The following is a 55,852-nucleotide window of genomic DNA, read 5'->3' on the forward strand; positions in this document are numbered from 1 at the left end:
GTCTCCGGCTCCTGCGCGCCCGCGACCGCGTACTTGCCGGCCAGCACGAACGTCGGGACGCTCGTGATCCCGATTTCCCGGGCCGCGGCCAGGTCGGCGGCGACCTCCAGCACCCCCTCCGCCGAGTCGAGGTAGGCACGCGCCTCGGCCTCGTCGAGGCCGACCTCGGCGGCGATCCGGGCCAGCGCCTCGCGCGACCCCACGTTCACGCCGTCGGTGAAGTGGGCCTTGTACAGGGCGTCCACCGTCTCGGCGGCGGGCCCCCGCTCGGTGGCGTACCGGACGAGCCGGTGGGCGTCGAACGTGTTGGCCATGACCGCCCGGTCGAAGTCCAGCCGCAGCCCGGAGTCCGCGGCGACGCGGGTTACGTGGGCGAACATCTGCTCGGCCCGCTCCCGCCCGCCGAACTTCGCGGCCATCCCCTCGACCAACGGCTGGGGCGCCGGCACCGGCGACGGGTCGAGCTGGAACGGGCGGTACCGGACGGTCACCTCGCCGTCGTACGACGCGAGGGCCTGCTCCAGCCGGCGCTTGCCGATGTAGCACCAGGGGCAGACCACGTCGGCGTAGATCTCGATCTCCATGACCGGCCACAACCTCCTGGTCAACGGTTCTGTTCCCGCCTGTCACGCGCCTGCCGGGCTCAGTTCCCGGTGGCTGGCACGCGCTGGCCACCCGGCTGCGCCGCGCTTCTGGCTGCGCGGCCTCCCGGACCCGCAGCCTGCCTGCTTGCCGTCCCGCAGCCGGCCTGCTTGCCGTCCCGCAGCCGGCCTGCTTGCCGTCCCGCAGCCGGCCTGCTTGCCGTCCCGCAGCCTGCCAGCTCGCGGCCCCGCAGTCTGCCTGCTCGCCGTCCCTCAGCCTGCCTGCTCGCGGACCTGGCGCTTGAGCCGGGCCAGGATGGCGCTGCCCCCTCGCAACCGCAGCGGACTGATCGCCTGCGCGAGCCCCATCCGGTGGTAGAGGTCGTCCGGCACGGCGAGCACCTGCTCGGCGTTCGCCCCGGCCAGCCCCTCGGCGAGGATGCCGGCGAACGCGCGGGTGGTGGGCGCCTCCGGGGGGCAGTCGAACCAAGTGGTGACCGTCCCGTCCGGGGTCACCTGGGCGCGCAGGAAGAACGGCGTCTGACACTCGACGACCTGCTCCATGCCCTCCCGGCCGGCCAGCTCGGGTGGCAGTGGCGGGATGACGTCGGCGAACTCCAGCAGCATCTCCAGCACCACGTCGCGGGGCGCGGCGGCGAACTCGTCGACGATCTCGGCCAGCTTGCTGGGCATCTCCGGCATGCCGTCAGGCTACCGCCGCCCGGGCTGCCCCCTCCGCCACCCGAGCCGTCGCGGAGGGGGCAGCGAGGTTCAGCTGGTCGGGGCCTTCTCGCTGATGTCGCTCAGGGCCGAGTCCGGGTCCAGCCGCATCGCCAGGTCGCCGAGGGAGACGATGCCGACGAGTTTGCGGTCGCCGTCGCAGACCAGGACCCGGCGGATGGCGCGCTCGCGCATCAGCGCGGCGGCCTCCCCCGCGGTCGAGTGCTGCTCGATCATCACCACCTCCCGGGTGACGATCGACCCGATGGTGGTGGTGGCCGGGTCGCTGCGCTCGGCCACCGCCCGGACCACGATGTCGCGATCGGTCAACATGCCGGCGAGGCTGGCCCCGTCGGTGACCACCACGTCGCCGATGTCCGACTCCTTCATCACTCTGGCCGCCTCGTCCAGTGTGGTCTCCGCCGGCAGGTAGACCACCTGCTTCGTCATCACGTCGCTGACCCGGTAACCGGTCATGAGAGCCTCCGAATGCACCTGCGCCGATTCGGAGACCCGTACCCCGTGACGCCGTCGCTACACCAGGGCACCGCACCCGGCCAGGGGGGCTCGGCCGTGAGGCCATGTCGGCGACATGGCGGTATCCGAGGGCCGGGGATGCCGCCATGTCGCCGACATGGAGTGGATCAAGCTCCGATCGCGCGGATTTCGCAGCGGATACCGCTCGCCTTGGCGAGTCTCCCGTCGCCGGTCACGAGCGGACAGGTCAGGGCTTCCGCCGCAGCGACGTACGCCGCGTCGTAAGCGCTGACATTGCCGCGCAACTGCCACATCCTGTCGAGCAGTGTCGTGGTGTTGATTTCGTCGATGACGAACAAGGGCAGGGTCTGGATGGCTTCCTGAGCCCGAGCGAGCCCCAGCTTGTTGCCGAGGACCTTGCCCCGGATCACCGACATGACCTCGATCAGAAGGTGGCCGGGGGCGGCCCAGTGCGAGTCTGCCGTCAGCTCCGCTCTTGCCGCATCGCCGATCGGACCGTCATCGACCAGGGCGTCGGCCAGGACCGAGGCATCTACCACGATCACGCCGCATGTCCCCGAGGCCCGCGCCGCTTCCGCTGATCGGTCAGGTTGCCCGCGCTTTCTCCCGGGAGGGAGTGGGCCCCGTCCGACCGGCCGGCGAAACGATCGAGGATCGCCGTGTTGCGCAGGCGGCGGGCCTGCGTCTCCACCAGCTCCAGCAGGTACGCCTGGAGCGACTGGCCGCGCGCCTTGGCCTCGGCGGCCAGCGCGTCCCGTACCTCCTCCGGCACGTCACGGATCTGCAGGGCAACCATGCATTCATTATGCATGCGCGGGTGCTTGGGTACTCAGGCTATTTCTTGCCCGCTCATCGGTTGTTGACCGACGGAAGATCTGGTCTGGGTAGACCGCCAGCTCCCAGCGACGGAGCGTTGATGGTCGTACACTTGTACTAGTGAGTCCTCAGGTTGCCCGATACGGTTCGGTCAACCGACAACACGCAGACATCGTTGCGGCGGCCCGCGTCAGACGCCGCTAGGCTCGGCAGCGAAGGAGGTGCCCATGGCGACAGTGCATGATGTTGCGGCTGCCGTAATCGAACGACTCGGCAGCATGACGGCAATGAAGCTGGAAAAGCTCGTGTACTACTGCCAGGGGTGGCACCTCGCTCGCCATGGCTCATCGATCTTCGATGAAACCATCGAGGCTTGGCGGCAGGGGCCGGTCGTGCCGGTCCTCTACAAGCAGCATCGTCGCCGCTACAACGTGGACTCCTGGCCCCTCGGGTCGTCCGCCAACCTGACCAAGAGCGAACTGGCCTCAGTCGAGTGGGTTGTCGCAGAGTATGGGCCGTTCTCTGCGATCGAGTTGTCGCGTATGACGCACAATGAGCTGCCCTGGCGGGCGGCGAGGGGCCCATTGCCCGAGTCCGCCGCCTCGGATGCAGCCATAAGTGTCGATATCATGAGGGACTATTATTCCCGTCAGATCGCCGAGCCTGAAGCGGCTGTGACGCTGGCGAGTGCGAGCGCGGCCCTTGAGGGCGTGGAGTTCGACGAGGACTGGGAGAATCACCTCCGGGACGTCGCAGCGGGGCTCGTGAGCCCGGAGGATCTGATCGCCCGAGAAATCTCCCGGATCACGGGTGCCTGATCCCTACTGCTGGCCGGGCACGGATTGCCTCCAGAACAAGCTCGGGATCATGGACTCCCGTCTGCTGTTCGAGGTCGAGGCGCGCCTCGTATCCGTTCGTGACGTGCAGATTGCCCGGTCCACCATCCCAGGGGACTATGGCCTTGCGCACCTCCAACGATTCCACAAGGTGTTGTTTGGTGACGTCTACGCCTGGGCGGGGCAGACGCGGACCGTCGACATAAGCAAGGGTGTTCTTTTCTGCCACTGGCGGTTCATCGAGGATCAGCTGTCCGCCGTGCTTCGCTCCCTCGCGCGTGACGGGCATCTGGTCGGATTCAATCAAGAGTCTTTCGTGGAGGCTCTCGCGTATTACTACGGCGAGTTGAACGTGTGTCACCCGTTCAGAGAAGGGAACGGTCGCACCGTGCGAGCGTTCTTCCGCCAGCTCGGTGCGGCAGCGGGATACCAACTGGACTGGTCGGAATTGAGCAAGGCGGAGAATATCGAAGCCTGCCGCAACCATCTGACGACGACGGACACCAGCCTGCTTGTCGCGGCACTCCGACCGGTTGTGCGTAGGTAGGCACTGCTGGCGCTTGTGAGTCAGGGCTCGCAGGAAGGCGCTGTTACGCCGACACCCTCGTATTGGATCTCTACGGTGTAGGCAGGGCGTCGGCCTTCCCACATCGACCCGTCTATTGTCAGGAGAAAACGTAGTGGCCTGCCCTCTAGCATCTTGCTGCCACACAGTTGGTTGACGCTGACCATCTGCCAGCCGTTTGCCTGGCCGGTCCGACGGTAGAAATCGTAGACATCCGATAGGGCTTGTGTTTGCTCGGGGTATGCATAGATCGCATATGCGCCGCCGATGTGAGCGCTGTCAACGATGCCAGTGCAGGGTTGAGCATGTTCGGCAAAGACCTGGGTCATGTTCGGTGGTACCTGAGTTATCAGGGGGTCCTTTGCGAGTCGAGCAGCGAAGGATTCTTCGGTTGCTTGGCACGCCGGCCCCGTTTCTGGCACCAATAAGGGTCCTTTGAATGACAGGGCCAGCGCGACGGCGATGATTCCTGGGGGAATGGCGCCCACTGCCATCAAGCAAAGCGCCTTTACCACTTTGCTCAGCACGTAACCCTCGCCTTCCAGCAGCACTGCACCAGCCGCCGGTCGAGACCTTTAACCCGCAGCGGTTTCACAGGCTCGACCTGGATGAGGGCAGCCGTGGTTTCTGTCACCGCCGTTTTGGCGTGCTTGATGAAGGTGCGCCAGGTATGGGGGGTGAAGGCGAGTACCGGGCCGGCAGGTCCTTGCTGTCGCGTACGCCGACGACACCCGGCAGGTTGTCGGCCACCCCGACGCAATCGCCCTGGGTGCCGCTGCGGGTGGACTTACGCCAGTTTGCGCCGATCAGCTCCACGGCGCCATCACTCCTTCCAGCTTTCGATCGCGGGCCCGCCGGCCCGCCGAGGCGGACAGCCGCCCGCTCGGGCCGGCGGTTCACGCGAAGTTGCCGAGAGCCTGGCGAGCAGTCGCCGAACGGATCCGGCGACGACTCCTCAACGCCTTCTCCTCGCCCTGCTACTACCACCAGCGCGCACGCACTGCACCGGTCAACCTGGCGACGAACAGCGCAAGCCCAGCGATCCCACTACAGCGGTCAACACCGGCATCACGTTATTTGACAAGGTCAGGGGCGCTTGGCGTACTCGATGAAGGCGCGCCAGGTGTCAGGGGTGAAGGTGAGCACGGGGCCGGTCGGGTCCTTGCTGTCCCGTACGCCGACGACGCCGCGCAGGTCGTCGGCCACCTCGACGCAGTCGCCCTGCGTGCCGCTGCGCGTGGACTTGCGCCAGGTAGCGCCGATCAGCTCCATGACAACATCACTTCCTTCATCAGCTCGATCGACTGTCTGCGAGACAGTGCCTCGCTGCGGACGCTTTCCCACCGCGACAGCAGGATAGCCACATCCTCATCCTTGTCGAGCACCTCGCCGCCGAGCTGATGCTCCAGGTGGCCGACCCAACCGCCGTCGCCACCCCGAGCCAGGGCGAAGGGGCCGACCAGCCCGACGTGCAAGCTGACCGAGGTGGGCACGATGTGGATATGGATGTGCGGACGCTCGGCGCACTCGATGAGGTGCGTGATCTGCTCCGTCATGATTCCTCGGAAGCCCTCGTCAGCACGACGGAGAACGGCCTCCTCGATCACCGCGACGTACTTCGGGTGATCGGGGCCGACGAGAATCGACTGCCTGTCCATCCGAACCGCAAGCCGCTTCTCCACCTCGCCGTCGCTGATCATGTCGTCGGTGCGGATCATCGCGCGGGCGTAGTTCTCGGTCTGTAGCAGCCCCGGAACGAGCGTGGGCTGATAGCAGCGGATCTGCTGCGCCTGCCGCTCGGCGTCCAGCCATGGTCGGAACCAGCTCGGTTGGCGGTCCCGTTCCGCCATCTTGAGCAGCGATATCAGCAGGCCGCCCGTGTTCAGGACCTCGTCCGCCCGCTTCAGGAAATGGCGATCGACTGCTCGTTGCCCCAACTCCAATGCGGACACCTGGGAGCCCGAGAAGTGAACGAGTTTCCCGAAATCCTCCTGGCTGAGCCCGGCGTTCTGGCGTAGCCGGCGCAGTTGTGCCCGGATCAGCTCGACGGTCTCACCTTCCACGCTTCCTCCACGATTCTTCCGGCGCTTTCCACGGCCGCTCGGGGCGCACGAAACAGCCGACCGGACCCTCTCCAGCCCGGCCCTCAATGCCTTCCGACAGTAGTGCCGTCCTCAGCAGACTGTTACACGACGGGCCGCCTCCCGTCCGGCCCGTTCGGGGCCGTGCGCGAATCCATTCCCCCGGTACGCGCACGGCCCCGTCCCCATTGCTGAAGGAGTTCGAGATGCGCAACCCGCTGCGCCTGTTCCGGTGCCGCACGGCCGTGCCGCCGCCACCGCTGCCCCGCCGGGTCCGGGGCGACAATCTGCCGGACTGGATGCGCGAGCAGACCCGGATCCTGCCGACAACGGACGCCGGGCGCCCCGGCCGGCTGACCCGGGCTCAGGAGTGGCGGGCCAACGGAGGGCGCTGGTGATCGCGGGGCGTCTTCCGGTGCCCCGCCTCGGGCCGTATCCGGACCGGCCGCGGGCGTACCCGCCGGGCCACCCGCCGCACCTGCCGCTGCGTCCGCTGTGGGTGTGCCGGGCCTGCGGGTCGCCGTGGCCGTGCGCGGAGGCGCGGTTGCTGCTCCGCGTCGAGTACGACGGCAGCCCCGTCGACCTGGCGATCTACCTTTCCGGGCTGTACCACGAGGCCACGCACGACCTGTTCCGGCTGAACCCGTACGACGGCCCGACCCCGCGCGAGCTGTTCGACCGCTTCGTCGCCTGGGGCCCGTACCGGAAAGGGGCGGCCGACCGATGACCGCGGCGGTGCCGCGAAAGGGGCGGCCCACCCACCGGTGGCCGCCCCTCTGCCGCGCGACGCCGGCCGGGTCAGCGCACCTCGGCCTTCACGTACGCCGCCCACTGCTTGGCGAAGTCGTCGTACGACACGCCGAGAACCTCTTGCGTGACGTCCTGGATCTTCTTGCCCCGGTAGTGCTCGATGACCAACTGGAAGAGCTTCTGCTCGCCGTACCGTTCCGCGATGAAGCTCATCGTCGAGTGGGCGAGCCAGTAGTGGTAGCTCCCGCGCCCCGCCATGTTCCACAGGCCGTTGCTCGGCAGGGGCAGGTCGTAGTTGAGGGAGCGGAGCACCGCCTTGCCCGAGGCCGCGCGTTCGCTGGCGGTGAAGGGCTGCTGTCCGTAGCCCAGGTACTCGGCGAACCCCTCGACCACCCAGTGCTCCCGGCCGTCGAGGGACGTCGCCCCCGGGCCGTGGTCGGCGAAGTTGTTCATGAGCGCGTGGGCCAGCTCGTGCCGGAACAGCACCGCCGGGGACTCCTGCGCGCCCGCGCCGAAGAAGGACCGGTCCGTGACGTCGACCAGCACGCGGCTGCCCCCGACGTCCGGTCCCTCGTCGTCGTCGACCGCCGACGCGGGCGGGAAACCGAGGGCCATCCCGGACTCGCTGGTCGGCGCCTCCTTCCTCGTCTGGTAGAGCGCGCCCAGCTCCTTCTTCCCCTTCACCAGGCTGATGACGAAGCCCTGCGGGAACTCGCCGGTCACCCCGCCGGCCCGTACGGCGTCGAGGACCTCGGCGGCGGCCCGCTCGGCCGCGGGCGCGTACCGCTGCGCCTCCGCCCGCAGCGACGCGTCGACGATCAGCACCGTGTGCGGCGTCTTCTCCACGTGGATGTCCTGCCACCTGTCCCAGGGCGCCGGGTAGTAGCTCATCTCCGTCTGCTTGAAGCCCTGCGGGACGTGCCCGGCCTCGGTGATCTTCAGTGGGGCGCCCTTGCCGGTACGGACGACGGTCCAGGTGTACATCTCGCCGACCGCCGCGCGGTCGTACTCGAACCTGTGGTTGAACGACACCGTCAGCTCGAAGCTGTGCCCCGCCCCGAAGGGCTTGAACTCGCCCTTGCGCAGCCGCACGAAACTGGCCTCGGCCAGCGGGACCTTGCTCAGATTCTGGAACAGGGTGGTCTGCTGGGCGACCAGCTTCTTGTCGGCCGGGTCGAACGGGGCCAGGAACGCCTTCAGGTCCCGCTCCTTGAGTGCCCTGGTGTGCTCGGCGAGCAGGGCCTCGATCTCCGCGGGCCGGACCGGGCCGTCCCGCTCGTCCAGCGCCTGCGCCGAGCTGCCGTTCTGCCGGTCGAAGTAGGCCTTCAGCCCGAACGCCGACCCGGCGCAGAGCGCCAGGACCACCACCACGGCCGTGAGAGAGACCCAGAGCCAGCGCTTCGACCTCTTGGCCGGAGGCGGCGGACCGTACGGCCCCGCGGGGCCGACGTGCGCGGGCGGCGGGTAGGACCCCGGGCCGTACGGGCCCGCGGGCGAAGGTGTCGCCGGCCCGGCGGGCGGTGGCGCCGGTGAGCCGTACGGCGGGGGTGCCGGCGTCGGGTACGGCCCGGGCGGGGTGGGCGGCGGCGGCCCCCACGCTCCCGGCACCGGTTGACCCGGCGGGGGCGGGACAGGCGCGGAGGGCGGTCCCTCGGTCATGTCGGATCCTCGCTGGTGTTCGTCGGACCGGGGAGGCATCCACGGGCGACCGCCGATGCGTGACCCCCGGACGGGATCCGCGACATTATTTCCGGAGCCCCGCGGCCTTTTCTGCCCCGGGCCGGTACGTCGGCCCGCGCGGGCGGTGCCAGACTGGGCGCCGCGGGGCGATCCGAGGACGCGGGAGGGACGCAGTGCGCTGGCGCAGCTTCGTGGCGGTGGGCGACAGCTTCACCGAGGGCATGGACGACGCGTACCCGGACGGCACCTACCGCGGCTGGGCGGACCTGGTCGCCACCCGGCTGGCCGCTGAGGCGGGCCCCGACTTCCGGTACGCGAACCTGGCCATCCGGGGTCGTCTCTTCCCCAACGTCGTCGCCGAGCAGGTGCCGGCCGCCCTGGCGATGAAGCCGGACCTGATCAGCTTCGCCGCGGGCGGCAACGACGTGCTGCGCCGCACCTTCGATCCGCACGCCCTGGTCGCCCGCTTCGACGACGTCGTCGCCGAACTCCGCTCCACCGGCGCCGACGTGCTGCTGTTCCGGTTCGCCGACGTGATGGCCCGGCTGCCCGGCCAGCGGCTGGTCGCCCCCCGGGTCGCGCTGCTCAACACGGCGGTCGGGGAGACCGCCGAGCGGCACGGGGCGATCCTCGTCGACCTGTACGCCGACGACACCTACCTGAACCCGATGCTGTGGAGCACGGACCGGCTGCACCTGTCGCCGGCCGGGCACCGGCGGGTCGCCGGGCAGGTGCTGGCCGCGCTCGGGGTCGGCTGCGACGAGGAGTGGCTGATGGTCCCGCCGTACCCCGCCCCGACGCCCTGGCTGGCCGCCCGCGCCGCGGACCTGCGCTGGGCGGGGCGGCACCTGATGCCGTGGATCAGGCGCCGGCTGACGGGACGTTCGTCGGGCGACACCGTCACCGCCAAGCGCCCCGAACTGGGCCCCCTCACGGACTGACCCACCGCCGGGAGGCGTGAATTATCAGTCGCCGAACACTTGGCCCTTCCCGATAGCATCGGGACCCCCGTCGATATGCCACGGGGTAATCGGGGAAAGGTGGATGAGGGATGACCCTCAGACCTGGCGGCGTGAAGCTGGCCGGGAAGAGCGGCCGGGCGATGCTGGCCGCCGTACTGTCCATGGTGGTTGGCGCGGGACGGGCGCGTTCCGGTTCACCTCCGAGCTGCCGGACACGGTGGAGTTCGTCTACCGGCTCAACGACGGGCCGGAGCAGACCGTCGCGGTGACCGACGGGACGGCGGCCGACCTGACCATCACCCCGGACCGGGGCTTCCGGAACACCCTCGCGGTGCGCAGCCGGTCGTCGTCCGGGCAGTTGTCGCCGGAGGCGGTCTTCACCTTCGTGGTGAGCCAACGGCCCGGAGGTGACCGTCCCGGCCGGCGCGGACGGCACCGCCTCGGTCACCCTGACCCCCACCGAGGCGCGTTGGTACCCGATCTCCGTGTACGCGGTGGACGCGGCGGGCAACAGGTCGGACTACGCCTATCACTGGTTCGTCGTGCGGGGCTGACGGCCGACCCAGGACCGGCCCACCATCCCACGTACGGGTGGTGGGCCGGTCCGGTTCGCCGGCCGGTCTCCGTGAGCCGGCGTACCTTGGGGATCATGGCTGTGCCGAGTGACCCGAACCCCCGCCTCCAGTCGTACGCCGACCCGCGGCGGCTGGTCACCACCGAATGGCTCGCCGAGCACCTGGGCGACGCGGGCCTGGTCGTGATCGAGTCCGACGAGGACGTGCTGCTCTACGACACCGGGCACATCCCGGGCGCCGTGAAGGTCGACTGGCACACGGAGCTGAACGACCAGGTCACCCGCGACTACCTGGACGGCCCCGCCTTCGCCGAGCTGTGCGCCGCGAAGGGCATCGGCCGGGACGACACCGTCGTCTTCTACGGCGACAACTTCAACTGGTGGGCCGCGTACGCCCTCTGGGTCTTCTCCCTGTTCGGCCACCCCGACGTGCGGCTGCTCGACGGCGGCCGGCAGAAGTGGGTGGCCGAGGGGCGGGAGCTGACCCGGGAGCGGCCCACCCGGCCCCGCGCCCAGTATCCGGTGCCGGTGCGCGACGACGCGCCGATCCGCGCGTACCGGGAGCAGGTGATGGCGCATGTCGCCGCCGGCCGGCCGCTGGTCGACGTGCGGTCGCCGGGCGAGTACACCGGCGAGATGCTGCACATGCCGGACTATCCGCAGGAGGGCGCGCTGCGCGGCGGGCACATCCCGGGCGCGGTGAACAAGCCGTGGAAGTCCGCGGCCAACGACGACGGCACCTTCAGGTCGCCGGACGAGCTGCGCGCCATCTACGCCGACCAGCTCGGGCTGAGCCCGGACGACGACGTGATCGCGTACTGCCGGATCGGGGAGCGGTCCAGCCACACCTGGTTCGTGCTGCGGCACCTGCTCGGCTGGCCGCAGGTGCGCAACTACGACGGCTCGTGGACCGAGTGGGGCAACCTGGTCCGGGCGCCGGTGGCGAAGGGCGACCAGCCGGGCGGCCTCAGCAGCTGACTCGGCCGCTGCGGACCCCGGCGGCCGGGCGGAGGGCGCGCCAGCCGAGGACCGTGGCCAGGGCGAACGTCGCCGCGGCGGCCCAGCCGACCGGCGCCACCCCGTACGCGCGGCCGGCGAGCCCGACCAGCGCCAGCGCCTGCCCGGCGAGCACCAGGCGCAGCACGGGCAGCGTGCCGTACCGGGCGGCGAGGCGGCCGGCCCCGAGCGCGCCGGCCAGCCCGCCGAGCACCACCCCGGCCAGGAACACCCCGTACGCCTCCTCGGGTACGCGGAGCACGTCCAGGGCGTAGAGCACCAGCACCGCCATCAGCCCGCTGATCGCCAGGTTCGTGAGTGCCGCGAGTCCGGTGACCCGCCCCACCACCCGGTCCCGCCGGCACCCAGCGCACCCCGACCCACGCCTCCCGCCACACCGCCCCCCACCGCTCCGCGATCTTGCACTTTCGGCCCTTGTTCTGTCCTGTTTCGAGTTTGTCGGGGCCGTAACTGCAAGATCGCGGGAGGGATGGGGTGAGGGCGAGGGCGAAAAGGGCCGCAGCGGCGAAGGTCAGCGCGTCGAGGGCGAAGGGGAGGGGCGGGGCGGTCGTGAGGACGGGTGGGCTGGTCAGGGTCGAGCGGCACGGGCCGAGGGGCGGGCCGGGGCCAGCGCGTCCCGCCCGGACGGGGAATCGGGGCAGGCGCGCGTCGGGGATCACCGGTACGGTGAGCGCCGGCATCGGACCCGGGAGCAGACAGCGTGGACCGCACCTTCCAGGTCGACCTCCGCGGCGTGGTCGACCTGCTCAGTCACCATCTCTACGGCAGCCCGCGGGTCTACGTCCGCGAGCTGATGCAGAACGCGCTGGACGCGATCACCGCGCGTCGGGCCGCCGAGCCGGACGCCCCGGGGCTGGTCCGGATCGAGCCGCCCGAGCTGACCGGCGACGGCACGCTGCGGGTGCACGACACGGGCATCGGGCTCACCGAGGCGCAGGTGCACGAGCTGCTGGCCACCATCGGACGCAGCTCGAAGCGCGACGACCTCGGCTTCTCCCGCCACGAGTTCCTCGGGCAGTTCGGCATCGGGCTGCTCTCCTGCTTCCTGGTCGCCGACGAGATCCGGGTGGTCACCCGGCACGCCGACCAGCCCACCGTGCTCTGGACGGGCCACTCCGACGGCCGGTACTCCGTGGCGCTCGCCGCGGCCGGCGAGCAGCGGCCGGAGCCGGGCACGACGGTGATCCTCGTGCCGCGGCGCGACGCCGACCAGTGGTTCGCCACCGCGACCGTCACCGAGCTGGCCCGGCTCTACGGGTCGCTGCTGCCGGTGACCGTCCGGGTGGGCGACGTGGTGACCACCGCCGGCGACCCGCCATGGCCCACCACCCCGGGCGCGCCGGTCGACCGTCCGGCCCTGGTCCGGTACGCCCGCCAGGCCCTCGGCGTCGACCCGTTCGACGTGGTGCCGCTGTCCGTGCCCGAGGCGGGGCTGACCGGGGTCGCCTTCATCCTGCCGACCCCGGTGAACCCGGCCGTCCGCGCCGGCCACCGGGTCCACCTCAAGCGGATGCTGCTCACCGAGCACGCCGACGGGCTGCTGCCCGACTGGGCGTTCTTCGCCCACTGCGTCGTGGACGCCACCGAGCTGCGGCCCACCGCCAGCCGCGAGGCGCTCTACGAGGACAGCCTGCTCACCGCCACCCGGGACGCCCTGGGCGAGCAGGTACGCGGCTGGCTGGTCCGGCTGGCCCGGCACGACCCGCGCCGGCTGGCCGAGTTCCTCCAGGTGCACCACCTCGGCGTCAAGGCGCTCGCCCTGCACGACGACGAGATGCTCCGCCTCGTCGACCAGTGGTGGCCGATGGACACCAACGTCGGCACGCTCACGCTGGCCGAGTTCCGGCAGCGGCACGGCCTGGTCCGCTACGCCGCCAGCCTGGACGAGTTCCGCCAGCTCGCGGCCGTCGCCGCCGCGCAGGACCTGGCCGTGGTCAACGCCGGCTACACGTACGACACCGAGCTGATCGAACGGCTGCCCAGCGTGGACCGGTCGGTGCTGATCGAACGGCTGGAGCCCAGCGACGTCACCACCCGCTTCGACGGCCTGGAGCCGCAGGTCGAGCTGGCCCTCCGGCCGTTCCTCGCCGGGGCGCAGCGGGCCCTGGAACGGCTCGGCTGCGAGGTGGTGGTCCGGGCGTACGATCCGGTATCGCTGCCCGCCCTCTACCTGGTCAGCCGGTCGGCGGCGTTCCACGACCAGCTCGCCGCGAGCCGGGACCGGGCCGACGAGCTGTGGGGCGGGGTGCTCGACGCGCTGGCCGCGTCGGCCCCGCCGGACCGGCCGCAGCTGGTGCTCAACCACCGTAACCCGCTGGTCCGCCGGGTCACCACGCTCGACGACCCGGACCTGGTCGCGCTCGCGGTCGAGGCGCTGTACGGGCAGGCCCTGCTGCTCGGGCACCACCCCATCCGCGCGGCCGACGCCGCGCTGTTGAACAGTTCCTTCCTCGGCCTGCTCGGCCGGGCCGTGCCGGGACGGGAGGTCGGGCAGTGAGCGACGACGAACTGTGGCGGATGCTGCACGAGGTCAGCGCCATGCCGTTCGGGGCCGGGCAGGTGGCGGCCGTGGAGCAGCTGCTGCGCCGGGCCGACGCCGGCGACGACCGGCACCTCGCCTTCGCCGCCCGGATGCAGGCCACCACCGCGTACGTCTACGGCGGGGAGCGGGCCAAGTCGTTCGTCACCTTCTCCTGGTGCCTGGCGGAGTTCGACCGCGACCCGCAGCCGTACCACCGGCGCTACAGCCACCAGCTGCTCTGGCACTTCAAGTACATGGTCAACGCCATGCTGAAGTTCCCGGAGCTGCCGCTGGACCGCACGTACGCGGTGCTCGACGACATGGAGCGCCGCTACCGGGACTCCGGGCACAGCCTGCAGGCCGTGTACAAGCACCGGTACCGGGTCGCCGACCACGTGGGTGACGCCGAGGCGGCCGAGCGGTGGTACCGGCTGTGGCTGACCACCCCGCGCGACGAGCTGTCCGACTGCGCCGGCTGCGACCCGAGCACCCAGGTCGCCCACCTCGGTGACGTCGGCCGCCACGAGGAGGCGGTGGCGCTGGCCGAGCCGGTCCTCGCCGGCCGGCTGACCTGCGCCGAACAGCCGCAGGCGATCCTCACCGCGCTGCTCGTGCCGTACCTGCGCACCGGCCGCCACGACGCGGCCCGGGACGCGCACCGGGAGGCGTACCGGCGGCTGCGCGGCAACCTCTCCGACCTGTGGGACATCGGCGACCACGTCGAGTTCTGCACGCTGACCGGCAACGAGGCCCGGGCGGTCGAGATCGTCGAGCGGCACCTGGACTGGCTGGACCGGGCACCCACCCCGGCCGCCGCGATGCACTTCGCGGCCACCGCCTCCGCCGCGCTGCGGGCGGCGGCCGAGACCGGCGACGTCGTGCTGCACCGCCGAGCCTCCGGCGACCGGCCGGCGGGCGAGGTGTCCGCCGACGCGCTCGCCGCCGAGCTGGCCGAGGCCGCGACCGCGCTGGCCGCCCGCTTCGACGCCCGCAACGGCTCGTCGCGCCAGTCGGAGTGGATCGCCCGTCGGCTGGCCGTCCGGCCCACCGGGGAGCACCTGCCGCTGTCGGCCAGCCTGCGCCGCCGTCCCGCCCCGCCGGGTGGCCCCGCCCGGGTGCCGGCCCAGGCGGCCGCTCCGGCCGTCGAGGTGACCGTTCCGGCCGAAGCCACCGCCGACGAGCTGCTCGACCTGGCCGAGGAGTGCCTGCGTACCCACCGCCGCGACGGGCTCGTGGCCGCCCTCGCCGCGTACGACGAGCGGTTCGGCGGGGCCGAGCTGCCGCCCCGGACGGCGGCCCGCCGGCTGGAGCTGCGCTCGGGCGAGCTGACCCAGGCCGACGGCCCGGAGGCGGCGCGGGCGGCGAACCGGGCGGCGCTGGCCGCGTACCGGGAACTGTCGGACCCGGTCCGGGAGCAGGCGGTCGCGGGCCGGCTCGGGGTGCTGCTCTGCATGGACGCTGAGGATCCCGAGGAGGGGCTGTCGCTGGCCCGGGGGGCCGTCGACTTCTTCGACGGGCACGGCGACGTCCGGGAGCGGGCCTCCGCGTACGACCGGCTCGCCCTGGCGCTGGTGCACCTGGGCCGTTGGGAGGAGGCGCTCGCCGCCGTCGACCGGGCGGCGGGCGAGGCGGACGTCGACCCGTGGCTGGCCGCCCGGGTGGCGGTGCACCGCGCCCACATTCTGGAGGAGCTCGACCGGCCCGAGGAGTTCCGGGCGGCGGCCGAGCTCGCCCTCCGGTCGGCCCGCGAGGTCGGGGTCGGCGAGCTGGTCGCGGACGCCGCCCTGGCGTACGCCAGGGCGGTGGACGACCCGGCCGAGATGGTGGCCGCCTGCGACGGGGCGCTTCCGCACGCCCCGGCGGAGAGTCGCCTGCCGGTGCGGGTGTTCCGGGCGAGGGCGCTGCTGGCCGCCGACCGCGCGGCCGAGGCGGTGGACGACTTCGTCGAGGCGGTGACCCTCTGCGTGGAGCAGGGCGCCGACGGGGATGCCCTGCTGCGCTGGGAGCTGGCGAACGCGTACCGGGTGGCCGGGCGGCCCGCCGAGGCCGCCGAGGTGGCCGAGGAGGCGGTGCTCGGGCTGGACCGGCTCGGCGCGCAGGCCGAGGCCGACCGGTGCCGGCACCTGCTGGCCGGGATCTACGTCGACCTGGGTGAGCTGGACCCGGCGCTCGCCCTGCTGGAGCAGCTGGCCCGCAACCTCGACGGCCCCGACAACCTGCCGCACCGGGCGCAGGTGCTGGAGGAGGCCGGCGACCTGCTCTACGACGTCGACCGGGACGCGCTGGCCGCGCAGCGGTTCGCCGAGGCGGCGGTCGCGTACCGGCTGGCCGGGGCGGCGGTCGACGAGCTGCGCGCCCGACGCCGGGAGGCCGACGCGCTGTCCTGGTCCGGTGACGTGCCGGCGGCGGTACGCGCGGTTGAGGTGCTGGACGGGCTCGCCGCCGCGTTCACCGGGCAGCCGGAGGAACCGCCCGTGGTGACGTACGAGGTGGCGCTCGCGACCGAGGTCGCGGCCCGGGTGTTGGCCGGCGACGGGCGCCCCGACGAGGCGCTGGACCGGCTGGCCGGGGTGCCGGCGCGGTTGCGGTCGATCGAGGCGTTCGGGGAGGCGGCGCGGGTGGAGCTGCTCACCGGCGAGCTGCTGGCGCGCGCGGGTCGGCTCGGGGAGGCCGAGCGGCTGCTGCGCGAGGTGCTCGGCGGGCTGCCGTCGGGTTTCCGACCGGCGGCCCGGGCCGCGTGGTTGCTGGCCGGTGTGCTGGACGAGCTGGGCCGCCCCGACGACGCGGCGGCGGTGCGCGAGGAGCACGGCCTGACGGCCGACGGGGACTGAGCCCGTACGCAGGAGCATGGCCCGACGGCCGACGAGGATGGAGCTCGCGCACAGGAGCATGGCCTGACGGCCGACGGGGCGGCGTCCCGTGTGACGATCGACCCGGTAACCGAGCATCCACCCCGACCCGGCGCGGGTCTACGCTTGCCCGGTGACGGTGGAACAACAGGCGCGAGGAACGGCGGGCAGCGGACGGCGACGGTCCCGGCGGGACGAGATCCTGGAGATCGCGGTCGGACTGTTCGCCGCGCGGGGCTACCACGGGGTGTCGATGGACGACATCGGGGCCGCGGCCGGCGTGACCGGGCCCGCCCTCTACCACCACTTCGCGGGCAAGGAGGCCATGCTGGCCGCCGCCCTGATCCCGGTCAGCGAGGGACTGCTCGCGGGCGGCCGGGAGCGGGCCGCCGGCCACCCGGACGACCCGCGCGGCGCGCTGGAGTCGCTGATCGACTTCCACGTCGACTTCGCGCTGGCCAACCCGGCCGTGATCGCCCTGCACCTGCACGAGCTGGACCGGCTGCCCGAAGAGCCGCGCCGGCGCATCCGCCGGCTCCAGCGGCTGTACGTCGAGGAGTGGGTGACCGTGCTGACCGCGCTGCACCCGGCTCTGCCCGACGGCGAGGCGCGGGTGCTGGCGCACGCCGCGTTCGGTCTGATGAACTCGACCCCGTTCCTCGGTGGTGAGGTCGACCGGCGGCGCCGGGCCGCGCTGCTGCGCGCCGCCACGCTGGCCGCCCTGCTCGCCGAGACGGACGCCTGAGCCGAAACATCCCAACGGGGCCCTGACCCGCCGCTGCCGACCCATGGGTAGCGACGCGGTCATGGTTGCCCACATCCGTCCCCACCCCTGGACGTGGAGGAGAACATGATCGAGTCGCTGCTGGTCGCCAACCGGGGCGAGATCGCCCGCCGGATCATCCGTACCGCGAGGCGGCTCGGTGTCCGCGCGATCGCGGTGCACTCGGAGGCCGACGCCGGCCTGCCGTTCGTGACCGAGGCCGACGAGGCGGTCTGCGTCGGCCCGGCCAACCCGGCGCAGAGCTACCGCAACGTCGAGGCGATCCTCGCCGCCGCCGAGTCCACCGGCGCGCGGGCCGTCCACCCCGGGTACGGCTTCCTGTCGGAGAACGCCGAGTTCGCCCGTACGGTCGAGGCCAGTGGGCTGATCTGGGTGGGGCCCGGCGCGGACGCGATCAGCGCGATGGGCGACAAGATCAACGCCCGGAACCTGATGGCGGCGGCCGGCGTGCCGGTCGCGCCCGGGACCACCGACCCGGCCGCCGACCTGGACGCGGCCGTCACCGCCGCCGCCGAGATCGGGTACCCGGTGATGGTCAAGGCCGCGGCCGGCGGCGGCGGCATGGGCATGGGCGTGGCGAACGACGAGGCCGCGCTGCGCACCGAGTACGACAAGGTGCGCTCCTTCGCCGAGCGCATGTTCGGCGACGGCTCGGTGTTGATCGAGCGGTACTTCCCCCGGGTGCGTCACGTCGAGGTGCAGATCCTCGGCCTGGCCGACGGCCGGGTGGTGGCCCTCGGCGAGCGGGAGTGCTCGGTGCAGCGGCGTAACCAGAAGCTGGTCGAGGAGTCGCCGTCCCCGGCGGTCTCCCCCGAGCTGCGGGCGCGGATCCTGGCCGCCGCGGTACGGGCCGGGGAGGCGGTCGGCTACCGCAACGCGGGCACGGTGGAGTGTCTGCTGGTCCCGCGCCGGCGGGACTCCGAGAGCGACGGCTCCGGCTCCGAGGAGTTCTTCTTCCTGGAGATGAACACGCGGCTGCAGGTCGAGCACCCGGTGACCGAGCTGGTCTACGGCGTCGACCTGGTGGAGGAGCAGCTCCGGGTGGCCGCCGGCCTCGCCCCGACCTTCGACCCGGACGCGCTCGCGCCGCGCGGGCACGCCATCGAGCTGCGGATCAACGCCGAGGACCCGAAGCGGTTCCTGCCCGGCCCCGGCGTGATCACGACGTGGAACGAGCCGGCCGGCGAGGGCGTACGGGTCGACTCCGGGTACGTCGCCGGCAACACGGTCACCCCGTTCTACGACAGCCTGATGGCCAAGCTGATCGTCAGCGGCAAGGACCGCGCCGAGGCCGTCGAGCGGGCGAGGGCGGCGGTGGCCGGTTTCGGGATCGCCGGCCCGAAGAACAACCTCCCCTTCTTCGCCGAACTGCTCACGAACGACGAGTTCCTCTCGGGCGACTACGACACGGGCATCGTGTCCCGCATGCGCTGACGCCTTCGCCGGCCCCCGTCGATCATGGGGTTGGCGGCGGTGCTTGTCCTTTTTGTCGCCGCCAACCCCATGATCGACCCCGGCGTGGATGCGGGACCGCCGGGCCGGGTGGGAGGCTGGAGTGACCAGCCAAGCACAGCACTGCGTCACAGTGAGGTGGCCACTTATGACGGAATTGCCGGACTTCGTGTCCATTCGGGAGGTCGGCCCGCGCGACGGGCTCCAGAACGAGGACCCGATCCCCACCGACGCCAAGGTGCGGCTGCTCGACGCGCTTTCCGGCACGGGCGTACGGCGGATCGAGGCGGTCTCGTTCGTGCACCCGAAGGCGATCCCGCAGATGGCCGACGCCGACGAGGTGTGGCGGCGGGCGGCGAGGGCGGACGGCGTCCGCTACTCGGCGCTGGTGCCGAACACCCGGGGCGCGCAGCGGGCGCTCGCCGCCGGGTTCACCGAGATCGAGGTGGTGGTGTCGGCCAGCGACACGCACAACCGGCGCAACGTCAACCGGTCCACGGCCGAGTCGCTGGACGACATCGCGGAGCTGATCGACCTGCTGCACGGCGCGGGCGCCCGCGCGGAGGTGATCGTGGCGACCAGCTTCGGCTGCCCGTACGAGGGGGACGTCGACCCGCGGCGGGTCGCGGGCATCGTCGACCGCGTCGTCCGCGACGGCGCCGACCGGGTCGCGTTCGGCGACACCACGGGCATGGGCACGCCGCGCCGGGTCCGCGAGCTGATCACGGCGGTACGCGACCGCAACGCGCACGTTCCGGTGCTGCTGCACTTCCACAACACCCGGGGCACCGCGCTGGCGAACCTCCTCACCGCCCTGGAGTTGGGGATCACCGAGTTCGACGCCAGCGTCGGTGGCCTGGGCGGCTGCCCGTACGCCCCGGGTGCCAGCGGCAACCTGGCGACGGAGGAGGCGGTGCACATGCTGCACGACATGGGCGTCGACACCGGCATCGACCTCGACGCCCTGATCGAGGCGGCCGAGCTGGCCGAGGACCTGGTCGGTAAGAGGCTCCCCTCCGGCGTGCTGCGGGCCGGCCCCCGTACCCGCCTGACCCCTCTGCCGGCGTAGGCGCCACCTCTCGCCGGCACGCGCCTCCATGCGCTAGCCTAACGATCGTTCAGGTCACTTGCCGCGCGGCCCACGGGGGCGGCGCGGCCGGGTCAGGCGGCGAGGGAGTCGGCGTGACGCTCGACGGTGAGGCACTGGAGCAGCTGCGCAAGCGGGCCCGGGCCGGCGGTGCGGACAAGTACCACGCGGCGAACGCCGCCAAGGGCAAGCTCTTCGCCCGCGAGCGGGTGGCGCTGCTGGTCGACGAGGGCTCGTTCGTCGAGGACGGCCTGTACGCGAACGCGATGGCCGAGGGGCTGCCCGCCGACGGCGTCGTCACCGGCACCGCCACGATCGACGGCCGCCCCGTCTGCCTGATGGCCAACGACTCCACCGTGAAGGCCGGGAGCTGGGGCGCCCGCACGGTCGAGAAGATCATCCGGATCATCGAGCGCGCGTACACGACAAGCGTGCCGATGGTCTACCTGGTCGACTCGGCCGGCGCGCGGATCACCGACCAGGTCGAGCTGTTCCCCGGCCGGCGCGGCGCCGGGAAGATCTTCTGGAACCAGGTCCGCGCCTCCGGCTCGATCCCGCAGGTCTGCGCGCTGTTCGGCCCGAGCGCCGCCGGCGGGGCGTACATCCCGGCGTTCTGCGACGTGGTGGCCATGGTGGACGGCAACGCCAGCATGTACCTCGGCTCCGACCGGATGGTCGAGATGGTCACCGGCGAGAAGACCACCCTGGAGGCGATGGGCGGGGCCAAGGTGCACTGCGCCGAGTCCGGCGTCGGGCACTTCCTCTGCAAGACCGAGGCCGAGGCGCTGGACGTGGTCAGGCGCTACCTGTCGTACCTGCCGGCGAACTGGACCCAGCAGCCGCCCACGGCGCCCGCGATCGAAGCGCCCGAGAAGGCCGACCTGGCCGCGCTGGTCCCGGCCAGCGAGCGGCAGGCGTTCGACATGCGCCGGTACGTCAAGGGCCTGCTCGACGAGGGGTCCTTCTTCGAGATCCAGGCCCTCTGGGCCAAGGAGCTGACCATCGGCTTCGGCCGGTTGAACGGCGAGGTCGTCGGCGTGGTCGGCAACAACTCGATGTTCAAGGGCGGCGTCCTCTTCGTCGACTCGGCCGACAAGGCGACCCGCTTCGTGCAGCTCTGTGACGCGTTCAACGTGCCGCTGCTCTTCCTCTCCGACGTGCCCGGGTTCATGGTCGGCAGCGCGGTGGAGAAGCAGGGCATCATCCGGCACGGGGCCAAGATGATCACCGCGATCTCCGAGGCGACGGTGCCGAAGATCTGCGTGGTGGTCCGCAAGGCGTACGGCGCGGGCCTGTACGCGATGGCCGGCCCGGGCTTCGAGCCGGACGCCACCATCGCGCTGCCGACCGCGAAGATCGCGGTGATGGGCGCGGAGGCGGCGGTCAACGCGGTCTACGCCAACAAGATCGCGGCGATCGCCGACGAGGCCGAGCGGGCCGCCTTCGTGGCCGCGAAGCGCGAGGAGTACGAGCGCGACATCGACATCGTCCGGCTCGCCAGCGAGCTCGTCGTCGACGCGATCGTCGAGCCGCACGAGCTGCGCGCCGAGTTGGTCCGCCGGTTCGCCGTCGCCCGCACCAAGGATCGGCACTTCGCCCGGCGCCGGCACGGCGTGACCCCGGTCTGACCGGGCCGCACCGCATCCGGCCGACCCCGACCCGCCCCGGCCGCACCGCATCCGGCCGACCCCGGCCCGCCCCGGCCGCCACCCGCGCCACCCCGACAGAGGCCGTACCGACCCGGCGTCACGAGCGCCCGGCGGAGGAACCCGTACAGGAGGAACCGATGGACTTCCGGCTCACCGAGGAGCACGAGGCGCTGCGGCAGAGCGTGCGGGAATTCGCCCGCGAGGTGGTCGCCCCGGTCATCGCCGAGCACTACGAGAAGCACACCTTCCCGTACGAGATCATCCGGCAGATGGGCAAGATGGGCCTGTTCGGCCTGCCCTTCCCCGAGGAGCACGGCGGCATGGGCGGCGACTACTTCGCGCTCTGCCTGGCCCTGGAGGAACTGGCCCGGGTCGACTCCAGCGTGGCGATCACCCTGGAGGCGGCCGTCTCCCTCGGCGCGATGCCGATCCACCGCTTCGGCACGGCGGAGCAGAAGGCGCGGTGGCTGCCGAAGCTCGTCAGCGGTGAGGCGCTCGCCGGGTTCGGCCTGACCGAGCCGGGCTTCGGCTCCGACGCCGGGGGCACCCAGACGAGGGCGGTCCTGGACGGCGACGAGTGGGTCATCAACGGCTCGAAGGCGTTCATCACCAACTCGGGCACGGACATCACGGCGCTGGTCACCGTCACCGCGGTCACCGGCACCCGCCCGGACGGCGCCAAGGAGCTGTCCACGATCATCGTGCCGTCCGGCACGCCCGGCTTCACCGTCGCGCCCGGGTACTCCAAGGTCGGCTGGACAGCCTCGGACACCCACGAGTTGACCTTCGACGACTGCCGGGTGCCGGCGGCCAACCTGCTCGGCGAGCGCGGCCGGGGCTTCGCCCAGTTCCTGCGCATCCTCGACGAGGGGCGGATCGCCATCGCCGCCCTGGCCGCCGGCCTCGCCCAGGGCTGCGTCGACGAGTCGGTCCGGTACGCGAAGGAGCGCCACGCGTTCGGCCAGCCGATCGGCAACTACCAGGCGATCCAGTTCAAGATCGCGGACATGGAGATGAAGGCGCACACCGCCCGGCTCGCGTACTACGACGCCGCCGCCCGGATGCTCGCCGGCGAGCCGTTCAAGCGCCAGGCCGCGATCGCCAAGCTGCACGCCAGCACGGTCGCCGTCGACAACGCCCGCGAGGCCACCCAGATCCACGGCGGCTACGGCTTCATGAACGAGTACCCGGTGGCCCGGTTCTGGCGGGACTCCAAGATCCTGGAGATCGGCGAGGGCACCAGCGAGGTGCAGCGGATGATCATCGCGCGCGACCTCGGCATGTGAGGCGAAGGGTCCTCATATAGGAGGCGGTCGCTCGCACCGCAACCCATTGTCGGATATCCGCGCCGCCAGGCGTCGGCAGGGCGACGGTTGGCTGCCCACCGTCGTACCCGATCCGTACCCTTCCTGCCCATGACGCCCGATCATGATCGTTCGCCGGATGGTGCGGGCGGTCGTACCGGACTGTCGGACCTGCTGCGCGCGTATCGCCGCGCCGCCGGCCTCACCCAGGTGGAGCTGGCGGCGCGGGCGGGCATCGGCGTGCGGACGGTCCGCGACCTGGAGCGCGGCCGGTCCGCGCGGCCCCAGCGGACCACCGTCGACCTGCTCGCCGGAGCGCTCGACCTCTCCGGCCAGGCCCGCGCGGAGTTCGTCGCCGCCGCCCGGGGCGTCCCCCCGGCCGGCGCCACGTCGTTCGCCGCCTCCCCGCCCCCCGGCCAGGCGTCGGCGCCGTCGTGGGCCGGGCCGCCCGCAGCCGGTGGCGGGCTGTCACCGGTCGCCCTCTCCGCCGGTACGCCGATCGCGCTCCCGCCCCCGGTCGAGCTGATCGGCCGGGAGCGGGACGTGACCGAACTGGTCGACCTGGTCACCGCCGACGACGGCCCGACGGTGACCAGCCTGGTCGGGCTGGCCGGGGTGGGCAAGACCGCGCTGTCCCTGGCCGTCGCGCACGCCGTCCCCGACCGCGCCCCGGCCGCCGTCGCCGGGGTGCTCGTCGGGGAGGGCTCGGACGTCGCCGACGTGCTCTCCACGGCGGCGGCCGTCTTCGGCGCGGCCCGCCCGGGCGATCTCGTCGCCCGGCTCGCCGGCCGGCCGGCGCTGCTGCTGATCGACGCGGTGGAACGGGCGCCGGACCCGGTGGCGGAGGCCCTGCACCGACTCGCCGGGGCCGTTCCGACGCTGCGGATGCTGGTGACCGGTCGGCATCCGGTCGGCCTGCCCGGCGAGCGCGTCTGGCCGGTGAGGCCGCTGGACGTACCGCCGCCGGAGCTGGACCTCGCCGGGCCGGAGGCGCTCGCCGGCTACCCGGCGGTGGCGCTGTTCGCCGCGCGGCTGGCCCAGGTGCGGCGCGAGCCGCCGGAGCCCGCGGACCTGCCGGCCCTCGCCGCGCTGGTCCGCCGGCTGGGCGGGCTGCCGCTGGCCATCGAGCTCATGGCCGCCCGGGGGCGGATCCTCGACCTCAACGAGCTGCTCGACCGGTACGGCGACCGCGTCCTCGACCTCGCCGCCCCGCCCGCTCCGGTGCCCCGGGCGGGCTGGGCGGCGACCGAGCCCGGGGGCGCCCACGTCCCCCGGCCGCGCGACCCGGTCGCCGGGGTCCCGCCCCGCGAGCCGGTGGTCGGCACCGGGGCGGCGCGGGGCGGGGCGGTCACCCTGCGGGACGCGGTGGCGACGAGCTACCGGCTCCTCGCCCCGGACGAGCGCGCGGCGCTGCGCCGGCTCTCGGCGTTCCGCAACCGCTGGTCCGTGGAACTGGCCGAGGAACTGCTCGCCGACGATCCGGAATCCGTCCCGTTGGACCCGGTGCCGCTGCTGGATCGGCTGCTCCAGCTCGGCCTGCTCAGCGTGCGGGGCGCCGGCCCGGTCCGGTTCCGGCTGCTCGACGCGGTCCGGGAGTTCGCCGCGGAGCAGGCTGTCGGCGCGGGGGAGCTGACCGAGGTCCGGCGGCGGCACGCCCAGGTCGTCGCCCGGCTGGTGGCCCGTACGGCCGCCGAGCTGGTCGGTCCCCAGTTGGTTTCGGCGCTGCGCCGGCTCGACGAGGCCACCGGCGACATCAGCGCGGCGCTGGCCCATGCCGCCCTGGACGACCCGGTCACCGCGTTGCGGCTGGCCACCGGTCTGGTTCCGTGGTGGCGGTTCCGCGGCCGGGACGTCGTCGGGCGGCAGTGGCTGCGCCGGCTGCTGGCCGACCCCCGTACGGCGGATGTCGACCCCGGCCAGCGCGCGTGGGCGGCGCTCGGCGCGGCCCGGCTGGCCGCCGAGCACGGCGCGGCGGGGCAGGAGCTGCCCGCGGCCCGGGCCGCCTGGGCGGCGTTCCACCGGGCCGGCGATGTCGGCGGGGAGTTGGCGGCGCGGACGGTGCTCTGCGCGCTGCTGACGGCCACCGGGGCGTACGACGAGGCGCGGGAGCAGGCGGCCGCCGCCCTCGCCCTGGCCACCCGCAACGGCCGGGTGCGCGACATGGCGGTGGCACAGGGCGAACTCGCGCGGCACCAACTCCGGGTGGGTGACCTGCCGGCCGCCCGGCGTCGCCTGGCCGCGATGGACCGGCTGGCCGCCCAGTGCGGGGAGCGGCGGCTGCGGGTGCTGGCCCGAGCCGACCTGGCCGAGGTGACCCGGCTGGAGGGCCGGTACGCCGACGCCGTCGAGCAGGGTCGACGGGTGGCCTCCGCGCTGGCGGAGCTGGGCGATCTGGGGCACCGGCGGCGGGTCCTCGGCACGGTCGGGCTGGCGTTGGCCCAGGACGGCCGCCCGGACGAGGCCGTCCAGGTGCTGGCCGACCTCCGCGGCTACTCGGAGGGGGAGGCCCTGCCGGGGCGAGCGTGGCTGGGCCGGTCGAGGACGGTCCGCCCTGAACCCGTGGGGCAACGGCACGGCGATCTTCACCAGGACGGCATCTGCGCGCTGATCGAGGCGTACGTCGCCCTGCATCGAGGGGACCGGGAGTTGGCGGCGGAGTGGTTCGCCGCGGCGGCGGAGGCGGGCGTCGAGGACGGGGCACGACGCCCGGCGGGAGGGTGACACGGGGGTGGCGCGAGCGAAGGAGCCCCCTGGCGTTACCCCTCACTCATCGCTCGCGCCGGCACCCCCCGGTGCTCCCCCGCTGGAAGCACAGTAACCACAGTCGGCCAGCCGGTTTGTCCGCTACGGCCGGATAGCTCCAGCTGGGCGGGCAGGTTCTGCCGGTCTTTCTGCCGGTGCGCCCGGCCACCGTCCTGGCCGGCTCCGGCGCCACCGCCGGAACGCGCCCGGGACGGTGGGTCAGCAGTCTTCCTCGACGGCCGCCCCGGTGCTGCCCGCCGTCGCTCCCGGGTGCACGGCGTCGCGTACCTGCCGGAGACCTTCGAGGAGCACGGTCAGCGTGTCCGGCTCCAGCTGCCCGACGAACCACTCCTCGATGATGCGCAGGTGCCCGGGGAGGGTCTCGTCCAGACGCTCCAGGCCGGCGGTGGTGACCACAGCGTACGAGCTGCGCCGGTCGGACGGGCAGGCCCTGCGTCGGATGAGCCCGTCGCGTTCCATCCGGTCCACCACCCGCGTCACCCCGCTGGTGGAAAGCGAGGTCTGCGCGGCGAGGTCGGTCATCCGCAGTTGGTTGCCGGGAGAGCGGGCGAGGCGGGTCAGCACCTCGAACTCGACCGGCGAGAGCCCGTGCTCCTCGAACTGGGCGGCGAACCGGGCGGACAGCCCGGCGTGCGCCTCGACGAGCAGGCCGACTGCCGTGATCCGGGGGTCCTCGAACACGTTCTGGTCCACGTGCCCATCCTAGCAGTACTTGACACGAGGAATATTGCCGTGGCTATAGTTGCTGCGTCAGCCATTGGCTACTGAACGATTCCCCTGGAGGAGAGCACCATGACCAGCAGCACCGGATCGGTTACCCGCGAGTGGGACGGCCTCACCATCCCGACCGCCGGCACCTATCTGCTGGACGCGGCTCACAAGCGGGTCGGGTTCGTCGCCCGGCACATGATGGTCAGCAAGGTCCGCGGTGAGTTCGCCGAGGCGACGGCCACGGTCACCATCGCCGAGGACCCCGTGGAGTCCTCCGTCGTCGCCACCATCCAGGCCGCCAGCATCAACACGGCGCAGGCCGACCGCGACGCCCACCTGCGCAGCCCCGAGTTCCTCGACGTCGAGGCCTTCCCGACCCTCGAGTACCGGAGCACGGGCGTCAAGTCGCGCAACGGGAACGAGTTCGTCCTCTCCGGCGAGCTGACGATCAAGGGCGTCACCCGCCCGGTCGACCTGGAGGTCGAGTTCGAGGGTGTCGGCCACACCCCGTTCGGCACCGACGTGTTCGGCTTCACCGCCACCACCGAGATCGACCGCGAGGAGTTCGGCCTGACCTGGAACGTCGCCCTGGAGACGGGTGGCGTGCTGGTGGGCAAGAAGATCAAGATTGAGATCGAGGGGGAGGCCGTCCGCCAGGCCTGACCACCGCGATCCACGAGGACCCCGGGCCCGCGCCGCACCAGTCGGCGCGGGCCCGCGGCCGTCCCCACCGCCCGCGTCGCCGAGAACGGCACGGAACGGTGCGATTCGTCACGCGCCGTTCCTCGCCGGGGACGGTGGCGGGGCCCGCCACCTGGGTAGTGATTCCGGCCGGGAGCGTCTTCCCGCCCGGCGCGGTCGTCCGTCGCGGTGATCGCCCGGCGTCGGCCTCTGGTCCGGCGCGGTGGGCGCTTTTACCGTAGATATTTCACAGTCCGCTTCGGGGTGATACCGCCCCGTAGCGCCTCGGGCCGGGAGGGCACATGGGCAGGGACGTCGAGCAGGGTGCCTTCTCCCGGGAGGACCGGGTCCGCTACCGACAGAAGGTCCGACGGTGCCTGGACGTCTTCGCGTTGATGCTGGACGACTTCGGGTTCGACGCCGACCGGCCGATGACCGGCCTGGAGATCGAGCTGAACCTGATGGACCCGGCCGCCGAGCCGGCGATGCGCAACGAGGAGATCCTCGCCGCCATCGCCGACCCGCTCTTCCAGACCGAGCTGGGGCAGTTCAACCTGGAGTTGAACGCCAAGCCCCGGCTCATCGAGGGGACCGGCTTCTCCGACTACGAGCGCGAACTGCGCGCCAGCCTCAGCCGGGCGGACGAGCGGGCGGCCAGGTCCGACGCCCGCATCGTCCTGGTCGGCATTCTGCCCACCCTCACCGGACGCCACCTGGTGGCCGACAACCTCTCCACCAACGCCCGGTACCGGGTGCTCAACGACCAGATCGTCGGCGCCCGGGGCGAGGACATCGAGCTGGACATCCGGGGCGTGGAGCGGCTGCGTACGCACAACGACTCGATCGCGCCGGAGGCGGCCTGCACCAGCCTCCAGTTCCACCTCCAGGTCGCCCCGGACAGCTTCGCCGACTACTGGAACGCGTCGCAGGCCATCGCCGGCGTACAGGTCGCGGTCGGCGCCAACTCCCCCTTCCTGTACGGCCGGCAGCTCTGGGCCGAGACCCGGATCGCCCTGTTCGAGCAGGCCACCGATACCCGGCCGGACGAGCTGAAGGCCCAGGGCGTCCGCCCCCGGGTCTGGTTCGGCGAGCGCTGGATCACCTCGATCTTCGACCTGTTCGAGGAGAACGTGCGCTACTTCCCGCCGCTGCTGCCGATCTGCGACGACGAGGACCCCGTCGAGGTGCTGCACGCCGGCGGGGTGCCCGAGCTGAGCGAGCTGCGGCTGCACAACGGCACCGTCTACCGGTGGAACCGCCCGGTCTACGACATCATGGCCGGCCGCCCGCACCTTCGGGTGGAGAACCGCGTGCTGCCGGCCGGGCCGACCGTGGTCGACATGCTCGCCAACGCCGCGTTCTACTTCGGACTCGCCCGGGGCCTGGCCGAGGCGGACCGACCGATCTGGAGCCAGCTGACCTTCAGCTCGGCCGAGGAGAACTTCCACGCGGCCGCCCGGCGGGGCATGAACGCCGTACTGCACTGGCCCCGCCTCGGCGACGTGCCGGTGGCCAGGCTGGTGCTGGACACGCTGCTGCCGACGGCCGCGGCCGGGCTGGACCGCTTCGGCGTCGCCCCGGCCGAGCGGGACCGGCTGCTCGGCATCATCGAGCAGCGCTGCCGTACCGGCCGCAACGGCGCGGTCTGGCAGACCGAGACGGTGTGGGCCGCCGAGCGCCACCGGGGCATGGACCGCGACGCGGCCCTGCACCACATGGTGCGGCGTTACGCGGAACTCCAGCGCGGCAACGAGCCGGTGCACACCTGGCCGGTCGACTGACCGGCCGTCCCGGCCGGCCCCGACCCGTCCGGCTCGGGCGGCTTATTCGACCCGGCCGACCCGGGCGCCTGCGCGGTGGTCGCGTCGTCCGCCGCGCCGGTGCGCTGCCGCGGAATCGCCACCGGCGCGTCGGGACGGCGGTGCGCCGCCCGCTGGGCCAGCGCGGCGGTCAGCATCGACCCGGCGAAGCCGGCGACGACGGCGTACGGCGCGACGAGGTGCGCCGACACCTGCTCCCGGCCGATCGCGGTGAGCCCGGGCGCGGCGAGCAGGTAGGCCAGCGCGACGAGCAACGGGCCGGCCGCGCCCGAGGCCGCCGCCCCGAGCCGGCGCTGCGGCGACCGGGCGGCACGCCGGGCGGCCAGCGCCCCGATCAGCGCCGCCGAGCCGAGCGCCAGCAGCGCTCCCGGCCAGTAGAACCAGTCCCGGATCCAGAGGCTCGGGCTGTCGGCGCCGAGCTGCCAGATGCCGAGCTGGGCGCTGGTCAGCCCGCGTCCGGACAGCACGTCGTCGAGCACCGCGACCACCGCGAGCCCCCAGAGCCAGCCGACGGTGGCGATGACGTTGGTGGCGGCGGCCGGCGAGCGCAGCGCCCAGACCGCCGCCAGCAGCCCGACCAGCAGGCCCACACCGGCGTAGCAGGCGGCCACGGTCTGCGGCGCCGAGCCGCCCGGCAGGCTGGCCGCCCGGGCCGGCACGGCCACCAGCAGTACGGTGAGCAGGGCGCCGACGGCGCCGGCCAGCGCCAGCACGACGGCCGTCCCCGGGCCGCCGTCGCCCCTCGGACGGGCCGTCCGGCCCCCGGCCGGCGAGGACGGGTCGACGGTGGCGTCGGCCCCCACGGTCACGGACTCCGGGGCCGGCGACGCCAGGAGTTCGTCGCGTCCGGCGGACACCGGCTGCCGCAGCCGCTGGGCGCACACCGCCCCCGCGACCGTCGAGGTGCCCGCGATCCAGGTCGACCAGGCGAGGCCGGCCACCCAGACCGCCTCGCCCGCGGTGGCGTCCGCTGCCGTCCAGTTGATGATGCCCAGCCCGTAGCCGAAGCCCAGTTGGGCCGCGCCCGCGCCGGCGGCGACGCCGACAGCGGTGGCGATCGATCCTCCCCAGCCCAGTCCGGCCATGCCGGGCAGCGTAACCTTCCTGGGCCGGCGCGGCGAGTCGCGGCGGAACGGCCCGGGGCCGGAACGCTTGGCGCGGCCCCGATACGGTCGCCGGTGAAGAGGTGGTGGGCGCGATGACCGACGGGAACACGGGTGCGGAGACGTACCCGGATGGGCCGGCGACCGACGGGCCGGGCCGGCTGACGAAGGTGCTCGGCGGCGGCCTCGCCGTCGCGCTGCTGGCCACGATCGGCGGGACCGGCGGCTGGCTGCTCGCCGGTGATGACAGCAACCCGCCCGCGCCACCGGACGCGCGTGCCAGCGCCCCGCTGCAGCCCTCCGCCGCGCCGACGCCGACCGCCCGGACAGCCGCGCCGACGCACCGCACCAGCGCGCCCGCCCAGGCCACCGGCCTGACCGTGCCGCCCGTCGTCGGCACGGACTTCGAGGACGCCCGGGAGGAGCTGCGGGAGCGGCGCCTCGGCTGGCGGCTGGTGTTCGGCACGGGGACGGGGCGGCAGGTGTCCCGCAGCGCCCCTTCGCCGGGTACGCCCGTGACCCGGGGCACGACCGTCACGCTGTACGTCGCCGGGCCCGCGCCCGCGCTCACCGTGCCGGACCTGCTCGGCGAGGACTGCGCCGACGCGGTCGACGAGCTGGTCGACGAGGGCCTGTACCCGCGCTACCACACGGGGCGCGAGGGCACCGTCACCGCCCAGCACCCCGGCCCCGACACCCCGGCCGCGTGGAACGACGAGGTGGCCCTGACCTGCGGCGAGGAGGGGTCCAACCCGACCGGGGAGCCGACGCCCACCCCGTGACCCGGAACGCGGCGGCGATCCCGGCCGATGTGGCGGACAGCGACTAACGTGGATGCCGAGCCGCCCGGTGGGGAAAGGACGGTGCCATGCGCGACGACCACGACGAGCCGTCTCCCGCCGACGACGGCGGCGACCGCACCCGCCCGCTGCCCTCCGGGACGGGCGACGAGACACGCCAGCTGCCCCCGGCCGGGGGTCGGGAAGGGCCGGGTGACGAGACCCGCCCGCTGCCCCCCACCGGGGGCCGGGAAGAGCCGGTGGACCCGACCCGCCCGCTTCCGCCGGCCGGGGCGGCCGCCCGTCCGGAGCCCGCACCCACCGTGTGGTCCGGACGGGCCGGGGTGCCGCCACCGCGCCCGGCGGAGTACCGCGAGCCGGCCGGCGGCGACTGGTACGCCGAGGAGCAGGCCGGCCGGCGTTGGTGGACGCCGATCGTGCTGGGCATCGTGGCCCTGCTGCTGCTCGGTCTGCTCGGCGCCGGCCTCTGGCTGATCCTCCAGGCGGAGGACATCCCGGCTCCGCACCGGAGCCCGTCCGCTCGCCCGACCACCGCTTCGGCGACCAGTGGGGCGCCGACGACCGAGGCCACGACCGACCGCCCGAGCACGACGCCGCCGGTCACGACCCCGGCCGCGGTGCCGATGCCGCCCCTGGTGGGGCTGCCGCGCGCGAGCGCCGAGCGGGTTCTGGACGAGTTGGGCATCGATCACCGGGTCGAGACGCGGGTGTCCGACCAGCCGGCCGGCACCGTGATCGAGACCGACCCGGAGGCGGGCCGACTGGTACCCGCCGACGAGGAGGCCGTTCTGGTGGTCGCCGCGCCGCCCGCCACGACCGGGGCGACACCGTCGGCCACAGCGGGGCCCACCACCACCCCCACGCCCTGACGGCCCGGCGGCCGGCGTCCCGGCCGCGACCGTGCCGAGCCGGACCGGCGGACAGCGGTCTGCCTTGCAGCTGCGCTGGTGCCGACGGCTCCGGCTCCGTTCGACAAGCCGGTCGGTCGACGGCCGGCGCGAGGGTCACCACATCCGGCGTCTGGTCCCCACCAGGCCCAGCCCGGCTAGGGAGATGGCGAGGCCGATGACGCCCGACCAGAACAGCGATCGGCTGACGGCGTCTTGGCGGGAGTCCGCCGCCGTGGCCGTCGCCTCGCCGTCGGCCTCCGCGTCGGCCCGGCCCGGGACGCCGCCGTCGTCCTCGGGCGGCTGGGCGGGGCCGGGCCAACCCGACTCGGTGGGGACCCGCCACCCCGGCTCGGAGCCGGCCCGCTCGTCGATCACGGTGATCTCCGGCGCCGGGACCGGGATGCCCGGTTCGGTGGCGGACACGGCCGGGTAGCGGGCCACCATCACGAGGGTGGTCGCGGCGCCGAGGAGCGCCAGCAGGGCGAAGGCGTAGAGGGTAGGGGACCTGCGGTGCCGCCGCGCGGTGGGCAGAGTGACCATGACCATCCCAGGTTCAGGGTCCGGGATGCGCGGGGTGGAGACGTTCGCCGGGGTGGCGTACCGATTCTATGGCGCTCCCGCGCGCCCTGACCTGGGATTGGGCCGCTCAGCCCACCCGGACCGGAGTGCGGGCCACCGGGCGGCGCTGGCGCACGGGGGTGTGCTGCCGGGGCTGTGGGGCGACGTGGAGTTGGCGCAGCCCGGCCGCCTGCACGAAGATCGACCGCCGGTTGACCGCGTCCCCCGTGGCGTTCAACTCGTAACCGTCGAGCCACACCCAACCGTCGTACGTGGGCCAGTCGTGCACCCGGATCACCCGGAACATGATCGGCCTGAGGAACTGGACACTCGCCGCACGAGTCACGTGCAGAACGTCACCGGAGCGGGGAAGCACAGAGGGCTCCTGGGGAAGATCGGCCGGCATGGGCCGGCGGGAGCGGGTTTTCGGCGGATCGTGTGGCCCGGCGTCGGGGTCGTGCCCCTGGGGACGGATCCTGCGGGTGGCGGTGGTCGGGTCGTGCCCGCTGGTGGCGTGCCGTTGCCCGACCATCACCTGGCTGCTCCCGGTCGTCGCGCCCGCCGCCACAGCCATCCGGCGTCCAGCGGCGGGGTCTTGAGCCCGAGGGCAGTCTGTCGTTTGGTGCCGGAGCCGGGACGCTCGACCGGTGCCCTCCGTCGCGACGGAGGACCCCTCTCCGGCGGCCGACCGGAACGGTGAGTGACCCAAGCCCTACGGACAGACTGCATCAGTGGCGTCCGACATGCAAGTTGCACGTAGACTTTTGCCGATACGTGAACGCCTTCCGCAAATAGAAGGTTGATGCGGCCGTCGCGAGAGCGGCAGACTGGACGCCGGTTTCGCCGTCGCGGCCGGCCGATGACCGGCACCATCCCCCGCCGCGAACGCTCGCCCGCCGCTCGACGGTCGCGCCCCCGGCGGGCGTCGAACCCGGGCGCGATCGACCGGAGGTAGCCGGGTGAGCCCGAGCAGCGAGCGGTCCCGACAAACGGTCCGACAGGTGACACCGTGAGCGAGCGGCGCAGCCCCACGATCCGGCGTCGTCGGCTCGGTGCCGAACTGCGCCGCCACCGCGAGAAGGCCGGCATCACCATCGAGGGGGTCGCCGAGCGGCTGGAGTGCTCCGCGTCGAAGATCTCCCGCATCGAGACCGGCCACACCACGGCCACTGCGCGCGACGTCCGCGACATGCTGCTCATCTACGGGGTGACCGGCGTCGAGAGCGACGAGCTGGTGCAGATCGCCCGGGAGGCCCGACAGAAGGGCTGGTGGCATCCGTACAGCACGGTCCTGGTCGGGGCGTACGTCGGCCTGGAGGCGGCCGCCAGTTCGATCCGGGCGTACGAGCAACAGGTCGTACCGGGGCTGCTCGAGACCGAGGAGTACGCCTCTGCGATGATCCGGGCCGCACGGCCGGACTTCAGGGCCGAGGAGGTTCAGCAGCGGGTGCGTGTCCGTATGGGCCGTCAGTCGTTGTTGATTCAGGACGATCCGGTCGATCTGTGGGTGGTGCTCGATGAGGCGGTGCTGAGCCGGCCGGTGGGCGGTGACGCGGTGATGCGTGGCCAGCTCAAGCGGCTGGTGGAGGTGGCGCAACTGCCGAACGTGACGCTTCAGATCCTGCCTTTCGAGGTCGGGGCGCACGCCGGCATGGACGGCACATTCACCATCCTCAGCTTCCCCGAAGCGGGTGATCCCGATGTCGTGTACGCGGAGAACGCCACGGGTGGGCTCTTCCTCGAGAAGAGCGACGAACTGCAGAAGTACAGCTTCATCTTCGATCACGTTCGAGCGGCAGCCATACGCCCGGAGGAATCCATAGCACACATCGCGAAACTGGCAGAGGAGCCGTCGTGGAAATGGCGACCAAGGGGTCCCTGGACCTGACGCGGGCAGTGTGGTTCAAGAGCTCGAAGAGCGGACCGAACTGCGACAACTGCGTCGAGGTGGCGTACGTGACCGGTGCGGTCGGAGTGCGGGACTCGAAGGACAAGACCGGGCCGGCTCTGATCTTCACGCCGGCTGGGTGGCACGCCTTCGTCGCCGGCACCAGGGGCGGTGCGTTCGTCCGGGACTGACCGACTCGGGCAACGGCGGGCGCGGCCCGTCCGGCAACGTCGCCGGGCGGGCCGCGCCCGCCGCGCGTCCGGCCGGACCGATCGGCGCGCGCCCTGCTCACTGCCCCGACCGATCGGCGCGCGCCCTGCTCACGGTCCCGACCGATCGGCGCGCGAGCCGTCGCCACCGCCGTCCCGGCTCGTTGTACTCCTCGATACGGCGCTGGTCGACAACCCGCCGCACGGATCGGCAACCGAGCGAGGCAGGCGAGACGATGACGACGATCGGGTCAGACAACCTCACCAATGGTCCGGGCAAGCCGGAGCGGTTCGGCGGCAAGTACCGCGGGGCCCGGCGGGACACCGTCCTGACCGAGGTGGTCTCCGGCGACACCGAGATCGGCGACCGGGACGGTGGGCCGGGGGCCGCCGAGCAGTCCGCGCCGCTGACGCTGCCCTCGCTCGACCCGAACCCGCTCACCGAGCCGTCGTTCCCGCCGGCGGGCTGGTCCGTCGAGCCGGCGGTCGCCGAGTCGCTGGTGGACCATCCGTTGCTGCGCGGCCTGCTGATGGAGTTGCCGCCGAAGGGCAGCGTGCCGCCACCCGGCTGGCTGGACCGCTGGTTCGAGGCCACGCGGGCGATCCTGGAACTGCTGTACGTGCAGGGTCCCGGCCGCGCGCGGTGACGGCCGACGTGCCGGTGACGGCCGCGCGGTGACGCCGCGCCGGTAGGTGAGGGCCGACGTGTCCGGGCGGGTGAGCCCGGTCAGACGGCGAACGTGGCGGGGCGCTCGGTGGCCGGGGTGGGCGGCTTCGCCTTCCACAGCCCGGCCCTCTGGGCGGCCAGGCGCCCGAGGTAGGCCGGGTTGAGGATGACGTAGCGGCGCCAGAGCCGCTTGGGCTCCAGGCCCAGCCGCCAGAACCACTCCAGGCCAGCCCGCTGCATCCAGGCAGGGGGCCGCTTGAGCAGGCCGGCGTGGTAGTCGAAGGCCGCCCCGACCGCCATCAGCGGCATGTCCAGCAGGGGCCGCATGGCGTACGTGAAGACCTCCTGGCGTGGGCAGCCGAGCCCGACCAGGACGAGCCGGGCACCGCTGGCCTTGATCCGGTCGGCGATCTCCACGTCCTCGCCCGGCTGCACGGCGCGGAACTTCGACGGCTCCACCCCGGCGATCTTGAGTGCCGGGAACATCCGCTCCAGCGCCGGGATGAGCCGGGACAGGGTCTCCTCGGTGGAGCCGTAGAGGTAGACCGGCAGGCCCTCGTCGGCGAACCGCCGCAGCACGTGCAGGGTCAGCAGCGGACCGTAGACCCGGTCGGCGAGGTTGGCCCGGTGCAGCAGGTTCAGGGCCCAGCGCACCGGCTGCCCGTCCGGGGTGACCACGTCGAACGAGTTGAGCCGGGCGTTGTGGGCCGGATCGAGGACGCCGGTCATCACGCCGTGCACGGCGAGCGCGGTCAGCGCCAGGGGCCGGCGCTCCCGTGCCGCCGCCAGCACCTGCTCGGTCGCCGATTCGTAGTCGGTGGCGTCCACCAGGACGCCGAGGACGTTGCGCTTGGTGGCGGTCATGCCTTCGGCACCCACTTGTCCACGTTGGCCTCGTAGATCTCACGCATGATCATGGGTACGTCGTAGACCTGCTTCCAGTCCGGGTGGTCGGCCTGGAACGCCTCGTTGGAGCCGATCCACCACTTGTGGTCGCCGATCCGGTTCGCCTCGACGTACTCGGTGATCATCTCCTGCCCGCTGATCCGCTCGGCCAGCGCGAACGCCTCCCGGTTCGAGGTGTTCGAGTGCCGGCCGCCGCCCAGGTTGTAGACCGCGGCGGAGCGCGGGTTGCGGAAGAACGCCTCGAACGCGGACACCACGTCGGAGCTGTGGATGGCGTCGCGCACCTGCTTGCCCTGGTAGCCGAAGATCCGGTACGTCCGGCGTTCCATGTTGGCCCGCATCACGTACCCGAGGAAGCCGTGCAGCTCGGTCGCGGAGTGCGCCGGGCCGGTCAGCGTCCCGCCCCGGAAGCAGGCCGTGCGCATGCCGAAGTAGCGGCCGTACTCCTGCACCATCACGTCCGCGGCGACCTTCGAGGCGCCGAAGACCGAGTGCAGGCACGCGTCGATCGACATGTCCTCGCGGATGCCCTGCTCGTACGGGTGGCCCGGCTCGATCTCCCAGCGGGTCTCCAGCTCGACCAGGGGGAGGCTGTTCGGCCGGTCGCCGTACACCTTGTTGGTCGAGCAGTGGATCACCGGCGTCTCGAGGCAGTGCTCGCGGACGTTCTGGAGCACGTTGAGGGTGCCCACGGCGTTGACGTCGAAGTCGGTGAACGGGTCCCGGACCGCCCAGTCGTGCGACGGCTGCGCGGCGGTGTGGATCACCACGGCGATGTCGCGGCCGTACCGGGCGAACAGCTTCGCCAGCGAGTCGCGGTCCCGGATGTCGATGCTGTGGTGCGTGTACGCCCCGCCCAGCTCGTCACTCAGCCGGCGGACGTTCCACGCGGTCGACGCCTCCGCGCCGAAGAACTCCTGCCGCATGTCGTTGTCGATGCCGACGACGTCGAGACCGAGGCCGGCGAAGTGCCGCACCGCCTCGGAGCCGATCAGGCCGCCCGACCCGGTCACCAACGCGACACTCACACGCCACTCCTGGTCCATCGGAGGCAGGGAACGATTCGGAGCATAGCGTGACGTCCAGCACGGCCGCCGATGCGATGGACGACCCCGACACGAAGCGAGGGCCCCGCGATCACGCGGAGCCCTCGTGCTGGTGGGGAAGGAGGGAGTTGAACCCTCACGCCCTTTCGGGCACACGGACCTGAACCGTGCGCGTCTGCCATTCCGCCACTTCCCCGTGGCCTGACCTGGGAAACTGTAGCCTGCCCCGGTGCCGCTGTCGCCAGCGGGCTCGGCACATCTTACGGCCTCCTCGGCCCTCGCCACGACCGGTTATCGCTCGCGGCGGACGAAACTGTAGCACGCCTGCGGAGGTCCCTCAGAACAGACCGGCCACGGCCGGCCGAGCGGCGTGTGAGCTGCGCGCGCGCCGGCCGGATACCATCATGTCCTCGGGACCCGAGGAGGAGCCGGTGAGCGTGCTGCAACGCTTCGAGAAGCGTCTGGAAGGCCTGGTGGAGGGAGCCTTCGCCAAGGTCTTCAAAGGGGTGGTCCACCCCGTGGAGATCCTCAACGCCATGCAGCGGGAGGCCGAGGCGCACAAGGCGATCCTGGCCGGCGGGCGCACGTTGGTGCCCAACCGCTACGTGATCGACCTCTCGCCGTACGACCACAGTCGTCTGGCGCCGTACGCCGCCGCGCTGGCCCAGGAGCTGGCCCAGTCGCAGGCGGAGTTCATCGGCGAGCAGGCGTGGACGGTCTACGGCGACGTGATCGTCGAGATCGAGCGTGGCGAGGGCCTGGACACGGGCATGTTCCGGGTGACCGCCGAGGTCTACACCGGTGGCGACGTCGCCCCGGTCTCGGCGCCCGGCGGCTACGACCAGGGCGGCTACGACGCCGGCCCGCCCGCGTACCCGGCCTACGACCAGGGTGGCGGCTACGGCCCCCCGCCCGGGCACGGCGGCGGGCGCAACGTCCGGCTGGTCTCCGGCGACGGCCGCACCTACCCTCTCCAGATGGGCTCGACGGTCATCGGCCGCGGCGACCAGGCGAACCTGCGCCTGCCCGACGTCGGCATCTCCCGCCGCCACGCGCGGCTGGACTTCGACGGCGGTCAGGTCGTGCTGACCGACCTCGGCTCGACCAACGGCACCATGGTCAACGGCCAGCGGGTGTCGGCCGTGGCGCTCAACCCCGGCGACATGATCCAGCTCGGCACCACCACCCTGACCTTCCGCGTGGACGGCTGATCCGCCTTGCCGGAACTCGTCATCACCGTCGCCCGGTTCGGGTTCCTCATCCTGCTGTGGATCTTCGTGTTCACGGTGGTCGGCGTGATCCGCCGGGACCTGTTCGCCGGCGCCCGGTCGGGCCGACTGGTCGCCGCGCCCCGGGGTGTGGGGGCCTCGACCGGGCAGGCGGCGAAGCCGGCGAAGGTGAAGCGGGGCAGGGCCGCGCACCAGCTCGTGGTGACCGCGGGTCAGCTGGCCGGCACCCGGATCACCCTGGGAGAGGCCCAGATCACCATCGGTCGGGCCGAGGATTCCACCCTCGTCATCACCGACGACTACGCCTCGGCGCGGCACGCCCGGCTCGTGCCGCGGGAGGGCCAGTGGTTCGTCGAGGACCTCGGTTCGACTAACGGCACCTACCTGGATCGCGCTAAGGTCACCGGACCGACCCCCGTCCCCCTCGGCGTGCCGATCCGGATCGGCCGCACCTCTCTCGAATTACGGCCATGACTCTGACCCTGCGCTATGCGGCCCACAGCGACCGCGGTCTGATCCGAGACGGTAACCAGGACTCCGTCTACGCCGGGCCGCGGCTTCTCGCCGTCGCCGACGGCATGGGCGGCATGGCCGCCGGTGACGTCGCCAGCAACATCGTCATCGGTGCCATGGCGCCACTCGACGAGGACGTCCCTGGCGACGCCCTCGTCGACGCGCTGCGTTCCGCCGTGGGCACCGCCAACCAGCAGCTCCGCGACACCGTGGACGCCAACCCGCAGCTGGAGGGGATGGGCACCACGCTCACCGCCACCCTCTTCTCCGGCAGCAAACTGGGAATGGTGCACATCGGTGACTCGCGGGCGTATCTCCTGCGCGACGGCGAGTTCGCGCAGATCACCAAGGACGACACGTACGTCCAGATGCTCGTCGACGAGGGGCGGATCAGCGCCGAGGAGGCGAGCAGCCACCCCCAGCGCTCGCTGCTCACCCGGGCGCTCGACGGCCGCGACATCGACCCGGAGTACAGCGTCCGGCAGGTGCTGCCCGGCGACCGCTACCTGATCTGCAGCGATGGCCTGTCCGGCGTGGTCAGTGCCGAGACGATCGCCGACACCATGCGCGAGTACGCCGACCCGCAGCAGTGCGTCGAGCGGCTGGTGCAGCTCGCGCTGCGCGGCGGCGGCCCGGACAACATCACCGTGATCATCGCGGACGCCACCGACGCGGACATCGTCGAGGCGAGCCCGATCGTCGGCGGCGCCGCCGCCCGCGACCGGGGCATGGCCACGTCCGCCGACGTCTCCACCCCCGCCGCCCGCGCCTCGGCGCTCTCCGCGCCGCGTCCGCCGGCGCCGGAGGACCCGGCGGACGTCGACGACGACGCGGACCACCCGCGGCGCCGCCCACTGCGGGCCGTGGCCATGCTCGTGGCCCTGCTGGTCATCCTCGGCGGTGCGCTCTTCGGCGGGTGGAGCTACACCCAGCGGCAGTACTACGTCGGGGCCACCGAGGACGGCCGGGTGGCCGTCTTCCGGGGCGTCCAGGGCCAGGTCGCCGGCCTGGACCTCTCCGCCGTGCACTCCACCAGCCCCGCCAAACTGGACGACCTCACCCTGGCCGCTCAGGAGCAGGTCAAGCAGGGCATCCCCGCCAGGAGCGAGCCCGACGCCGAGCGCCGGCTGGCCGAGCTGACCAGCGACGACCCGAACAACCCGAACCTCAAGCCGATGTGCCCGCCCAGCCCCACCGCCATGCCTGCCCCGGTGACGGCCGCCCCGACCCCGCCCGCGGCCACCCCGAGCGCGAGCCGCACCGCCGCCAGCGGCCGGCCGTCCGTCTCCCCCAGCGCCATCGCCCCCGCGCCCACCACCACACCCGACGCGCCGCCCTCCGACACCGCCCCGCCGGCCGATCCGGCCGGATGCCGGTCGCCGGAGTGAGCGTCGGCTGAGAATCCGAGGACGCATCCGTGACCGCAACGGCCACACCGGCAGCCTCGCCCGGCGCGACGGGCGAGCAGCCCGGCGTACGCCTGGCCCGGTCCCGCCGAAACGCCGAGCTGTCGCTGCTGCTGCTGGCGCTGGTGCTGGTGGCCGCGTACGGGGCGACGGTCGAGGCGACCGTGCTCGACACGGTCACCCCGGACTTCTGGGTCCCGACGGCGGTACTGGCCGCGGTCTTCCTCGCCCTGCACGTGGCCATCCGGTTCCTGGCGCCGTTCGCCGACCCGGCCCTGCTGCCGGCGGTGGCGCTGCTCAACGGGATCGGCGTGGGCTTCCTGCGCCGACTCGACCTGGGCAGGGCCGCCCCGGAGGACCGGGAGTCGCTGGCCATCTTCGCCGGGCAGGGTGGGCGACAGTTCGCCTGGACGCTGGCCGCGGTGGTCCTCGCCGCCGGGCTCCTCGCGCTCATGCGCGACCACCGCGCGGTCTCCCGGTACGCGTACACGCTGGGCCTGGCCGGCATCGTGCTGGTGATGATCCCGGCGGTGCTGCCCGCGAAGTACTCGGAGATCTACGGCGCGAAGCTGTGGATCAAGGTCGGCGGCTTCACCATCCAGCCGGGTGAGTTCGCCAAGCTGGCGCTGCTCGCCTTCTTCGCCTACTACCTGGTGCGCAAGCGCGAGGTGCTGTCGCTGGCCAGCCGCCGGGTGCTCGGCATCGACTTCCCCCGTGGACGCGACCTCGGGCCCGTGCTCGCGGTCTGGGCGCTGAGCCTGCTGGTGCTCGTCTTCGAGAAGGACCTCGGCACGTCGCTGCTGTACTTCGGCATGTTCGTGGTGACCCTGTACATCGCCACCGAGCGGGTCAGTTGGCTGCTGATCGGCCTGCTCCTGTTCTTCGGCGGCGCGTACCTGGCGTACGTGCTGGGCGGCACCATCGGCGGGCCGTTCGCGAACTTCCACCTGCGGGCCGAGATCTGGCTGGACCCGTTCGCCAAGCCGTACGACGACGGCTACCAGCTCGTCCAGGGGCTGCTCGGGCTCGGCAGCGGCGGCCTGTTCGGCTCCGGCCCGGGCGGCGGGGAGCCGCTGGAGATCCCGGAGGTGCAGAACGACTTCATCTTCGCCGGCATCGGCGAGGAGATCGGCCTGTTCGGGCTCTCCGCCCTGCTGGTGGTCTATCTGCTGATCGTGGAGCGGGGGCTGCGCGCCGCGCTGGCCGTCCGGGACTCGTTCGGCAAGCTGCTCGCCGGCGGCCTGGCCTTCACCCTGGGCCTCCAGGTCTTCGTGATCGTGGGCGGGATCAGCAAGCTCATCCCGCTGACCGGGCAGACCACCCCGTTCCTCTCCGCCGGTGGTTCGTCGCTGATGGCGAACTGGCTGCTCATCGCGGTGCTGCTGCGGGTTTCCGACGCCGCCCGTCGGCCGGTGACCCCCGGCGGCCCGGCGGCCCGACCCGGGGGCGGCCCGCCGGAGCAGCTGCACGGGGCCCCTACGGAGGTGATCCGCAGGTGAACGCACCTTTGCGCCGTGTCGGTGTGGTCGTCATGGTCCTGTTCGGCCTGCTGTTCGCGAACCTGAACTGGATCCAGGCGTACAAGGCCGACGAATACCGCAACAGCGACTACAACGGCCGCGTCCAGGTGGCCGAGTACAAGCACCGGCGGGGCAACATCGAGGCCGGCGGCACGGCCGTGGCCACCAGCAAGGAGACCGACGGCAAGTACAGGTACCTGCGCACCTACCCCGGCGGGGAGAAGTACGCGCACGTGCTCGGCTACAAGCCGGTCAACCTGGCCGAGCGCGGCATCGAGCAGGTCGAGAACGACTACCTGGCCGGCACCAGCGACGCGTTGATCGCCAACCGGATCAAGGACATGTTCACCGGCAACGAGACCGGCGGCGGCAACGTGCTGCTGACCCTGTCCAAGCGGGCCCAGGACGCGGCGTACAACGGGTTGGCCGACAACCAGGTCGGCGCGACGAAGGGCGCGGCGATCGCGATCGACCCGCGTACCGGGGCGGTGCAGGCGCTGGTCTCCATGCCGAGCTTCGACCCGAACCCGCTGGCCAGCCACGACTCCGAAGAGGCGCAGGCGGCGTACGACAAGCTGGACAAGGACCCGGACGGCCCGATGAAGAACCGGGCGCTGTCGGAGGTGTTGCCCCCGGGCTCCACGTTCAAGGTCGTGATGGCCGCCGCCGCGCTGGAGAACGGCATCGGCAAGAACACCCAGATCCCGGCCGGCTCCAGCTACACCCCTCCCACCTCGGGCGTCCCGATCCGCAACGCCGCGCCGACGATCTGCCCGCAGTCCGAAGTCACCCTGGCGGAGGCGGTCCGGCAGTCCTGCAACACCGGGTTCGCCAAGCTGGGCGTGCGGCTGGGCGCAGACACGGTCAAGGAGAAGGCCCGCCAGTTCGGCTTCGAGCAGGACGACCTCTCGGTCGGGCAGCTCGGTAAGGGCGGCCTGTCCGTGGCGGCCAGCCGCACCGGGGACATGCAGAACCCGGACGGCGGCACCGACCCGGCCGCGCTGGCCCAGTCCTCGATCGGGCAGAACAACGTACGGATGACCCCGCTGCAGGGCGCCCTGATCGCCGGGGCGGTCGCCAACAACGGCACGCAGATGCGGCCGTACCTGGTGAAGCAGCTCCTCGCGCCGGACCGCACCACCACCTACACCGCCGACCCGAAGAAGCTGCGGGAGCCGGTCAGCGCGCAGGTCGCGTCGGACCTGCGCGACATGATGGTCGGCGTGGTCGAGGGCGGCACCGGTCGCAACGCGCGTTTCAACGGCTACACGGTCGGCGGCAAAACCGGCACCGCCCAGTCCGCCCCGGACCGTCCCGACCACGGCTGGTTCATCGGCTTCGCCCTCGACAAGAACGGCACCCCGGTCTCCGCGGTCTGCGTGGTGCTGGAGCAGGCGGGCAGCGGCGGCAGTGCGGAGGCGGCCCGGATCGCCGGCAAGATCATGCAGGCGGCCGCCGCCGACGCCGGGGGCCGCTGACATGCTCAGCCCCGGCGTCCAGCTCGGCAACCGCTACCGCCTCGACGAGCGGATCGCCAGCGGCGGCATGGGCGACGTGTGGCGCGGCACCGACCAGGTGCTGGGGCGTACGGTCGCGGTGAAGAGCCTGCTCCCGGCGCTGCTCGACGAGCCGGGCTTCGCCGAGCGGTTCCGGGGCGAGGCCCGCACGATGGCCACCATCAACCACCCCGGCGTGGTGGACGTCTACGACTTCGGCAGCGACCAGCAGATCGCCTTCCTGGTGATGGAGTACGTGGAGGGCGACCCGCTCTCCGCCACGCTCAGCCGGGTGAGCCGGCTCACCCCGGCCCGCACCATGGCCCTGGTCGCGCAGGCCGCCGACGCGCTGCACGCCGCGCACCTCAAGGGGATCGTGCACCGGGACGTGAAGCCGGGCAACCTGCTCGTCCGGCCCAACGGCACCCTCGTGCTCACCGACTTCGGCATCGCCCGGTCCGACCTGGTCGGGCAGCTCACCGCCGCCGGCTCGGTGCTCGGCACCGCGTCGTACATCTCGCCGGAGCAGGCCACCGGCGCCGTCGCCACGCCGGCCTCCGACGTGTACGCCCTCGGCGTGGTCGCGTATCAGTGCCTGGCCGGGCGGCGGCCGTTCGAGGGGGACAATCCGCTCGAAATCGCCATGCGGCACGTTCGGGACGCCCCTCGGCCGCTGCCGGCGGACATCCCGCCGCAGGTCCGGGCGATCGTCGAGCGGGCGATGGCGAAGGATCCGGCCGCCCGCTGGCCCAGCGCCGCCGCCCTGGCGGGGGTGGCCCGGCAGACGAAGCTGACCCTCGGCCAGCAGTCCCGTACCGGCGGACATCTCGGCCAGGTCTCGGCCGCGCCGGCGTCCCCGGCCGGCCCGCAGGCCCGCGCCCAGGTCCGGCCCGTTTCGCACCAGCAGCCCCGTCCGCCCGCGGTCGCGCAGCGGCCGGTGACGGCGTCCGCGCCGCCGCAGCCCCGCCCGCCGGTCGCCCACCAGCCGGCACACCCGCCGGTCGCCGCACCCCGCCCGCCGGTCGCCGCGCCGCGCCCGCCCGTGGTCGCCACTCCGGCGTACCCGCGCGGGGCCGCGGCCGTGCCGGCGGCCCCGGTCCACCCGGCCAATCCGGCGTACGCCCGTCAGCCCGGCCTGCCGCCCGCCCCGCCGGCGCGTGGCGGGTCGGGCAAGGTGCTGCTCGTGCTGCTGCTGGCCGTGCTGGTTCTGATCTGCTCGGGCGTGATTTCCTACAACCTGCGGAAGAACACCGGTGCGGGGGACCTCGGCCCACGGACAGTGACGTCCGGCGCGCTGAGGACCGACGGACGCGACGATGCTCCCGACACGTCGTACCGTCGGATGGAACGGCTCCTGCCGGGCGGCGGCGAGACGACGACGAGCGAAGGACGACAGACGCGATGACAGCGCAGGCCCGCCTGCTCGGTGGCAGGTACCAGGTCGGCGAGTTGCTCGGCTACGGCGGCATGGCCGAGGTGCACCGCGGCCGCGACCTCCGGCTCGGTCGGGACGTCGCGATCAAGATGCTCCGGACCGACCTGGCCCGGGACGCCACGTTCCAGATGCGGTTCCGCCGCGAGGCGCAGAACGCCGCGTCCCTCAACCACCCTGCCATCGTCGCCGTGTACGACACCGGCGAGGAGACCGCACCGACCGGCGAGACACTGCCGTTCATCGTGATGGAGTTCGTCAACGGGCGGACCCTCAAGGAGGTGCTGGGCGCCGAGGGTCGGCTCCAGCCGCGCCGGGCGCTGGAGATCTGCGCCGACATGTGCGCCGCGCTGGAGTTCAGCCACCGGCACGGCATCATCCACCGCGACATCAAGCCGGGCAACGTGATGCTCACGCAGACCGGCCAGGTCAAGGTGATGGACTTCGGCATCGCTCGGGCGCTGGCCAGCGGCGCCACCACGATGACCCAGACCAGCGCCGTCATCGGCACCGCGCAGTACCTCTCCCCGGAGCAGGCGCGCGGCGAGGCGGTCGACGCCCGCTCCGACGTGTACGCCGCCGGCTGCGTGCTGTTCGAGCTGCTCTGCGGGCACCCGCCGTTCGTCGGGGACAGCCCGGTCAGCGTGGCGTACCAGCACGTGCGGGAGGCCCCGCCGACGCCCAGCGACATCAACCCGGACGTGACCCCGGCGATCGACGCGATCGTGCTCAAGGCGCTGTCCAAGAACCCGCTCAACCGCTACCAGAGCGCCGGGGAGATGCGCGCGGACCTGCTCCGCGCGGCCGCCGGCCGGCCGGTGCTGGCCACCCCCGTGATGCGCGATAGCGAGACCGTCCCGATGGCGCAGGCCGCCGCGGGGGGCTACCAGACCCAGGTGCTGGGCCCGCAGACCCGGCAGCAGGTGCCGGCCCGGGTCGGCGACCCGCGCAAGCGGAAGACCTCCTCCTGGGTGATCGCCGTCTTCGCCGCGCTCGGCGTGCTCGCGGTGATCGCCCTGGTCGCCGGCATCCTGATCAGCAGCCAGGGGGCCGGCAAGGTCCGGGTGCCGAGCCTGGAGGGCAAGGCCAAGGACGCGGCCGTGGCCGAGCTCCAGAACGCGGGGCTGGTACCCACGGAGGGTGAGCAGGTCTTCAACAGCACCTGCAAGGTCAACACGGTCGTCCAGCAGACCCCGGCTCCGGACACGGAACTGGAGGAGGGCCAGGGGGTCACCTTCCAGCTCTGCGGCGGCAAGCCCGAGGTGACCATCCCGGACGCCCTCGTCGGATCCCAGTTCAAGAACGTCGAGCAGCAGCTCGAGGGCCTGAAGCTCGTGGTGAAGGAGAAGCCGGTCGACAGTGCGCAGCCGGAGGGGACGGTGACGAAGGTGACCCCGAAGGAGGGCACCAGGGTCCCCGAGGACACCGAGGTGACCGTGGAGGTCTCCCGGGGCAACATCCGCGATGTGCCGCGCGTCACCGGGCTGACGGAGGATGAGGCGAGGCGGGAGCTCCGGCAGGCCGGCTACAACGTGCAGGTCCGCGACGGCGACGAGGTGCCGGCGGACCAGGCCGGCCGGGTGACCGGCCAGAGCCCGGCCCCCGGCGCGAAGCTGGAGAAGGGGAAGACCGTCACCATCGAGGTCTCCATCCCGCTGCCCACCGCGGAGCCGTCCGAGTCGACGCCGACGCCGTCGAGCAGCCCGACCGGAGAGGGGGGCGGGCTGTTCCCGTTCCCGCCGGCTCGCCTCAACGAGCGCTGACGCCAAACCAGTCCTTCAGACGCCGAACCCGGCCCTCGACAGGGGGCCGGGTTCGCGCTTTCCGGCGTTGTGCCGCCTTGGCCGGCGGTGGGTCAGGCGGCGGCGAACGCGGCGCGGCGGCGGGCGTCCACCTCGGCGGCCAACTCCGGGGCGCGCTCCAGGGCCTCCGGGTGGCCGCAGCTCGCCAGCCAGTTCGCCAGCATCAGGTGCCCGCCCTCGGTGAGCACCGACTCCGGGTGGAACTGGACGCCCTCGACCGGCAGCGTGCGGTGCCGCATGGCCATCACCACGCCCGAGCCCGTCCAGCCGGTGACCTCCAGCTCGTCCGGCAGCGTCTCGGGCAGCACGGCCAGCGAGTGGTAGCGGGTGGCGGTGAACGGGTCCGGCAGCCCGGCCAGTACGCCGACCGACTTGTGTCGCACCTCGGAGGTCTTGCCGTGCAGCAGCTCCGGCGCGCGGGCCACGGTCGCCCCGAACGCCTCGCCGATCGCCTGGTGGCCGAGGCACACGCCGAAGATCGGCAGCTCGCCCGCGTACCGGCGGATCACGTCCAGGCAGATGCCGGCCCGGTCCGGGCTGCCTGGACCGGGCGAGAGCAGCACCCCGGCCGCCCCGGCCCGGCCCACCTCGTCCAGGCCGATCTCGTCGTTGCGCCGGACCTCGCAGTCCACGCCGAGCTGGCCGAGGTACTGCACGAGGTTGAACACGAACGAGTCGTAGTTGTCGATCACCAGGACGCGCATCGGTTCACCTGCTCGGAGAGGGGGGCGGGGTGTTGTTCTGCTCGGTGTCGTAAGGCAGCTCGTGCCCGTTGTCCGGGGTGTCCCCGGTCCCGCCGGAGTCGGAACCCCCCGGGTTGCCGGAGTCCTGGGTCACCTGCACGTCGTCGAAGGGGAGCAGCGGCTCGGCCCACGGGAACACCACGTACCAGAGCAGAGCCACCGTCGCGGCGACGAGCGCGAGCGAGCCGACCAGCTTGCCGGGCAGCCCCAGCGGAAGCTTGCGCCAGATCCAGGCGTACACGCCTCAGCCCCCCAGCTCCGCCGGTCGCCCGGACGCCTTGGCCTGCGTGCGCTTCAGCTCCGCGTGGACGATCAGCCGTTGGTAGTTGTCGAACTTCGGGTTGCAGGTGGTCAGCGTGAGCAGCCGCTTCTTCGGCGGCTCGCCCGGCTCCATGGGCACCGGCGCGACCACCTCGACCTGGTTCGGCCGGACGATCCGGCTCTTGAAGACCTCGTAGACGTACCACTCGGTCTTGCCCTCGACCACGATGGCGTCGCCGTCGTGCAGCTCGTCCAGCCGCCAGAAGGTGGCGCGGTTGCGGTGGCCGGCGACGGAGAAGTTGCCCAGCTCACCCGGCATCGCGCTGTCCGGGTAGTGGCCCGGGGCGTACCGGATGTCCTGCTGGGTGACCCCCTCCACGACGACCCAGTGCTTGTCGAGCTTCGGGATGTACAGCCCGGCGAGCGGCTTGCCGTGGGCCGGCGGCTTCGGCTTGGTGGTCGGGCCGGTCGGGGCGACGGTCGGGTCGTCGCTCGGGTCCCAGGCCTGGGCGAGCTGCTGGGAGAGGTCGTTCTGGTGGGCGTCGACGATGGCGGACTTGCCCCACACCTCGTAGCCGGCGAACAGGAGCACCACGAGGCCGAAGGTGATCAGCAACTCGCCGGTGACCCGTACGCCGGTGCGCAGCCGCGACCAGACGGACGGGCGGGTCAGCTCGGAGTACACGCTCCGGTAGCCCTCGCCGGTCTGCGTCGCCCGGAGCTGGATCACCCGTTCGCCGCGTCGAAGCTTGGACGGCTCGACGGGAGCCGCGTCGGCGGGGTCGTCGGCGACCGGGGGCCGGGGCACCGCGCCCATGAGTGCGGTCGTGTCGAGGCCGGGACCACGGGCCGGGTTCCGGCCGGGAACCGCCGGGATCAGCGCGGTGGCCGCCGGATCGGCGGGGTTCGGAGTCGGGCTCGATCCCGGCGTGCCCGCGGCCTGGACCTGGGCGGCCGGCGGGGGCGGCGTGGGACGGCCGGCCGGGCGGGGGCCGATGGTCGGGATGAGGGCCGTGGGAGCGTCCGCCGGGGCCATCGGGTGGCCGCTCCCCGATTCGACGCCCTGGCCGCCGGGCGGCGGACCGTACGGCTGGGCGGCCGGACGCGGCGTGGGCCGCCCGGGGTCGGCGCCGGGCCACGGCCGCGGGGTGGCCTGCCGATGCGTCTGCGGGGGCTGGGGGGCCGCCGGCCGGGGCGGCAGCACCGGGTCGGGCCAGGGGCCGCCGGGGTTGTGCGGCTGCGGGGCGGGCCAGGGGCTGCCCGGACTGTGCGGCTGCGGGCCGGACGGGGTGGTGTGGGCGACGGGGGGGACCGGGGTGGAGCGGTCGAGCGGGGCGTCGACATCGCCGGCCGGCGGGTGCGGGGCACCCTGCCAGCCGTCCCAGCGGTCGTCCGGTGCCCGGCTCACCGGGGCACCGTCGCGGAGCGCAGGGCCGTCGAATCCTCGAACGCGGGCACCGTGACCGTCGAGACGGTCTCCCGGTACCCCAGGTGGAAGTCGCGGACGTCGTCCATGAACCACTGGACTCCCTCGGAGGCGGCGAGGGCATGCTTGAGGGCAGCGGGATCGCCGATTGCTACGATCTTGAACGGTGGGGAGTACACCCGGCCGTGCAGCAGCAGGGTGTTACCCACGCAGCGTACCGCGCTGGTCGTGAGCACCCGCACGTTCATGATTGACATGGCCTCCGCGCCGCCGGCCCAGAGCGCGTTCACCACCGCCTGGACGTCCTGCTGGTGGACCACCAGGTCGTCATTCGACGCGTCGGCGGGCAGGCCCTGGTCGGGGCCGCCGGGAGCGTCGTCGAGCTCGACGGTCAGCCCCGTCCCGGTCAGCGCGGTGAACCCGGCGGCCTGCCGGCTGGCGGCGGCCCGGTCCCGCTGCTCCCTGATCGGGCCGTCGGAGTCGGCCAGGGTGGCGGTCGCGTTCTCGACCTGGGCCCGCAGCCGAGCGGCCTGCTGCTCGCTCGCCTCGACCTGCTTGCGGCGGTCCTCGATGAGCTGGGTGAGCTGGGGGCGGCGGTCCTCACGCAGGGCGGTGCCGTCGGCGGTCGTCGCGCTCGTGGTGAAGAGCAGCCCGGCCGCGGCGGCGATCAGCGGCACGCCCATCGACCAGCCGGGACGCCGTTGCCGTGGGCGCCTGGGCAGGAGGACGGCGACCGCCCGCCGAAGGGCCTTCTGCCAGGAGGCCGCGCCGGATGTGTACTCCACCGAGCGTTCCTTCCGCGTCGTCTGGTGCCGGCCGTCGGGACGAGGGCCGGTGCGGTGACCGAACAGTCCCGCCTATTTCGGTCACTCCGTGCATCGGCCTGACCCCATTCATGGTTAGGACGGCCGTTCAGGACTACGCTAGCTGTCGAACATTATTGGCCATGGACCGTCGCCCCCGCGCCCGGTTGTCAGGCCGGACGAGGTCGTCACCCCTGGAGAGCGTCGTGCCCAAGTCTCAGGTCCGCAAGAAGAAGGTGTACACCCCGCCGACGGACGTGCGTCCGACGGCGACGGCGGCGACGCGCAAGCCCAGCCCGGTCTGGCTGCCCATCACGGCGGTCGCCCTGATCGTCGCCGGCATCGGCTGGCTGGTGGTGTACTACCTCTCCGAGCAGGCGTACCCGGTCATGTCGTGGGGTTACTGGAACCTCGCGGTGGGCTTCGGCGCGATGGTCGGCTCCCTGGTCCTGCTCTCCCGCTGGCGCTGACCCCGCGCGGCCGCACCCGCCCGCCTCGGCTCCGCGGCCGGGCGGGCGGCGGCCTGGTCCGCCCGTGCGGCTCCGCAGCCCCGCCCGTGTCGCCCCGGGCGGCGCACGTCACTCGCACGGCCTCTGGGCGTCCTGGCGCCGCGCACCCTATGGTGTGCGCAGGGCGGCGCCGCCAGGCGCGAGAAGAGTCACGTTACCACTGGGTAACCTCGCGCGTAGGCTGCACTGCATGACCGAGCGGAGCGAGGTCATCGACCGGTCCGGTCGCCGGGCGCGGCAGCGGCACCACGCGGCCACGCCCTGACCCCGGCCCGGTCGCCGAGCCGCTCGACAGGCAGCAGACCGGGAGGCCAAACTCGATGGGCAGCGTCCAGATCGTCACCACGATCCTCGCGGCCGCCATCACCGCCGTGGCGGTGTGGCTTGCGGTACGCGCGGTCATGAAGATGGTGGCAGTCATCCGGCTGGGTCAGCCGGACCCCCAGCGGTTCACCGACAAGGGCACCCGGACGAAGACCATGCTGGCCGAGACCGCCGGCCACACCCGCATGCTCAAGTGGAGCGTGGTGGGTGCCGCGCACTGGTTCGTGATGGTCGCGTTCATCGTGCTCTCGCTGCTGGTGCTGGAGGCGTACTTCGAGGTCGTCAGCCCCGGCGGCGGTTTGCCGGTCGTCGGGCACTGGACGGTCTTCGGCCTGGCCACCGAGCTCATCGGGGTGTTCGGCCTGGCCGGCATCCTGGTGCTGATGGCGATCCGGCTGCGCAACCGGCCCACCCGGCCCGGCGGGCGCTCCCGGTTCACCGGCTCGACCATGTGGCAGGGCTACTTCGTCGAGTGGGTCGTGCTGCTGGTCCTGATCTTCGGGTTCCTGATCCGCGGCTTCAAGGTCGCCACCGATCAGTTCGAGTACCCGGCCTGGGCCACCCCGGTCAGCCACGCGCTCGGCGGCGCGCTGCCCGCGTGGGAGGCCGGCGTCAGCGTGGCCGCGCTGATCAAGATCGCCATCTCGATGACCTGGCTCATCGTGATCTCGCTGAACGTCACCATGGGCGTCGCCTGGCACCGGTTCCTGGCGTTCCCCAACATCTTCTTCAAGCGCGAGCCGGCCAAGCCGGCCGGCTCCGGCCTCGGCGCGCTGCGGCCGATGATGAGCGGGGGCAAGCCGCTCGACTTCGAGGAGGCCGACCCCGAGAAGGACCAGTTCGGCGTCGCCCAGGTCGAGCAGTTCACCTGGAAGGGCCTGCTGGACTTCAGCACCTGCACCGAGTGCGGCCGGTGCCAGTCGCAGTGCCCGGCCTGGAACACGGGCAAGCCGCTGTCGCCGAAGCTGCTCGTGCTCAGCCTGCGCGACCACGCGTACGCCAAGGCGCCGTACCTGCTGGCCGGCGGCGGCAAGGACCTGACCGGTGAGGAGAAGGCGACCGCCGCCCAGCTCGCCCACGTGGACGTGCTGGCGCTGGCCGAGGCCGACAAGCCACTGATCGGCGGGGCCGAGGAGGGCGGCGTCATCGACCCGGACGTGCTCTGGTCCTGCACCACCTGCGGCGCCTGCGTCGAGCAGTGCCCGGTGGACATCGAACACGTCGACCACATCGTCGACATGCGCCGCTACCAGGTGCTGATCGAGTCGAGCTTCCCGTCCGAGGCCGGCGTGATGCTGCGCAACCTGGAGAACAAGGGCAACCCGTGGGGTGCCCCGCAGAACACCCGCGAGGACTGGACCAAGGGCCTCGGCTTCGAGGTGCCCCGCGTCGGCGAGGTCGAGGACTTCGAGTACCTGTTCTGGGTGGGCTGCGCCGGCGCCTTCGAGGACCGGGCGAAGAAGACCACCCGCGCGGTCGCCACGCTGCTGCACGAGGCCGGCGTCTCCTTCGCCATCCTCGGCGAGGGCGAGACCTGCACCGGCGACCCGGCCCGCCGGATCGGCAACGAGTTCGTCTTCCAGATGCTCGCCCAGCAGAACGTCGAGACGCTGAACGAGGCGTTCGAGGGCCGGGAGAAGAGCAAGCGCAAGATCGTCGCCACCTGCCCGCACTGCTTCAACACCCTGGGCAACGAGTACGGGCAGCTCGGCGGGGAGTTCGAGGTGGTGCACCACACCCAACTCCTGGCCCACCTGGTCAGCACCGGCAGGCTCACCCCGGTGCAACCGGTCGACGGCGGCGTCACCTACCACGACCCCTGCTACCTGGGCCGGCACAACCGGGTCTTCGCCCCGCCGCGCGAGGTGCTCGGCAGCGCCATCGCGGGCGGAGCCGGAGCTGGCCAGGGCGGCAGCGCGGCCCAGTCCGGTGCAGGCCGCGCCGGCGGCCTGACCGAGATGCCGCGCAACAGCGAGCGCTCCTTCTGCTGCGGCGCCGGCGGCGCCCGGATGTGGATGGAGGAGAAGATCGGCAAGCGGATCAACGTGGACCGGGTCGAGGAGGCCATGTCCACCGGGGCGAAGACCATCGCCGTCGGCTGCCCGTTCTGCTCGACGATGCTGAACGACGGCGTGAACGGCAAGGGCGCCGGGGAGCAGGTCGAGGTCGTCGACGTCGCGAGCGTGCTGCTGCGCTCGGTCAAGCCCGACCAGACGCGCGGCGACAAGGAGGCCGAGCCGGTCGCCGGCTGACCGCCGGCCCGGGCGGCGGCGCCAGCCCCTCGCCCCTCGCCCGTTGATCAAGAGGTTTGCGTCAGATTGGAGATCAGCTCTGACGCAAACCTCTTGATCATCCGTTCCGAGGCTCGAGCGGCCACGCCCGCCCGCGCGGGGTGGTGTGCCGGCGGGCCCGCCGTGGAACAATCGCGCCGAGGTGAACGATCATTGACAGTCCGCTATTGACCACCCTGTTGCCCCTCGTCGGCTTCGTGCTGCTGACCGCGGGCAACGCGTTCTTCGTCGCGGCCGAGTTCGCCCTGGTCACCGTCGACCGCCCGGAGATCGACCGGCGGGCCGCGGCCGGCGACGGCGGGGCCACGACGGTACGCGGTGCGCTGCGCGAGCTCTCCTTCCAGCTCTCCGGGGCGCAGCTCGGCATCACCATCACCGCCCTGCTCACCGGTTACCTCGCCGAGCCGGCGCTGGCCCGCCTGTTCACCCCGCTGCTGCACCCGCTCGGGGCCACCGCCGACCGGGTCACCCCGTTCCTCGCCCTGGCCCTGGCGACCCTCGTGTCCATGCTCTTCGGCGAGCTGGTGCCGAAGAACCTGGCGCTGGCCCGGCCGATGCCCGCCGCGCTGGCCACCGCCCGCGGCATGCGCGGCTTCTCCCGCACGTTCGGCTGGCTGATCCGGGGCCTGAACGGCTCGGCGAACGCGCTGGTGCGGCGCCTGGGGGTGGAACCGCAGGAGGAGCTGGCCAGCGCCCGCTCCCCGGAGGAACTGGGCCTGCTCGCCGCGATCTCGGCCCGCGCCGGGGCGCTCCCCCCGGACACCGCGATGCTGCTGCGCCGCACCATCCGCTTCGGCGAGAAGCGGGCCGCCGAGGCGATGACTCCGCGGGTCGACGTGATCGCCCTGCGCGCCACGGCCAGCGTCGCCGAGCTGCTCACCCTCGCCCAGCAGACCGGCCGCACCCGGTTCCCCGTCTTCGAGGAGACCCTCGACCTGGTCACCGGCGTCGCCGGGGTGTCGGACGCGCTCGGCGTACCGCTGGCCCGTCGGGCCGCCACCAGCGTCGCGTCGGTCGCCCGGGAGCCGGTGTACGTACCGGAGAGCCTGGACCTCGACGGGGTCCTGGCCGCCCTGCGGGCCGCCGGCGCGGACCTGGCGATCGTGGTCGACGAGTACGGCGGCACCGACGGCGTCGTGACCGTCGAGGACCTGGTGGAGGAGCTGGTCGGGGAGATCGCCGACGAGTTCGACCCGGACGCGGTCGACGACGCCGGACCGGTCGAGCTGACCGTGCCGGGCGGGGAGCGCACCGCGCTGGTCGACGGCGTGCTGCGCGAGGACGAGTTGGCCGAGCAGACCGGCTTCCGGCTGCCCGAGGGCCCGTACGAGACGCTGGCGGGCTTCCTGATGGCCCGCCTCGGGCACATCCCCATGGCCGGCGAGACGGTCGAGGAGGACGGCTGGGAGTTCACCGTGGTCGAGGTGGAGCGGCACCGGGTCGAGCAGGTGCGGGTGGTCCGCCCGGAGGAGCCCGGCGACGATGCTTGAGCTGCTGGTGACCGTGCTGCTGCTGCTCGGCAACGCCTTCTTCGTGGGCAGCGAGTTCGCGCTGATCGCGTCCCGCCGGACGGTGATCGAGCCGCTGGCCGTCACGTCGAAGCGGGCCCGCTGGGCGCTGTCCGCGATGAACCAGATCCCGCTGATGATCGCCGGGGCGCAGCTCGGCATCACGATCTGCTCGCTGGGCCTCGGCGCGATCGCCGAGCCGGCGCTGGCCCACCTGCTGGAGGTGCCGTTCCACGCGGTGGGCCTGCCGTCCGGCGCGATCCACCCGGTGGCCTTCCTGATCGCGCTCGGCATGGTGGTCTTCCTGCACACCGTCGTCGGCGAGATGGTGCCGAAGAACATCACCCTGGCCGGGCCGGAGCCGTCCGCGCTCTGGCTCGGGCCGGCGATGCTGGCGTTCTGCACGGCCACCAAGCCGCTGCTGGTGGCCATGAAGTGGGCGTCGCGCCAGGTGTTGCGGCTGTGGCGGGTGGAGGCGACGGACGCGGTCAAGACGGTCTTCACGGCCGAGGAACTGGCCGGGCTGGTGTCCCAGGCGCGGACGGAGGGGCTGCTCGACGCGGAGGAGCACGCGCGGATCACGGGCGCGCTCGCGCTGCACAGCCGTACGGCGGCCGACGCGCTGCGGCCGTGGTCGACGGTGACCACCGTCGCCGAGGACGTCTCCCCGGCCTCCCTGGAGGTGCTGGCCACCCGCACCGGCCGCTCCCGGTTCCCGGTGGTGCAGCGGGCCACCCGGCGGGTGCTCGGCTTCGTGCACGTCAAGGACGTGCTGGGGTACGCCGGGGCGGACCGTCGGGCGCCCGTGCCGCCCGAGGTCTACCACCCGCTGGCCGTGGTGCCGCCGGACCGTACGCTGGCCGACCTGCTCCTGTCGATGCGCCGGGAGCGGCGGCACATGGTCCTGGTGAGCGACGGTCGCCGCCCGCTGGGCGTGGTGACCCTCGACGACGTGTTGACGGCCATCGTCGGCTGAGTCCTCGCCCCGGCTGTCGCACCCGTTGTGCGCGGACGGTCGCCGGGGCGTGACGGCCCGTCGGCCGGCCTTGATTCCCCGCCCGGGCTTCCCTAATGTGGTGCGCTGACCGCTGTGGGTCGTCTGCCTCGATCTTCCCCCTCGCGAGGCGCCCGGCGGTCGGTTGCGAAGGAGTCCATGCCGGTGGCAACCATGCCTCCTCATCGTCGTGTGCCCGGACTACCGTCCGCTCGCCCGGGCCGCGCACGCCGGGTCGCACACCGCCTGCTCACCCTGGTCGCGGCCGTCGCCGTCGGCGCCGGCGTGCTGGCCGCGCCCGCGTACGCCGCGCCGTCGGTCGACGAGCTCGAGGCGCAGATCGACAAGCAGTGGGAGCAGCTCGAACCCACGATCGAGCAGTACAACAAGGTGCGCGCCCAGCTGAAGGTCAACAAGGAGAAGTCGGACGAGCTGCAGAAGAAGATCGAGCCGCTGGCGCTGGAGGCCGACCTGGCCATGAGCCGCGTCGGCGACCTCGCCTCCCGGTACTACATGTCCGGCCCGTCCCAGGAGCTCAGCGCGCTGCTGGTCAGCACCAAGCCCGGGACGCTCGCCGAGCAGCTGACGATCCTGGACCGCCTCGCCGCGCAGGAGCGCAAGCAGATCGAGGGGGTCATGGCGGTGCGCGCCAAGTACGACGGCGAGAAGCAGAAGCTGGACACCCTGATCGCCGACCAGGAGAAGAAGACCAAGGAGCTGGCGGCCAAGAAGACGAAGATCAACACGGAGATCAAGCGGCTGCAGGGCATGATGCCGAAGACCGTGGTGGTCACCGAGGGCTGCCCCACGATCTCGGGCGTGGTCAG

At 72.7% G+C, this 55,852-nt stretch carries 55 protein-coding genes, 1 tRNA gene and 1 pseudogene (2 of these 57 cut by a window edge); 34 read left to right on the plus strand and 23 right to left on the minus strand.

Annotated features, from left to right (window positions below):
- The 5 genes from ACGFIZ_RS01075 to ACGFIZ_RS01095 all read right to left on the minus strand — a co-directional run.
- Positions 1-584 carry the 5' portion of a DsbA family protein gene (locus tag ACGFIZ_RS01075; RefSeq protein ID WP_393414228.1) on the minus strand. 52 nt of this gene lie to the left of the window's left edge, so 584 of the gene's 636 nt are visible here — the first part of the coding sequence; its start codon is at positions 582-584; its stop codon lies off the left edge, out of view.
- A 270-nt stretch (positions 585-854) separates the two neighbouring features.
- Positions 855-1,283 (minus strand): SufE family protein, encoded by a 429-nt coding sequence (locus ACGFIZ_RS01080; RefSeq protein ID WP_393414231.1) that lies wholly within the window; start codon positions 1,281-1,283, stop codon positions 855-857.
- Positions 1,284-1,352: 69 nt separating this feature from the next.
- The gene (locus ACGFIZ_RS01085) at positions 1,353-1,778 is read right to left on the minus strand and encodes a CBS domain-containing protein (RefSeq protein ID WP_347666410.1); all 426 of its coding nucleotides are present in this window, start codon (positions 1,776-1,778) and stop codon (positions 1,353-1,355) included.
- 167 nt (positions 1,779-1,945) lie between these two features.
- Positions 1,946-2,344 carry a type II toxin-antitoxin system VapC family toxin gene (locus ACGFIZ_RS01090; protein ID WP_393414235.1) on the minus strand — a complete coding sequence of 133 codons (399 nt, stop codon included), beginning with the start codon at positions 2,342-2,344 and terminating at the stop codon, positions 1,946-1,948.
- Positions 2,341-2,595 (minus strand): hypothetical protein, encoded by a 255-nt coding sequence (locus tag ACGFIZ_RS01095; protein WP_393414238.1) that lies wholly within the window; start codon positions 2,593-2,595, stop codon positions 2,341-2,343. The genes ACGFIZ_RS01090 and ACGFIZ_RS01095 overlap by 4 nt, the downstream gene beginning before the upstream one ends.
- A 247-nt stretch (positions 2,596-2,842) precedes the next feature.
- Between ACGFIZ_RS01095 and ACGFIZ_RS01100 the strand changes: the two genes are divergently transcribed.
- Both ACGFIZ_RS01100 and ACGFIZ_RS01105 read left to right on the plus strand, forming a co-directional pair.
- Positions 2,843-3,433, plus strand: a complete 591-nt coding sequence (locus tag ACGFIZ_RS01100) for a Panacea domain-containing protein (RefSeq protein WP_393414241.1) — start codon at positions 2,843-2,845, stop codon at positions 3,431-3,433.
- Positions 3,434-3,482: 49 nt separating this feature from the next.
- A complete protein-coding gene (locus ACGFIZ_RS01105; RefSeq protein WP_393414244.1) occupies positions 3,483-3,998 on the plus strand; it encodes a Fic/DOC family protein in 516 nt (171 codons plus the stop codon).
- Between the two features lie 20 nt (positions 3,999-4,018).
- Here ACGFIZ_RS01105 and ACGFIZ_RS01110 read toward each other — a convergent pair whose 3' ends face one another.
- From ACGFIZ_RS01110 to ACGFIZ_RS01125, 4 genes are all read right to left on the minus strand, one after another.
- Positions 4,019-4,567, minus strand: coding sequence for a hypothetical protein (locus ACGFIZ_RS01110; RefSeq protein ID WP_393414247.1), 549 nt, complete (start codon positions 4,565-4,567; stop codon positions 4,019-4,021).
- Positions 4,568-4,646: 79 nt separating this feature from the next.
- Positions 4,647-4,832: a DUF397 domain-containing protein gene (locus ACGFIZ_RS01115; RefSeq protein ID WP_393414250.1), complete on the minus strand. Its 186-nt coding sequence runs from the start codon at positions 4,830-4,832 to the stop codon at positions 4,647-4,649.
- Between the two features lie 270 nt (positions 4,833-5,102).
- The gene (locus ACGFIZ_RS01120; RefSeq protein ID WP_393414253.1) at positions 5,103-5,288 is read right to left on the minus strand and encodes a DUF397 domain-containing protein; all 186 of its coding nucleotides are present in this window, start codon (positions 5,286-5,288) and stop codon (positions 5,103-5,105) included.
- Positions 5,279-6,079 (minus strand): helix-turn-helix domain-containing protein, encoded by an 801-nt coding sequence (locus ACGFIZ_RS01125; protein ID WP_393414256.1) that lies wholly within the window; start codon positions 6,077-6,079, stop codon positions 5,279-5,281. Before ACGFIZ_RS01125 ends, ACGFIZ_RS01120 begins: the two co-directional genes overlap by 10 nt.
- Before the next feature lie 224 nt (positions 6,080-6,303).
- On the opposite strand from ACGFIZ_RS01125, the gene ACGFIZ_RS01130 reads away from it, so the two are divergent.
- Together ACGFIZ_RS01130 and ACGFIZ_RS01135 are read left to right on the plus strand one after the other, a co-directional pair.
- Positions 6,304-6,495 (plus strand): hypothetical protein, encoded by a 192-nt coding sequence (locus ACGFIZ_RS01130; protein WP_393414259.1) that lies wholly within the window; start codon positions 6,304-6,306, stop codon positions 6,493-6,495.
- Positions 6,492-6,824: a hypothetical protein gene (locus ACGFIZ_RS01135; RefSeq protein WP_393414262.1), complete on the plus strand. Its 333-nt coding sequence runs from the start codon at positions 6,492-6,494 to the stop codon at positions 6,822-6,824. Before ACGFIZ_RS01130 ends, ACGFIZ_RS01135 begins: the two co-directional genes overlap by 4 nt.
- 71 nt (positions 6,825-6,895) lie before the next feature.
- Here the strand turns inward: ACGFIZ_RS01135 and ACGFIZ_RS01140 are convergent, their stop codons facing one another.
- Complete coding sequence (locus tag ACGFIZ_RS01140) at positions 6,896-8,218, minus strand: hypothetical protein (protein ID WP_393414265.1); 1,323 nt, start codon at positions 8,216-8,218, stop codon at positions 6,896-6,898.
- 482 nt (positions 8,219-8,700) lie between these two features.
- Between ACGFIZ_RS01140 and ACGFIZ_RS01145 the strand changes: the two genes are divergently transcribed.
- Positions 8,701-9,468 (plus strand): SGNH/GDSL hydrolase family protein, encoded by a 768-nt coding sequence (locus tag ACGFIZ_RS01145; RefSeq protein WP_393414268.1) that lies wholly within the window; start codon positions 8,701-8,703, stop codon positions 9,466-9,468.
- Between the two features lie 249 nt (positions 9,469-9,717).
- Here the strand turns inward: ACGFIZ_RS01145 and ACGFIZ_RS01150 are convergent, their stop codons facing one another.
- Positions 9,718-9,870, minus strand: coding sequence for a hypothetical protein (locus tag ACGFIZ_RS01150; protein ID WP_393414271.1), 153 nt, complete (start codon positions 9,868-9,870; stop codon positions 9,718-9,720).
- A 26-nt stretch (positions 9,871-9,896) separates the two neighbouring features.
- Here ACGFIZ_RS01150 and ACGFIZ_RS01155 point away from each other — a divergent pair, with 26 nt between their 5' ends.
- Together ACGFIZ_RS01155 and ACGFIZ_RS01160 are read left to right on the plus strand one after the other, a co-directional pair.
- On the plus strand, positions 9,897-10,043 hold the full coding sequence (locus tag ACGFIZ_RS01155) for a hypothetical protein (RefSeq protein WP_393414273.1): 147 nt from the start codon (positions 9,897-9,899) through the stop codon (positions 10,041-10,043).
- Positions 10,044-10,138: 95 nt separating this feature from the next.
- On the plus strand, positions 10,139-11,041 hold the full coding sequence (locus ACGFIZ_RS01160; protein ID WP_393414276.1) for a sulfurtransferase: 903 nt from the start codon (positions 10,139-10,141) through the stop codon (positions 11,039-11,041).
- On the opposite strand, the gene ACGFIZ_RS01165 is transcribed toward ACGFIZ_RS01160, so the two are convergent.
- Complete coding sequence (locus ACGFIZ_RS01165) at positions 11,031-11,405, minus strand: hypothetical protein (RefSeq protein WP_393414279.1); 375 nt, start codon at positions 11,403-11,405, stop codon at positions 11,031-11,033. The two genes, ACGFIZ_RS01160 and ACGFIZ_RS01165, sit on opposite strands and share 11 nt — an antisense overlap.
- Positions 11,406-11,780: 375 nt before the next feature.
- On the opposite strand from ACGFIZ_RS01165, the gene ACGFIZ_RS01170 reads away from it, so the two are divergent.
- From ACGFIZ_RS01170 to ACGFIZ_RS01205, 8 genes and pseudogenes are all read left to right on the plus strand, one after another.
- Positions 11,781-13,577, plus strand: a complete 1,797-nt coding sequence (locus ACGFIZ_RS01170) for an HSP90 family protein (RefSeq protein WP_393414282.1) — start codon at positions 11,781-11,783, stop codon at positions 13,575-13,577.
- Positions 13,574-16,432, plus strand: coding sequence for a hypothetical protein (locus ACGFIZ_RS01175; protein WP_393414285.1), 2,859 nt, complete (start codon positions 13,574-13,576; stop codon positions 16,430-16,432). The genes ACGFIZ_RS01170 and ACGFIZ_RS01175 overlap by 4 nt, the downstream gene beginning before the upstream one ends.
- A 151-nt stretch (positions 16,433-16,583) precedes the next feature.
- Entirely contained in the window at positions 16,584-17,195 is a 612-nt protein-coding gene (locus ACGFIZ_RS01180) for a TetR/AcrR family transcriptional regulator (protein WP_393414288.1), read from the plus strand.
- Between the two features lie 105 nt (positions 17,196-17,300).
- Entirely contained in the window at positions 17,301-18,668 is a 1,368-nt protein-coding gene (locus ACGFIZ_RS01185; protein WP_393414291.1) for an acetyl/propionyl/methylcrotonyl-CoA carboxylase subunit alpha, read from the plus strand.
- Positions 18,669-18,834: 166 nt separating this feature from the next.
- Positions 18,835-19,755 (plus strand): hydroxymethylglutaryl-CoA lyase, encoded by a 921-nt coding sequence (locus ACGFIZ_RS01190; RefSeq protein WP_393414294.1) that lies wholly within the window; start codon positions 18,835-18,837, stop codon positions 19,753-19,755.
- 113 nt (positions 19,756-19,868) lie between these two features.
- Positions 19,869-21,401, plus strand: a complete 1,533-nt coding sequence (locus ACGFIZ_RS01195; RefSeq protein ID WP_393414297.1) for an acyl-CoA carboxylase subunit beta — start codon at positions 19,869-19,871, stop codon at positions 21,399-21,401.
- A 158-nt stretch (positions 21,402-21,559) separates the two neighbouring features.
- A complete protein-coding gene (locus tag ACGFIZ_RS01200; protein ID WP_393414300.1) occupies positions 21,560-22,708 on the plus strand; it encodes an acyl-CoA dehydrogenase family protein in 1,149 nt (382 codons plus the stop codon).
- A 129-nt stretch (positions 22,709-22,837) separates the two neighbouring features.
- Positions 22,838-25,432 (plus strand): annotated as a pseudogene (locus ACGFIZ_RS01205) (ATP-binding protein); the annotation flags it as partial.
- A 255-nt stretch (positions 25,433-25,687) separates the two neighbouring features.
- Here the strand turns inward: ACGFIZ_RS01205 and ACGFIZ_RS01210 are convergent.
- Positions 25,688-26,182 carry a MarR family winged helix-turn-helix transcriptional regulator gene (locus tag ACGFIZ_RS01210; RefSeq protein WP_393414303.1) on the minus strand — a complete coding sequence of 165 codons (495 nt, stop codon included), beginning with the start codon at positions 26,180-26,182 and terminating at the stop codon, positions 25,688-25,690.
- A gap of 99 nt (positions 26,183-26,281) precedes the next feature.
- On the opposite strand from ACGFIZ_RS01210, the gene ACGFIZ_RS01215 reads away from it, so the two are divergent.
- Entirely contained in the window at positions 26,282-26,863 is a 582-nt protein-coding gene (locus ACGFIZ_RS01215; protein WP_347666390.1) for a YceI family protein, read from the plus strand.
- Between the two features lie 320 nt (positions 26,864-27,183).
- Complete coding sequence (locus ACGFIZ_RS01220; RefSeq protein ID WP_347666389.1) at positions 27,184-28,662, plus strand: glutamate--cysteine ligase; 1,479 nt, start codon at positions 27,184-27,186, stop codon at positions 28,660-28,662.
- Here the strand turns inward: ACGFIZ_RS01220 and ACGFIZ_RS01225 are convergent.
- A complete protein-coding gene (locus tag ACGFIZ_RS01225; protein WP_393414308.1) occupies positions 28,608-29,786 on the minus strand; it encodes a hypothetical protein in 1,179 nt (392 codons plus the stop codon). The two genes, ACGFIZ_RS01220 and ACGFIZ_RS01225, sit on opposite strands and share 55 nt — an antisense overlap.
- A gap of 113 nt (positions 29,787-29,899) precedes the next feature.
- On the opposite strand from ACGFIZ_RS01225, the gene ACGFIZ_RS01230 reads away from it, so the two are divergent.
- Both ACGFIZ_RS01230 and ACGFIZ_RS01235 read left to right on the plus strand, forming a co-directional pair.
- Complete coding sequence (locus ACGFIZ_RS01230) at positions 29,900-30,586, plus strand: PASTA domain-containing protein (RefSeq protein ID WP_393414311.1); 687 nt, start codon at positions 29,900-29,902, stop codon at positions 30,584-30,586.
- A gap of 86 nt (positions 30,587-30,672) precedes the next feature.
- Positions 30,673-31,473, plus strand: a complete 801-nt coding sequence (locus ACGFIZ_RS01235) for a PASTA domain-containing protein (protein WP_393414314.1) — start codon at positions 30,673-30,675, stop codon at positions 31,471-31,473.
- A 135-nt stretch (positions 31,474-31,608) separates the two neighbouring features.
- Here ACGFIZ_RS01235 and ACGFIZ_RS01240 read toward each other — a convergent pair whose 3' ends face one another.
- The gene (locus ACGFIZ_RS01240; RefSeq protein ID WP_393414317.1) at positions 31,609-32,040 is read right to left on the minus strand and encodes a hypothetical protein; all 432 of its coding nucleotides are present in this window, start codon (positions 32,038-32,040) and stop codon (positions 31,609-31,611) included.
- 100 nt (positions 32,041-32,140) lie between these two features.
- Positions 32,141-32,428: a hypothetical protein gene (locus tag ACGFIZ_RS01245; protein WP_393414856.1), complete on the minus strand. Its 288-nt coding sequence runs from the start codon at positions 32,426-32,428 to the stop codon at positions 32,141-32,143.
- A 633-nt stretch (positions 32,429-33,061) separates the two neighbouring features.
- Between ACGFIZ_RS01245 and ACGFIZ_RS01250 the strand changes: the two genes are divergently transcribed.
- From ACGFIZ_RS01250 to ACGFIZ_RS01260, 3 genes are all read left to right on the plus strand, one after another.
- A complete protein-coding gene (locus tag ACGFIZ_RS01250; RefSeq protein WP_393414320.1) occupies positions 33,062-33,940 on the plus strand; it encodes a helix-turn-helix domain-containing protein in 879 nt (292 codons plus the stop codon).
- The gene (locus tag ACGFIZ_RS01255) at positions 33,913-34,131 is read left to right on the plus strand and encodes a DUF397 domain-containing protein (protein WP_393414323.1); all 219 of its coding nucleotides are present in this window, start codon (positions 33,913-33,915) and stop codon (positions 34,129-34,131) included. The genes ACGFIZ_RS01250 and ACGFIZ_RS01255 overlap by 28 nt, the downstream gene beginning before the upstream one ends.
- Before the next feature lie 254 nt (positions 34,132-34,385).
- Entirely contained in the window at positions 34,386-34,796 is a 411-nt protein-coding gene (locus tag ACGFIZ_RS01260; protein WP_347666380.1) for a hypothetical protein, read from the plus strand.
- 80 nt (positions 34,797-34,876) lie between these two features.
- On the opposite strand, the gene ACGFIZ_RS01265 is transcribed toward ACGFIZ_RS01260, so the two are convergent.
- From ACGFIZ_RS01265 to ACGFIZ_RS01275, 3 genes are all read right to left on the minus strand, one after another.
- The gene (locus tag ACGFIZ_RS01265; RefSeq protein WP_393414326.1) at positions 34,877-35,680 is read right to left on the minus strand and encodes a WecB/TagA/CpsF family glycosyltransferase; all 804 of its coding nucleotides are present in this window, start codon (positions 35,678-35,680) and stop codon (positions 34,877-34,879) included.
- Positions 35,677-36,750, minus strand: a complete 1,074-nt coding sequence (locus ACGFIZ_RS01270; protein WP_393414329.1) for an NAD-dependent epimerase/dehydratase family protein — start codon at positions 36,748-36,750, stop codon at positions 35,677-35,679. The genes ACGFIZ_RS01265 and ACGFIZ_RS01270 overlap by 4 nt, the downstream gene beginning before the upstream one ends.
- A gap of 128 nt (positions 36,751-36,878) precedes the next feature.
- Positions 36,879-36,964: transfer RNA gene (locus tag ACGFIZ_RS01275), tRNA-Leu, on the minus strand.
- Between the two features lie 208 nt (positions 36,965-37,172).
- On the opposite strand from ACGFIZ_RS01275, the gene ACGFIZ_RS01280 reads away from it, so the two are divergent.
- Genes ACGFIZ_RS01280 through pknB form a run of 7 tightly spaced genes read left to right on the plus strand, consistent with a single transcriptional unit; the run spans position 37,173 to position 46,127 of the window.
- Positions 37,173-37,979, plus strand: a complete 807-nt coding sequence (locus ACGFIZ_RS01280; protein ID WP_347666377.1) for a DUF3662 and FHA domain-containing protein — start codon at positions 37,173-37,175, stop codon at positions 37,977-37,979.
- Between the two features lie 6 nt (positions 37,980-37,985).
- Positions 37,986-38,471, plus strand: a complete 486-nt coding sequence (locus ACGFIZ_RS01285; protein ID WP_393414333.1) for an FHA domain-containing protein — start codon at positions 37,986-37,988, stop codon at positions 38,469-38,471.
- Entirely contained in the window at positions 38,468-39,898 is a 1,431-nt protein-coding gene (locus ACGFIZ_RS01290) for a PP2C family protein-serine/threonine phosphatase (protein ID WP_393414336.1), read from the plus strand. The genes ACGFIZ_RS01285 and ACGFIZ_RS01290 overlap by 4 nt, the downstream gene beginning before the upstream one ends.
- Before the next feature lie 29 nt (positions 39,899-39,927).
- Positions 39,928-41,415 carry an FtsW/RodA/SpoVE family cell cycle protein gene (locus tag ACGFIZ_RS01295; protein ID WP_393414339.1) on the plus strand — a complete coding sequence of 496 codons (1,488 nt, stop codon included), beginning with the start codon at positions 39,928-39,930 and terminating at the stop codon, positions 41,413-41,415.
- Positions 41,412-42,914: a peptidoglycan D,D-transpeptidase FtsI family protein gene (locus ACGFIZ_RS01300; RefSeq protein ID WP_393414342.1), complete on the plus strand. Its 1,503-nt coding sequence runs from the start codon at positions 41,412-41,414 to the stop codon at positions 42,912-42,914. The genes ACGFIZ_RS01295 and ACGFIZ_RS01300 overlap by 4 nt, the downstream gene beginning before the upstream one ends.
- A 1-nt stretch (position 42,915) precedes the next feature.
- Entirely contained in the window at positions 42,916-44,337 is a 1,422-nt protein-coding gene (locus tag ACGFIZ_RS01305; protein ID WP_393414346.1) for a protein kinase, read from the plus strand.
- On the plus strand, positions 44,334-46,127 hold the full coding sequence (gene pknB / locus ACGFIZ_RS01310; RefSeq protein ID WP_393414349.1) for a Stk1 family PASTA domain-containing Ser/Thr kinase: 1,794 nt from the start codon (positions 44,334-44,336) through the stop codon (positions 46,125-46,127). Before ACGFIZ_RS01305 ends, pknB begins: the two co-directional genes overlap by 4 nt.
- Positions 46,128-46,219: 92 nt before the next feature.
- Here pknB and ACGFIZ_RS01315 read toward each other — a convergent pair whose 3' ends face one another.
- From ACGFIZ_RS01315 to ACGFIZ_RS01330, 4 genes are read right to left on the minus strand one after another with little or no spacing between them, the layout of a single operon-like run.
- Entirely contained in the window at positions 46,220-46,870 is a 651-nt protein-coding gene (locus ACGFIZ_RS01315; RefSeq protein ID WP_347666370.1) for an aminodeoxychorismate/anthranilate synthase component II, read from the minus strand.
- Positions 46,871-46,874: 4 nt separating this feature from the next.
- The gene (locus ACGFIZ_RS01320) at positions 46,875-47,150 is read right to left on the minus strand and encodes a hypothetical protein (protein ID WP_393414352.1); all 276 of its coding nucleotides are present in this window, start codon (positions 47,148-47,150) and stop codon (positions 46,875-46,877) included.
- A 3-nt stretch (positions 47,151-47,153) separates the two neighbouring features.
- The gene (locus tag ACGFIZ_RS01325; protein WP_393414355.1) at positions 47,154-48,578 is read right to left on the minus strand and encodes a class E sortase; all 1,425 of its coding nucleotides are present in this window, start codon (positions 48,576-48,578) and stop codon (positions 47,154-47,156) included.
- On the minus strand, positions 48,575-49,381 hold the full coding sequence (locus tag ACGFIZ_RS01330) for a DUF881 domain-containing protein (protein WP_393414358.1): 807 nt from the start codon (positions 49,379-49,381) through the stop codon (positions 48,575-48,577). The genes ACGFIZ_RS01325 and ACGFIZ_RS01330 overlap by 4 nt, the downstream gene beginning before the upstream one ends.
- A gap of 224 nt (positions 49,382-49,605) precedes the next feature.
- Between ACGFIZ_RS01330 and ACGFIZ_RS01335 the strand changes: the two genes are divergently transcribed.
- The 5 genes from ACGFIZ_RS01335 to ACGFIZ_RS01355 all read left to right on the plus strand — a co-directional run.
- On the plus strand, positions 49,606-49,869 hold the full coding sequence (locus ACGFIZ_RS01335) for a cell division protein CrgA (RefSeq protein ID WP_117668059.1): 264 nt from the start codon (positions 49,606-49,608) through the stop codon (positions 49,867-49,869).
- Between the two features lie 359 nt (positions 49,870-50,228).
- Positions 50,229-52,484 carry a (Fe-S)-binding protein gene (locus tag ACGFIZ_RS01340; protein WP_393414362.1) on the plus strand — a complete coding sequence of 752 codons (2,256 nt, stop codon included), beginning with the start codon at positions 50,229-50,231 and terminating at the stop codon, positions 52,482-52,484.
- A 218-nt stretch (positions 52,485-52,702) separates the two neighbouring features.
- Positions 52,703-54,013 (plus strand): hemolysin family protein, encoded by a 1,311-nt coding sequence (locus tag ACGFIZ_RS01345; protein ID WP_393414859.1) that lies wholly within the window; start codon positions 52,703-52,705, stop codon positions 54,011-54,013.
- Positions 54,006-55,007, plus strand: coding sequence for a hemolysin family protein (locus tag ACGFIZ_RS01350; RefSeq protein WP_393414365.1), 1,002 nt, complete (start codon positions 54,006-54,008; stop codon positions 55,005-55,007). Before ACGFIZ_RS01345 ends, ACGFIZ_RS01350 begins: the two co-directional genes overlap by 8 nt.
- Before the next feature lie 177 nt (positions 55,008-55,184).
- Positions 55,185-55,852: the 5' portion of an NlpC/P60 family protein gene (locus ACGFIZ_RS01355; protein ID WP_393414368.1), read on the plus strand. It continues 349 nt past the right edge of the window; the window shows 668 of its 1,017 coding nt (coding positions 1-668); the start codon lies at positions 55,185-55,187; its stop codon lies off the right edge, out of view.

Origin of the sequence: Micromonospora sp. NPDC048830 (genome assembly GCF_043198215.1) — a bacterium.
Classification (GTDB): Bacteria; Actinomycetota; Actinomycetes; order Mycobacteriales; family Micromonosporaceae; genus Micromonospora.

Bases quoted from the DNA above. Each gene is read 5' to 3' on its own strand.
- ACGFIZ_RS01080 (WP_393414231.1), bottom strand. From the start codon at position 1,283: ATGCCGGAGATGCCCAGCAAGCTGGCCGAGATCGTCGACGAGTTCGCC.
- ACGFIZ_RS01085 (WP_347666410.1), bottom strand. From the start codon at position 1,778: ATGACCGGTTACCGGGTCAGCGACGTGATGACGAAGCAGGTGGTCTAC.
- ACGFIZ_RS01095 (WP_393414238.1), bottom strand. From the start codon at position 2,595: ATGGTTGCCCTGCAGATCCGTGACGTGCCGGAGGAGGTACGGGACGCG.
- ACGFIZ_RS01100 (WP_393414241.1), top strand. From the start codon at position 2,843: ATGGCGACAGTGCATGATGTTGCGGCTGCCGTAATCGAACGACTCGGC.
- ACGFIZ_RS01105 (WP_393414244.1), top strand. From the start codon at position 3,483: ATGGACTCCCGTCTGCTGTTCGAGGTCGAGGCGCGCCTCGTATCCGTT.
- ACGFIZ_RS01120 (WP_393414253.1), bottom strand. From the start codon at position 5,288: ATGGAGCTGATCGGCGCTACCTGGCGCAAGTCCACGCGCAGCGGCACG.
- ACGFIZ_RS01130 (WP_393414259.1), top strand. From the start codon at position 6,304: ATGCGCAACCCGCTGCGCCTGTTCCGGTGCCGCACGGCCGTGCCGCCG.
- ACGFIZ_RS01160 (WP_393414276.1), top strand. From the start codon at position 10,139: ATGGCTGTGCCGAGTGACCCGAACCCCCGCCTCCAGTCGTACGCCGAC.
- ACGFIZ_RS01185 (WP_393414291.1), top strand. From the start codon at position 17,301: ATGATCGAGTCGCTGCTGGTCGCCAACCGGGGCGAGATCGCCCGCCGG.
- ACGFIZ_RS01190 (WP_393414294.1), top strand. From the start codon at position 18,835: ATGACGGAATTGCCGGACTTCGTGTCCATTCGGGAGGTCGGCCCGCGC.
- ACGFIZ_RS01200 (WP_393414300.1), top strand. From the start codon at position 21,560: ATGGACTTCCGGCTCACCGAGGAGCACGAGGCGCTGCGGCAGAGCGTG.
- ACGFIZ_RS01215 (WP_347666390.1), top strand. From the start codon at position 26,282: ATGACCAGCAGCACCGGATCGGTTACCCGCGAGTGGGACGGCCTCACC.
- ACGFIZ_RS01220 (WP_347666389.1), top strand. From the start codon at position 27,184: ATGGGCAGGGACGTCGAGCAGGGTGCCTTCTCCCGGGAGGACCGGGTC.
- ACGFIZ_RS01225 (WP_393414308.1), bottom strand. From the start codon at position 29,786: ATGGCCGGACTGGGCTGGGGAGGATCGATCGCCACCGCTGTCGGCGTC.
- ACGFIZ_RS01230 (WP_393414311.1), top strand. From the start codon at position 29,900: ATGACCGACGGGAACACGGGTGCGGAGACGTACCCGGATGGGCCGGCG.
- ACGFIZ_RS01235 (WP_393414314.1), top strand. From the start codon at position 30,673: ATGCGCGACGACCACGACGAGCCGTCTCCCGCCGACGACGGCGGCGAC.
- ACGFIZ_RS01240 (WP_393414317.1), bottom strand. From the start codon at position 32,040: ATGGTCATGGTCACTCTGCCCACCGCGCGGCGGCACCGCAGGTCCCCT.
- ACGFIZ_RS01255 (WP_393414323.1), top strand. From the start codon at position 33,913: ATGGCGACCAAGGGGTCCCTGGACCTGACGCGGGCAGTGTGGTTCAAG.
- ACGFIZ_RS01260 (WP_347666380.1), top strand. From the start codon at position 34,386: ATGACGACGATCGGGTCAGACAACCTCACCAATGGTCCGGGCAAGCCG.
- ACGFIZ_RS01265 (WP_393414326.1), bottom strand. From the start codon at position 35,680: ATGACCGCCACCAAGCGCAACGTCCTCGGCGTCCTGGTGGACGCCACC.
- ACGFIZ_RS01280 (WP_347666377.1), top strand. From the start codon at position 37,173: ATGTCCTCGGGACCCGAGGAGGAGCCGGTGAGCGTGCTGCAACGCTTC.
- ACGFIZ_RS01290 (WP_393414336.1), top strand. From the start codon at position 38,468: ATGACTCTGACCCTGCGCTATGCGGCCCACAGCGACCGCGGTCTGATC.
- ACGFIZ_RS01305 (WP_393414346.1), top strand. From the start codon at position 42,916: ATGCTCAGCCCCGGCGTCCAGCTCGGCAACCGCTACCGCCTCGACGAG.
- pknB (WP_393414349.1), top strand. From the start codon at position 44,334: ATGACAGCGCAGGCCCGCCTGCTCGGTGGCAGGTACCAGGTCGGCGAG.
- ACGFIZ_RS01315 (WP_347666370.1), bottom strand. From the start codon at position 46,870: ATGCGCGTCCTGGTGATCGACAACTACGACTCGTTCGTGTTCAACCTC.
- ACGFIZ_RS01340 (WP_393414362.1), top strand. From the start codon at position 50,229: ATGGGCAGCGTCCAGATCGTCACCACGATCCTCGCGGCCGCCATCACC.
- ACGFIZ_RS01350 (WP_393414365.1), top strand. From the start codon at position 54,006: ATGCTTGAGCTGCTGGTGACCGTGCTGCTGCTGCTCGGCAACGCCTTC.